Source organism: Desulforhopalus glucosivorans (genome assembly GCF_054397165.1).
The window spans coordinates 1,600,687-1,658,357 of record NZ_AP044854.1; the positions used below are offsets into that span (position 1 = coordinate 1,600,687).

Here is a 57,671-nt window from a genome sequence, read left to right on the forward strand (position 1 = left end):
GGAGGTGGCGGTACGTTCTTCTATGAATATCCTGAAGTCGCCTCAGTACTCGTTGGCCGAAAAGTCGCAAGTGCTGCCAGGAGTGGAGCTGATTTATGGCTCACTGACTGCCCGGTGTGCCGGATAAACCTCGATGCTAATCAGACAACAGAAGAACATCTGGAGCTTATGCATCCCGTCCAGTTTCTTGAGTCTTTACTCGTTTAACGTGTTTGAACCTGATACTCGTAGGCAAACGCGTTAAACAGTTATAAGTATTTTAAGAGAAAACAAATAATGCCCTGTTAAGGGTGAAATCTTAACAGGGCGTCATTGTTAGAGCAGGAAACACATTACTTGGAGTAGGAGCTATTATCGCTCATTCCCTTTCTTGCCTCCATGTTCAAACGACCTTCTTTGACTGCCGTCTCATTCCATTCCTGAAGTAGAGCGCTCTTGAAGGCAACCTTCTCATCCACGAGTTTTTCAAGAGGTACGCCGGCTAACTTCTGAGCTTTTTCTTTGGTAGAAAAATCAGGAGCTTCGTAATCGAACACATCGTGTTTGGCTAGTACTCCTACCAGGGCAACTCTTGCTTCCTGGGCCTTATCGTTGGCAACGCCAAGAAGTCTTAAGGTTTCTTCAGGTGCATGGTAGAAAGAACCATGGCTTGCTATAGAATAATCCCACAACCACTGCCCTGAACGGATAAGCTGAAGAACAGGTTCCATTTCGTCCTCGGTGGCTCCAGATTCCCATGCTTTTCCAGCTGCAAGGTGAGCTTTGCCAAGGCTGTTCATGGCAATTTCCATAAGCTGCTCTTTGCGGTCAAACTTTGTCTTAACAAGTGCCTTGAACTCTTCTTCACTCTCACGGTGACAGGTAAGGCAGGTGTTTGCAATGTTATCAAGTGGATTAGCAATGTGGTGGTCAGAGTACTTCACTGAACCTTCCTGCTTATATGGCATATGACAGTCAGCACAGGCTACACCGCGCTTTGCGTGGATACCGGTTTTGTACATCTCATAACCAGGATGCTGGGCTTTAAGCATTGGGGCTTTACTGATCTTGTGGGTCCAATCCTTAAATCCGTAGCCATCATAATAGGTTTCCATGTTTTCAGCACTGAGGCCTTCAGCCCATGGGAAGGTAACCACTTTAGCAATCTGATCATTTCCTTCAGAATCCTTATACTCAGTTGCCTTGAAATAGTACTCTGAGTGACATTGAGCACAAACCAGTGAACGCATATCCTGATGGGTGATTTCATCGAGGTTAACACCACTGGCCTCAAGACCTCGTTTGAGGTAAGGACGGGAAATTGTAAGGTTAGCGGTTTGGCTGTCGTGACAGTCAGCACAACCTATAGGATTAACTATCTGATCCCCTAGGCGTGCCCACTTGCCGGTGAAGTACTCGTTTTCACCTTCCTCATCCATCACCCGTGGTACATCCGGTGATTTACATGTCCAGCATGCAGTCGGCATTGGACCTGTAACAGGACCAACGGGGGCACCCGTTCTTAGGGAGTTAATGTTACTCTGTACCGCGTAGAAATGACCGCGTGGAGCATTGTAATCTTTAGCAAAACCGTAACCAGCCCAGAGAATGGCAAGCTGGGGCTTCTTCTCGATCATGTCATCGATTTTATCGTTCTTTTTGGTCTGCTTCCAAGAGTCGTATTGACGTGGGAAATACTTTGCCCATTCTTCATTTTTGCTCTCAACACCTTCTGCCTTAACAACAGGAGTGGTATTGAGCTGATCTCTTTCAGCCTGTTTACCTGCGATGGAATTTGCCATAAAGCCCATTGCAACAATGGCCACCACAGAACCACCAAGTAAAAACTTGTATTTATTCACTTTTTCCTCCACGTATTGTTATTCTCTAACACCAAGATTATTTGGAGTTGTCGATAAATTCCTTGCTTTACCATGAGGTACATCCCTATGACATTCCCAGCATCTTCTGTCTGTCTGGGGAGTACCGCTGAAATCATGGTATCTGTCGCTGTTAGAGATAAGGACCTCTGTCAACCTTGCATGACATGTTATACAGTTGGCCTGGACACGGTTAGCACCATCTTCGCTGATCTGCAGAGCAGGTGCAAATGTGTTGAGCGTAAAAGCAACTGTATGGTTCCAACCATCTCGCGCCTTTGCTTTGTATTTGTTTACTGTAGTGTCTGTGGGTAGGTGACACTCAACACAGGTTGCACGCTGGGCATGGGAACTGTGCTGCCAAGTGGCGTATTGTACGTTCATCACATGGCAGTTAATACAAGCTTTAGGATCGGTTGACAGGTAAGACAATGCTTTTGATGCGTTAACCAGATAGGCCAAAAATACTATCGCCACAACAAAAGCAAAAATTGAACTAAATTTCAGTACGTTACCTGCTTTCATGTATACTATCCTGATAGAATGAATGTTCAACCAGCACTGTTAGAAAAGAGTTGGTCGTTTTGTCCAATCCACTCCAATTCAGGTCTGGCCCGAATACCATTGTTTCACCTCCATAGATAAATGTTTAACATCGTTAAATTCGTAAAACAAAACTTGTGTAAAATATACTTGTTCTCAGTTTTGAAAAAATTGATACATGTCAAAAAAAGCATGTGAATACGTTGTAATCTTTTGAATTGGAAAAAAACATTGTCCAACTAAATAAATGTGGCCTTATGAGAGTTTGAAGGAATTTTTTTAGCAAATTTGCATTCGTGGTCTAAATGAAATACCATTTTAAGAGAGTAACAAAATTATAAAGTATTTTCAATTAAACCTAACGTAAATACAGCATGTTTAAGAAAATATTTATCCCGTCCGTTCTACTTCTTACAGCATATGGAATCTTTTCCAATAATGATTTTAAAATCATTGCTTCAGGTATTGCCATTTTTATTGTCGGTATGGTCTTCATGGAAGAAGGTTTTAAGCTGTTTACAGGTGGGACTCTTGAAAAGATACTGAAAAAAACCACTGACACAGTAGTAAAAGCGATAATAAGTGGTTTTGTTTCTACTTCTCTGGTTCAAAGCTCTTCGCTCACAAGTATCATTGCAATTTCTTTCCTTTCAGCAGAACTTATCGCGCTCTCACAAGCCCTGGGCATAATTTTTGGGGCTAATATCGGTACAACAACAACGGCTTGGATAGTTTCTGCATTTGGAATGAAAATCAAGATTTCGGCATACGCTATGCCTATGCTTATCTTTGGAGTAATCCTCACTTTTCTACAGAATAAATCTGCAAAAGGAGTCGGCAACATACTCTTGGGGCTCGGCTTTATTTTTCTTGGTATTGGATACATGAAAGAGGGGTTTGAAACCCTAAAGAGCGGTATTGATCTTGCTCAATTTGCAATGGAGGGGTATGCAGGAATTTTTGTATATATTCTTGTTGGTGCGATTGCAACGGTCATAATTCAGTCTTCCAGTGCCACGATGGCTATTATTATTACAGCTGTTGCAACTGGCCAAATCAGCTATATGAATTCCTTATCTCTTGCAATAGGTGCCAATGTCGGAACAACGGTTACTGCAATCCTGGGCGCATTAACATCTAATGCTGATGGAAAACGATTGGCGGTTGGACATTTGATATTTAACACAATTACAGCGGTTTTCGCTGTGGCATTTATCCATGTTCTCAGCAACCTCGTGAATGTTTTAAGTGGTTATATTGGAATAGGTGATGAGGATATTGCGATGAAATTGTCGCTCTTTCATACAATATTCAATGTTATAGGAGTTCTTCTTGTAGCACCCTTTATAAGCCCCATGGTAACGTTTTTACAAAAGTTATTTGTCAGTAAAGCAAACCGTCGGGGTAACCCTATATATATTGGTATTGAAGTTTCTAAAATGCCGGGGCCGGCCATTGCTGCACTAAGAAAAGAGACTGAACATTTGTATGATAGTGTTTCTCATCTTGTTGTTCAGGCTCTCAGGTTACACCGGCATGAAGTCTGGTCACTTAAGGAGATGCGGGAAGTGATGGAGACGGTCAAAGGGGAATCTGTAGATGTTGATGTGGTCTATAATGAAAGGATTAAGTTCCTTTATAGTGAAATGCTTCATTTTGCTGTTATGGCAGAGAACCATATGGATGGTAAAGAAAAGTTTCGTTTAGAACGCCTTAAACTTGCAAGCAGAGATCTTGTTGAGATAACCAAGGATTTAGAAGAGTTACAAAAAAATATTTCCCGTTATATGAAGGGAAATAATCAAGCCTTACAGAAAGAATATAATGCATTACGCGAACGTATAGCGAGTATCGTTCGAGATATTGACAGAATACGTCAGAACCCTGATGATCTCACCTGTCTTACTCATATTGAGTTAAGTAGAAGTCAGGTCGACACCTTTGATAATGAGATTACACGAAAAATTAGTGATTTACTGAGAGATGATAAAATCGATGTCTTTATGGCCTCATCGCTCATGAATGATAGCTCTTTTACACGATCTATCTCAAGAAGACTGCTCGATGTTGCAGCGGTGCTCTGGATTCAGGATGAAACCATACGTGAACTGCAGGATTACTCAGGAGAGTGATGGATGAATATAGATAAATACATGAAAAAGGCTTATGGGTTCTTTGCTAAAACATCAAAAGAACAACGTATTAAGGCTGGTAAGTTAGATGAGATTCTAGCAAAGCTGATAGTGGCCCAAAAAAAACTAACAAAAGAAATTGCTAAATCAAATAATCCTGAAAAAAAAGAGACAAAACAGCAGGAGCTGGCTATTGTGACTTCCCTTGTTAAAAAGGTAGAAAAGCGGCTTAAGAAATTGAAAAAAAAGTAAGTTCTCATCCAAAATTATTGTTTCGAGGTTTTTGCAAGCAGCTCAGTTGTTATTGTCGAACGGCTGCCTGGTAATTAGTAGGATTAACCTTCAGCTATCCTGTTGTTGGGTAGTTTGTGCAGCTTTCCCTAAAAACTCTGATCGTGTTGGGTGAGCTTGGAGGATAAGGGAGAGGTCCTCAACAAGAGCCCCCATTTCTATTGCTAGCACGCCCGTGCCTATGAGTTCTGCTGATCCCCGTCCAACTACGGCGACACCAAGGATTCTACCGTCTTCAGGGGTTGAGATTATTTTTGTGAGACCACATAAATCCCCCTCGATATGTAAATATTGCTCTTCATTCCAGCTTTTGCTCTGCACTTTTACAGGTATGTTCTGTAATTTTGCCTCTTTTTCTGTCAGGCCGCACCAGGAAAGCGTTGGGCTTGTGTTGATTGTATAAGGAATAGCTCGCAGGTCAAAAGCAGAAGAGATTCCTGCGATCACCTCCGCTGCGATCTTCCCTTGTCTTGTGGCTATGTTACTTTGCATCGTACTGTTGGTTATGTCTCCCACTGCAAATATATTTTTATCATCTGTTCTTTGCTGGGAGTCGGTTGAGATAAAGCCACGGACATTGCGGTTAACCTTGGTGTTTTCTAACCCAAGGTTATCTGAAGAAGGAATGCGACCTGTTGCCAGTATGACGAGGTTATAGGCTTCCGACATATTTCCACTACTGGTTGTGCTCTTAACCAAAACCTCATTCTCTGTTTCTATGATACCGGTAACCAGAGTGTTTAGTGAAATAGAGTTATACCGGTCTTGTAAACTTTTTAGAATAAGTGAAATCAGATCGTCATCGACATACGGTAATAGCGTATCGTTTTGCTCGACGATATCGACCTTAGATCCAAGTGCTGAAAATATGTTCGCCATCTCAAGGCCTGTAGGCCCAGCGCCAACAACAAGAAGATTGTCCGGTATAGTAGAAATGTTTAAGGATTCAGAAGGGGAGACAACTCTATTTTGATCCGTTAACGTAACTTCAAACTTTATTTCATGAAACGGGGAGGGTGATGAGCCCGTTGCAATAACTGCATATTTAAAAGAGAGTCCGGTTATTTCTGAATCTTTTAAGCGTATGGTTGTGGAGCTTTCAAAATATGCCTTTCCCTTGATATACAAGACACCTTTCTGTTTACACTTCTCAGACAGGTGGTTTGTAAGATTATCAATTTGAGAAGCACTGCTCTGTCTTATTTTCTGCAGGTTTGGACAGGGGGTAGGGCTCAATGTTTCGTCCAGAAGGCTTGCGCTAATATGCTCAAGCTGTTGTGCAATATCAAGGAAAAATTGTTGGGGAGTACATGTCTCGTGTAGATGGTTTCCACCTGGAGATTGCAGGCAATCAACGAGGGCGACATCAAAACCTAACTCAGATGCTCGGAAGGCTGCGGCTAAACCTCCGGGGCCAGCACCTATAACAACTACATCCAAATCCATCCTCATATCGCCCATTACCATGAACACATTACCTCTTCGTTGGGATGAGAACCACTCACCCTAAATCATATTTATAAAAAGCTCATCAGGGTCCTGGAGGCTCTTAATGATAACTTGAAGGAAACGGATAGCATCTGCACCATCGACCACTCTGTGATCAAAACAGAGGACAATGGGCATCATCAGGCGGGGTACAATTTCATGGTTTCCAAGTTCGTCTGTCATAACTGCAGGTTGCATTCGGGCCTGACCGAGTCCTAAAATTGCGATCTCAGGATGATTAATGATGGCAGAAAAATGGCTGCCACCGATAGCTCCTGCATTGGTAATAGTAAATGATCCTCCTACCAATTCTTCACGGTTGAGTTTTCGTTTTCGGGCTTTAGTTATGGCGTCGTGAATCTCCACTGACAATTCTTTAATTGATTTTCTATCTACATCCCGAATGACCGGAACCATAAGCCCATGTTCTGTGTCGACTGCAATACCAATATTAAAATACTGTTTGATAAGGATCTCCTGATTTGCAAGATCAAGGGTGGCATTAAAGTGTGGGAAGGCTTTAAGTGCAGTCGCAACAGCTTTTAAAGTAAATACGGTCATGGTGAGGCGGCCACCACACTTCGTAATTTCGTCCTTATGGCGCTGTCGAAACTCTTCAAGCGCGGTTATGTCGACGAGGTCCTGGCAGTTGACGTGGGGAATCTCAGCCCATGACTGTGCCATACGCTGAGCTGTTGCTCTACGTATAGATCTAAACGTATGTCTTTCGACTTCGCCATATTGATTGAAGTCGGGGAGCTCTGAACCCACAAACTGAGGACGCACTACAGAAGATTCATCGTGTTGTGCAGCTTTGATTTGTTTGGCCGGGCGCTGAGCTTTCTCAGTATAATTACGTACATCATCAGCAGAGACCACACCACGACTAGAAGACGCTGTTACCATATGTAAATCAACGCCGAGTTCTCGAGCTAGTCTTCGGGTAGATGGTGATGCAGGGACAGGAAGGCCTCTGTTATTGCGTAAGTTTTCAGATTGTACTGTTGTTTCTGAGGATTGTCGCTTTTCCTCATCACCGGACGGTTCTGCAGGAGAGCTGTTTTCAATTGAAAAGGAGATGAGAACCTCTCCCACTTCAATCATGTCTCCCGGTTCAACATGAATAGTTGATATTACACCAGTAATTGGAGAAGGGATTTCGACTGCAGCTTTATCTGTTTCGACTTCAATTAACAGATCACCCTCTCGAATTGACTGCCCTATGGATACAGGAATGGCAAGAATCTCAGCTTCATGTACACCTTCTCCAAGATCGGGTAAGCTAAAGGTTTTGTTCATAAAAACTCCGAATTTGCAGTGTATTGTTAAGGTTGTTGCTGGGTCTGTCTTGCAGCCTGAACTATTCGTCTGATATTTGGTAAATAATCTTTTTCCCGACTGAAATAAGGAATAATGATGTCATATCCCGTCACTCGTTGAATTGGAGTCTCGAGGTAGTAAAATGCTCCTTCCATCAGGCGTGTAATAATTTCTGCCCCAGGGCCAAAACTTCTTGGGGCCTCATGGACAATAACAGCTCTACCTGTTTTACGAATAGACTCCACCATAAGAGTATCATCTAGAGGAGATATGGTAAGAAGGTCGATTATTTCACAAGATATTCCTTCTTTATCGAGTTCATCTGCAGCCTTTAACGTGGGCTGAAGCATTGCTCCGTAGGCAATAATTGTAACGTTATGACCCTTACGTACAATTTTAGATTTACCAATTTCAGCTACCTCCTCATCTTCAGGAACTTCTTCACGAAAGGCGCGGTACAGTGCCTTTGATTCATAAAATATTACAGGATCGGGATCTCTTATGGCAGCAATGAGAAGCGATCTGGCATTTCGAGGGCCGGATGGAATCACGGTTTTGAGCCCAGGTGTGTGTGCCCAATAAGCTTCACGGCTCTCAGAGTGGTGCTCCAATGCCCTCACGCCACCTCCGTATGGTGCGCGCATCACCATGGGCACGGTCAGGCGACCCTGGGTCCTCCAGCGAAAACGCGCTGCATGATTTTCAATTTGGTGAAAGCTTTGGTAGGCAAAGCCGGAAAACTGTATCTCACAAACAGGCTTGAGACCGTAGATTCCCATACCCACTGCCATACCTATAATTGCGGCTTCGGCAACTGGTGTGTCAATGACACGTTGGTTACCAAATTTTTTGATAAGGGAATCTGTCACCCTGAAGACACCACCATCCGGCCCTATATCTTCACCGAGTAGAACGACGTTTTCATCCAAGGTCATTTCCTGATCCAGTGCCAGGTTTAAGGCTTCAACCATGGTCATTTTAGCCATTGTCTACCTCCTTGGATTGTGCGTCAAGACTCGTAATAAGTTCGTCTTTTTGTTTGTGCAGATACGGTGGTAACTGGTCGTAGAGATGGTCAAACATCTCTTTTGGGTCTCCAAGTTCCGCCATTCGTTTTTCGGCATGATCTATAGCTTTTTGGATACGCTCCTGTATCTTGTTTTCAACGTGATCTTTTGTCGTGTCAGCTAATAGATTTTTTTCAAAAAGATAGTTTTCAAAACGTTTTAATGGGTCTTTTTGACGCCATTTTGTGACCTCCTCATCGGTTCGATATCTGGTAGGGTCGTCGGCAGTAGTGTGCATCATTACACGGTAGGTCAGACATTCGATGAGGGTAGGGCCGTTACCATTTCTCGCACGTTCAGCAGCTTCTTTAGTAGCCGCATATACTGCTAAAACATCATTGCCATCGACCTGTATCCCAGGTATTCCATATGCTAAGGCTTTTTGTGCAATAGTGCTGGAGCGGGTTTGCTGCTTGATGGGCACGGATATGGCCCATTGGTTATTTTGGCATATAAACAAAACAGGTGTGTTGTATACCGCAGCACAGTTAAGTCCTTCGTGAAAATCGCCCTCTGAGGTTGCACCATCCCCAAAAAAGACCATTACTATTTCTCCGGTATTTTTGTAATTTGCAGCATAACCAAGTCCTGTTGCATGGAGAATTTGCGAACTCACAGGTATCGCTATTGGCAGGTCTTTCTGTCCTTTTGGCAGGATGGCGCCCTCATTGTAACCGTTATAGTAGAGTAAAATACTTTCAAGACTGCGGCCGCGCCATATCTCTGCTGCAGTTTCACGAAAAGCGGGGACAAACCAGTCTTCTGGTGTAAGTTGGAAGATAGCTCCGAGTTGAGAAGCTTCCTGACCTTTAATTGGTGGAAAGGTGCCAATGCGCCCCTGGCGTTGGAGGTCAACCATTCGCTCGTCAAATCGTCTTCCCAGAACCATTGATTGGTATAAGTCGAGAAGTACTTCATCTTCAATATGAGGTTCATGGTCTCGATCAACATTCCCGTGTTCATCAAGAATTGAAAGGTATTCTATGCTGCTCTGCAAATCGACCGTCGTTCGTGGCATATTAGGCTCCTTTTTTAGGAACTGCTCACAGAAATCTATAGGTGCGGCTGGCTCGTTTAACGTTTGTATTGAGTGTGTGCGTCACCAATAAAACTATGGACGAATAATGGTTATTAACGGACTATCTAAGTGTTCGTTGTCTTAAAAAATCCTACTTAAACTATACCTATGAATAGCAGAATAGCAAATAGGAAGGGTGTAAAATGACACTGGAATGTTTGTAATTTATACGAATTCTTATAAGTATACCAGGCTATGAATAATTCTCATCAGTCTGCTCTCTGAGTCTCAAAACCAATTGACAAAAAACTTCTATTCAATAACTATCACTGCATAATGACTGAGCGTTTGGTCAGCGTTACTGTCGCCGCTTGTGTGGAGCGAGTGATCATTTATGAAAAGTAATGTTGTCTACATTTTGTGCGCATCCCTTTTAATAGGAGATTATGTGATGATTGTTCAAGGTTCGCTTTTGGGTGTAAAAGTGATCGATTTATCGAGAATGCTACCTGGACCATATTGTTCAATGGTGCTTGCCGATCATGGTGCTGAAGTTATTTCGATTGAGAAAAAAGAATTCCAACATTCAGGTCTTTTTTTTGAATCTTTGTACAGAAACAAGAAGCATATGACCCTTGACCTTAAAACAGAAAAAGGGCTTGAAATACTTCTGCAACTGCTCACTGAGGCAGATGTTTTGATAGAAGGATTTCGTCCTGGTGTTATGGAAAGGTTGGGGCTCAGTTACCTCAAGGTAAAGCAAATCAACAGTAAAATCATTTACTGTTCAATAAGTGGCTATGGTCAGACCGGAGATAGAAAATACGCGCCGGGGCATGATGTTAATTACCTCAGTCACTCAGGAGTGTTGAGTCTCTTTGGCGAGAAAGGGAAAAATCCAAGTATTCCGGCTGTACAGATAGCAGATATTGCAGGGGGGGCACAAAATGCTGTTACAGGAATTCTTCTGGCCCTTTTTGCAAGACACACGACAGGGGAGGGACAGCATATCGATATTTCAATTACCGATGGCCTTCTTGGTTTGTTACACTTGCCTCTTCACTACTCAGCGCTTGAGGGTGGCAATCTTGAGGCAGGAGATAGCGTTCTGTCCCATCGCTATGCATGCTATAACACCTACGAAACTAAGGACGGGCGTTATATTGCTCTTGGAGCACTAGAGAAAACATTCTGGCAAAAAATATGTTTGTATTTCAATCGTCCTGATCTAATTACATTGCAATATGATGAAGATAAAAGACAAGAAATAATAGGTTTTTTTACAGAGCAGTTTTTAACCAAACCCTATGCTGAATGGGTTGGCGAGCTTGAACCACTGGACGCCTGCTGTAGCGGTATAAAAAACATATTTGAAATCCTGGATGATCCAATGTTTAAAAGTCGGGAAATGATTGTTCATGGTGAAGGTGAAAACTCTGACTCCAAAAAAATACTCGGTGTGCCTGTAAAACTGAGCGAAACACCCGGGTCTGTAAAGAGTACGAATGCTTCGTTCGGAGGTGATACTGTTGAGATCCTATCAGCTCTTGGCTACTCAAAAATTGATATTGATAGGTTGTATGAGGAAGGTGTTCTTTAAGTTACTCATCTTCTTTACGCAGCATTTGAAAGTGTAAATGTATATGTGTATAGGGCAGATGTCTGAGAGGTGTGGCTTTTGGTCACAAAATATTTGGCAATTTCATAAGGTTTAGCCCGCATATTTCACGAGTTGAGATGGTTAGCTCGTCAAGGCGTGTGGGAAATTATACTACTTGATTAGGTAGCTTTCTACGATAACGAAGGATAGCTGACTATATCAGCGCGCCCGTAGGGTGAGAAACATATATTTGGTTAAATATGCGGGTTGACGGAAATAAACGAGAGGTAATACTATGAACGAAGAATCTACCCTAAAAGAGAGTTTTGAGGAATTTAGAAAATCGTTTTTCTATGGAAGTCGTTCTGATATGACGTTTAAGTTTCTCGATCACCTCACCGATGATGAAGGATCCGACCTTCTCTGCCGGTTGTTTAGAACCATTACCTCAGCCATCGATTCAGGTGACGTGGATCAACTTAAAAAAGTCATGATAGAAGGTCAGTCAGCTGCACATGCACACCCTCAAAACTTCATTTATGATGATGGACCATTTACCCCTTTTTCAAGAAAGCCTGAAGACGCAAAATTTACCATGCTCACCTCTTCAGGACACTTTTCAGCGGACAATGATCCACAGCCTTTTGGTGTTTCTGGAATGAGTCAGGAGGAGGCTGAATCAAGAATTATGGATTTTTTGAAAATTGAACCAACCCTTTCAGAAATTCCTTTTAATCTTTCTCAAGAAAAACTGAAAGTTCGACATGGTGGCTATGATGTTACAGCGACACAGCAAGATGCAAACGTCACGTTTCCCTGGCAGAGATTAGTGGAGCTAGAGGAGGAGGGTGAACTTGGCTCATTAACTGAATTTGCTTACTCATTTGTTGGTGCATGTTCGCAAACAAGGTTGATCAAAAAGGTACTACCTGGTTGGATACATCTGATGCAGGAAAACAGAATAGACGGAGCCATACTTATTCCGGTCTGACCTATTTGCCATATGTCAGTTGGACATATTGCAAGAGGGTTTGAAGAAGCAGGGATTCCAACGGTGGTAATCGCAGCGATTCCTTTTGCAAAAAGACTGGAGGTGATGTCTCTACCCAGGGTGCTGCTCACTCCTAATCTCGTCGGAAGGGTGCTGGGCAATCCCAACGACAGCAAATATCAGAGAGGTGTTTTGCAAAAGGCGGTTGCACTTCTTGTGGCAGCTGAGAAAAATGGGACGGTTGAATCGCTAAAAAGGTAAAGGCTATTCTCTCTGACATCAGAAAAAGATATTTGATTCTCCTTTCCCTGTGAGCTTTTTCCTGAGAGTTGCAACTTTGGCAAATATCTTTTTCAGCATATCGTTTTCCATATGGGTAAGCTCAGATACGTTTATCCAGTTGTCCGGTTTTTCACCTCTATCAATTTTCTGAACCTGATGCCTTAACCTCATCTGCATGAGATAGTCATAGGAGTCAACCAGCTCGTCGTGTGTTTCTTTATTTAGTGCCCCGCGGTCGTAGAGGTTCTCAAGCCTTTCTAGCGTGTTACTGGTTTCCAGGGAATGTTTAATGCCATGGATCCGTGCAAAACCGACGATCATTGCAATGACATGCTTTATGTTGAAACAGTTGGTGTATTCACCTTCTGTATCGACAGAAATATTGCCGAAAAAATCGAGAGGAATTTTAAATAACAGATTGTTTTCAGCCATTAGATGATAGAAAATCGGTCTGTTTCTGAGTAAGTTTTGCAAATGACCCCGTAGCTCATCTAGAAAATCACTGTCACCGTATATGCACCTGTAGTCGAAAAATATATTCAGTTCCATGAGGTCCTGTGGAGTTGAACTGGTAATCCAATTGGTGAAATATTCTTTCCAGATAGTTATCGGTTTACACCATCGTGGATTCATTGCCATGATCTCGCCCTTACATAGTACATAACCAACTTTATCGAGTGAGTTGCAAATGAGACTCGCTAACGCAAGAAAATATTTTTGTGCAGATTCAAGTTGTTCTGGGGGGACATCCTTAAATATAAGTGCGTTGTCCTGGTCTGTGGCAAGGGTCTGCTCTTCACGGCCATCACTGCCCAAGCCTATAATCACGAATGGTACAGGCGGTTCACCTAAATCATTAAGAGAAAACTCCAATATCCTGTTAAAGACCGCGTCTGAGATAGATGTCATTATTCGAGTGATGTTTCTCGTATTAACACCACTGTCGGTGAGGGCTTTTACAATGCCAGGTAATCTGGTGTGACAGCTCACTATCTCTTCTATGGTCTTTGACTCTTTGACCTCTTTTAATAGAAATGTAGCAGAGTGGCGATGGACCTGTAATAATTCCTTGTCGCTGATGATTCCAATAATTGTTCCTTGATTGTCACTGACGTAAAGATGGTCACTTTGCTGCTCTCCCATCATAAGAACGGCTTCAAATACTGGAGTAGTATCTGGGATAGTGTCTATCTGTCTATTCATGAATTTCCCAACCGGTGAATTGGATGAATAGAGACGATCGATTACCATTTTACGAATTTCACTATCTCCAAAGATACCAACTATCTTTTCTGTTTTGTCAGTAAGAAAAAGGGTACTGCTTCTTCTGTTATACATGGCTTTAACAGCGTCTTCTACAGTCATATTGGTTTTATACGTCGTCTTCTCCTGAATGACATTTTTAACAGGGTCATTTAAAAACATCATAGAACTTTGCATTTCAATGAGCAGGTCTTCTCTCTTTTCCTCCCTGGCTTGTTGCAGGGTGATGTCTTCGATTATTCCATCACAATACATTGGAGTATCCATTGTATCCCTGGTAATCACCATGGATATCGAAACCATTCGAGGTATACCGTTTGTCGTTCTAATAGGTATCATCTGATCTTTGATGACGCCTTTTTTGTATAAATTAACCTGTAGAGCATTGGCGTCAAAACTGTTCTCAAAAACGTCTATGAGCTGTTTTTTTCCAATGTGTTCTTTAGATAAACCCAGCAACTTATGGACAATAGGATTTGCCTCTAATATTGTAAGACCTTCAGCTGAACTGGTTCTAAAAATGCCAATTTGTAATTGATTAGAAAGCCACTGGTAGCGTTGTCGGCTTACACCGAGCTCGTCCTCAATTCTTCTACGGCTACTCATGTCTCGAGCGGTGATTATCTGCACTTTTTCGTCGCTCAGAATTTTTTCCGTCAGGATGAGGCGCACTTGAATCTGGGACCCATCCATTTTTAACATCGTAGTATCAATGCCATCTGGGTTTGCACTTTCATTAAGTGGTTTACTGGTCAGAGACTTTGATATGTTTGCAGGGAAAAAACTTAGCATTGTGGCTGAGTCAAGCTCTTCTCTGGAGCCACCTAATAATTGCTGCATGCTGGAATTGGAATAGATGCAGTGATTATCAAAAAACATCATCATTGGTTCGGTGGCAGACTCAACAAGGCTTTTATATTTTTCCCTTGATCGCATGAGCGCTGCTTCAGCCTGAAAACGTTTGCGTTCGTTAATGAGACTTTGTCTGGTCAGGTAAAAAAATAAAAACGATACAATGACAACAACCCCAAGTGCCAGCTTGGATAGATAGGCATAAATTTCGTCAGTTTTCCTCTGGACATCGTCTAAATAGACACCGGTTCCAATAATCCAGCCCCATGGTTCAAACGTTGTAACGTAGGTGAGTTTGGGTGCAATTGACTCTTCATGGTACTTTGTGTGCCAGGTATGATAGAGGAAACCGCTTTGCTGGCTGGTTACAATTTCAATAAACTTTAGAAATATCCTTGTCCCACTTGAGTCTTCGTACTCTGACAGGTCTGCACCTATCATCTCTTTGGAATATGGGTGCATCACCATTTTGGGCTGCAGATCGCAAATCCAGAAATAGTCCTGTTTGGTATCCCCGTAACGCAAAGACTCGATTTCTTTTTGCGCCTTTTCCTTGGCTACGACTGTTTTGATTTGGTCGTTTTTGATCATGTCATCGTAGTGCCTCATTATATCCACGGCTACACTGGTGAGTTGGTGAATTGTTGACTTTTTCCCTTCAAGAAAGTTTTTTTCAAATGCGGGGATGACTACGCCGTAAATGATGGAGATGAGGAAGGCGAGGGTAAGAATTGTTGGCAGTATTATGGTAAAGTGAGTGCGTTTTGAATGTCTGTTACCTGAGTGGTTTGACATGGGCTTAAGTTGGTCAGCGTTTATGGTTTCTCACTACATAAACATATCAGATTGAAAACAGGATCGATGTCTGAGTTTGTCCCGATAAGTGGCCACGCATCGGAGCTGGGACTGGCTCAAATTTAATATTTCAGGATGCTTGAGTAATACGCTCCAGAGGGCTTTGACTATCTCGGGATCAAACTGATGACCAGCTTCATGGAACAATGTACAAACTGTATCTTCAAAAGTCATTTTTTCAAAATGTTTGCGGCCTCCGAGCATGGTTTCAAAGGCATCACAGACAGTCACTATCCTGGCGCCTAGCGGAATTTTATCATTTTTCAAACCGTCAGGGTAGCCAGTGCCATCGAATCGTTCGTGATGGTGTTTTATGAGTGGAGCAACATCATTTAAAAAAAATAAGGGTTGAGTGATACGGGCTCCAATTTCCGGGTGTTTTTTGACAATATCCATCTCATTTCTCGTGAGAATTCCCAGCCGCTCCAGGATATCATCATTCATTCCTATTTTACCAATATCATGTAATAGTCCTCCATGATACACAGTTTGAATTTGCTGTTCCGGTAGTTCAATTTCTTTGGCAATCATCTGAGCATATTCAGCAACTTTTAATGAATGGCCATGGGTCTTCTTATCTTTGGCCTCCAAGGCGAGGGTAAACGCTTCTACAATTTGACGAAGGTTTTCCAGCATCTTTTCATCGTAGCTAAATGATTTTTGCAGTGCAATTGCACCTTGTTCCCCAAGGGCTGTTACAAGTTCAAGCTCGTCAGCTGTTAACTCGCGACGATTGTGGAAATAGACAGCAAGGATTCCACTGCATGAACCAACAATGTCAAATAGAAGACCGCTAATGGAACCAACCTTGCGTTTTCCAAACCGTTCAAGGTCCGGTATTCTAGGGTCGTGTCGAGCATCCTCTATGAAGACGAGTGGGGCACCATTTGTAACAAATAGAGTGGAGAGAATATTGTAATCAACTTCCTCAAGGCTGCGATAGGAAAAACCATATGAAAACTTTGAGATAATTTGTTGTTTTGGATGATCAACTACCCAGAAAATACAACCCTTTGCCTCAAGGTGTATTTTGATGTGAGTAACTATGGACTCAATAATATCGGCACTTCCTTCACCAGAATGAATTGCTTTACTCACTTCAGCAAACACTTTGAAAAAGCGGGAATAGTCACCGGTCATTACGCACACTCCGAATAGGTATCGTAAACTTGATCAAATTAACAATACTATTGATTATTATGATCCTACATTTTTGACATAAAATCTATTGACAAGAACCATATAATTTATTTAATAATACACACACAAGACTGAGCGCTCGCTCAGTAATGATTTTGTTTTACTCGCTATATTAGAAATTTGCTTCATTTTTTTGTTCTGGATTAAAGTTTGGATGAACACCTGTTTCCATCTGTTTTGAACGTTTATCGTTATTATCGTCCATTGTTCACTTTGTAGCGTAATATTTGGATGATCATTGTTTTTTTAAATAAGAACGAGCGCTCAATCTTTAAGTGTCAGATTAATATTATGCAGATATTCTAGTTCATTATAGTTTTCTGCTGCGAGGCGGATATATATGTTAGCGTACTTTAGACCCTACATGTCATACCCAGCTCCACTTCTATCCCCAACAACAGTTTACATTGCCAGGAACCAAATCCAAAGACGTTGTCAACTATCCCTGACTACAAGTGATGTTGTAGAGGTAGTTGAGCCGATCTTTTGAGTTTACAGCAGTTAAATCTTATTAGGAGGAGATGATGAATAGCGCGTACAAAAAAGAAATCTGGTACACCCTGATTTTTAGTCTGTTGCTGCTGCTGCTTGGGCATACAGGGCTGTTTTTCGCAGCCTTTCCAGGACTGAGGGACCACATGATATTCGGGTTCCCCTCACAGTACATTATCCCTGTTCTCATGGGCTGGTTAGGATTGATGGTTGTTGTTTTTATTCAGGCGCAACTGACCAACCAGTTGGATGATGAAATTGAAGGTCTTGCGTCAGCAAGCAATCCTTCAACCAGCAAAGGAGATGACTAAATCATGGAAGAACAGAAATGGGCACTGGAAAACCCCACTCTGGGGATTATTTTTGTCGCTATATCTTTTGTGTTTTTTTACATAATTGGCTGGTATTCAGCAAAAGCCGCAAAATCCTCCACGGATTACTGGACAGCAGGTCGTAGTATTGGCTCTCTAGCTAATGGCCTCGGTATGGCGTCAAGCTATATGAGCCTTGCAACTTTCATGGGTGTTACCGCTCTTATTCTTAAACTTAAAGTACCATTTGTTTACATGTGGATACAGTTTTCTCTTTCTATTCCGCTGATTACACTTTGGTATGGAACACCTCTCCGGCGTATGGGAGCTTTCACTCCCGCTCAATTTGTCAGGGAACGCTATGGCTTGAATACCTCCTATGTTGTTGCAGCATTTATGATTCTGATCATGCTCATGTATGCGCTTGGACAAATGATTGGTGTAGCAAAGGTTTTTGAAATGCTTTTTGGTATTAATTATACCGTGGCTTTGATCTGTGGTGGTGCTCTAATTGTTGGCTACGTAGCAATTGGCGGAATGTATGGTACTAGCTATAATGCAGCTTTCCAGATGGTTTTGATGGGAATTGCTTTTATCATACCCCTTGGTGCGATCATGAAAGCAATGGGTGGAACGGGGTGGTATTTTCCTCCTCTTCTTTATGCTGATATGGTTCCAGCCATGCTTGCAGCGGTACCCGATTTTTTTGATATGAAATTTGGTTTCAAGTGGTACTTTGCTCTTATTCCTGCTTTTACTATCGGCGCAATGGGTCTTCCCCACCTGGGTATGAGGGTCTATACCGCAAAAAGTGTAAAAAGTGCCAGGTGGGCAATGGTCTGGTTCACATTTTTCTGTGGTATTGTATTTAGTGCCACCTACACCATGGGTTTTTCCGGTGTTTTCTTTCAGGCTACTTCAGGGACGGTAATAGCTCCTTCGGACTATGATAAAATTACTTTGATTCTCAACTCTGTATACAACCCCGCATGGGTTCTTGCCTTTGTAATAGCTGGTGCAATTGCAGCTGGTTTGTCAACCATTAGTGCAAACCTCATGGCTATTGGAGCGCTCATTGCACAGGATATTATCGCGACGATAAAGCCCGATCTGCCAGAAAAAACCATGAAGACTATAGGCTACTGTGCAATTGCTGGTGGTGGTATTATTGCTATTTTAGTCGCTTTGAATCCACCAACATTTCTTGTCGTTAGTATCCTCTGGGCCTTTGGCCTTGCTGGAGTTACAGTGGCACCTCTTGTGATTTTAGGTGTGTGGTGGAAACAAGCTAATCGTTACGGTGCCATGGCAGCAACGCTCGTTGGAGGATTAACCTATATCATCGTCTCTCCTTATGTCTTCCCGGACATTACGATTGCTGGTGGACTTCAGGCAAAGCTTGGAATGTCTGGCGCCTTGCTTTGCGTACCTCTATCATTTCTTGTATTAGCTGTAGTATCCATGGTTACCAATAAGATTCCAGGACTTGTTGCACGAATCCCCCATGAATCTGACAAACGTTTGGTTGATAGCATTCATGGTTGGGCAGAATACAACGAAGAGAGATACAATAGTGTCGGTGCAGGTATGATTATCGCCGTTGTAAGTCTCGCATTTGTTGTTTGGGCAATAATGCCAGGAGGCTGGACTGCTTAATCTGCATGGGCTTAATATAACAGTTTCTACCATTTCATAAGCATCCGAAAGGTAGAGACTGTTTTAACTCATGAACACGTGTGAAAAAGATCAGATAACTGTTCGAGTTTTAACGGTTGGCATGATTGTACGACATAAAGCTAATAATTCATTTGTTTTGAAACGTATTGGCAAAAGTTTTTTCTGATAAAACGCGTTATACCAGCAACCTCAATCTCTACCCACAGGAGTTGTCTTGTGTCCTATTTTACTGCATTTGGAAATCTTGTAGCAGGTCAGGAAGATATTATGCAACCAACCTCCCAAAATAACACAAAAACATATGTAGTTATTAACCTTATCATTCTGGGTATTTTTTTCGGTCTTTCAAATTACTTCGGTGCTCTCTACACAACCCCTGATTTGCCTGTTGAAGGCAAATTTGCCGTAATAACTCCACTCATTATCTGTGTGGCAGGTTTTTTCACAATAAGTGCAGCGCTGATTGGTTACAGCCTCGTCTACTGGGCGGCGGCAAAAGCCTTTGGTGGCCAGGGGACAATCATGCAGAGCGGGGTATTGATAGGTTTGACCTGTATTCCGTTCTGGATAATTGCCCCTTTGACTAATTTTCTTATCAACTATAATCTGACCGGTGCTCTGCGATTAGTAATACTGTTTTTAGTCGCAATGGCTGCAGGCTGGTTGTTTGGTCTGACGAAAAAAAGCCTGGTATGGGGGATGGGATTGACCCCATCTAAAGCTACTTTGGCGGTAGGGGCTATGTGGGTTTTCAGTATGAGTTCTGTGTACGTCTTCTTACCCTAGTGTGAGATTAAATATTTCAACAGTTACATTTGAAGAGTACATTGTTGGGCATGATGCTTAAAGCATTTCCCTCCCTTCATCCGTTTATTGGCTTGTTGGATTGCATTGCATCCAACATAAGTTCATCAAACGGTGCGATGGGAGAAGATTTTTTTAATTCATTTGGGAGCCCTTTCATGTAATGGAAACTACCAACTTTTGCAGCTAGTATCTCTGTGACTGATTGCTCTTGGCGAAAGCGTTGAAAACGAGAAAAAATCACTTCCCCGTCTCTAAAAAACGCTACGGCTTTTCCTTCTTTGAGAGAAAAATGTAGCGCCCCTGTTTTTCTCTTAGAGTTCATTATATTAAACAGATCGACAACGCTAATGTCTGAAAGTTTTCCGGACATACCTGAGGAAATTTCACCTAATTGTAAGGAAACAGTTTGTGCACGATCTGTAAGGATTTTTAGTAGATAAAACTGTAGTTTATGGTAGCTCCTCAGCACGTCTCTAAAATTTTTTAAACTGAGCATGGCTACCTGAGTATCCTCAGTAGTATGGATTGATTTAGAAACCGGTTCTCCAGAAAGAAGACTCATCTCCCCAAATATTTCTCCAGCCTCTAGTTCTACTGCTCGTGAGCCATCATCTTTAATAACAGCCACCTTGCCTTTGAGGATGATATAGAGATGATGGCCTGAGGCCCCTTTTTTCACAACTCTCTTATTTTGCAGGATAGTTTTGAATTCGAGCAAAAGAATAAGGTCTACTAAGGAATGGTCATCAAACAGTTTGAATATTTCAAGTTTTTTGAGTTCTTTAAAATACTTTTCGGTGAGATGTCTGTTGCGCCGCTCTTCAGCATCCTGCATCATCTTCATCTGCACAGTGGCAAAATCTTTTTCCCGTTGATACTCAAAGTGAATAAGCCCTTCACAGCCACCGCAGTCAAATTTTGATTGCGGCCCGGGAACAGAACTCGATTTACTCTTTTTGTCACTTACAGTGAGAATCGATGCAATGTTTTTGGCGAGATGTAAACAGCCGGGTTTATAGGATGAGATAGATAAGCAAAAGTTTTGGATCTTTAGCTCTTCTCCTATATTATAGACTGGACAAGATTTCTCTTCGGTAATGACAAATACAGCATCACAATATTTCTCTTCAGATGTGTTCAAAAAATGTCCTCCAGTAGATCCTGTGAGATCAATTTCATAAGCATGGCTATTTAAAGCAGTCTACCGCGTAATTATCTTCTATTGCCAAATTTTATACAATGCTCAGCATATTATACCATATGAAGCTCGTTTGATACATGTCATGAACGTGAACAATTTATGAATTTCCTTTAGTTAATATAAGTAGGTAAATGTTGACTTAGCGCTAATAAAATACGGTTGTAGTTATTTATGAGGGAATTATAGACGAAATACTTGCCATTGTGCTTTTTGTTTGTTAATTATTTTTTCCGTTACGGCGTGGCGGGTAGAATACTCAAAATAATATGAGATCAGATACCTGTTGAGTAAGAGCGGATATAAGTAATCCAACTGAATAAGGACAAGGGTAGACCAATGTACAGGGAAGAAATTAAAGTAATAGACTGCACCGTCAGGGATGGCGGCCTCATGAACAAATGGCAATTCAGCGATACATTTGTGCGCAATGTATATAACGCGCTCGCAGATGCTGCTGTTGATTATATGGAAATTGGTTATTTAAGTTCGGCGAGTGCCTTTGACCCCAAAGAATTTGGAGCGTGGAAGTTTTGTCACGAAAAAGACCTGCGTAAAATAATCGGCTCTGAAGAAAAAAGAATAAAACTTTCAGCCATGGCTGATATCGGTCGTATAGATATGGCAGATATTCCAATGGCCGAAGATAGTTCACTTGATATGATAAGAATTGCTTGCTACGTGCACCAGATTGATTCGGCACTGGCACTTGCCCATCATTGTCAGGATAAAGGTTACGAAACAACAATTAACTTAATGGCAGTGTCAACGGTCGGATTAAGGGAACTCAACGAATGTTTGGAAGATTTAAACAAAAGTAGTGTGCCCATCGTTTATCTTGTTGATTCCTTTGGAGCCTTTTATTCAGAAGATATCGATACCCTTGCCCAAAAATATGTAGAGAGATTACCCGGGAAAGTGATTGGTGCCCACTTTCATAATAACCAGCAACTCGCCTTTGCGAACACGATCTCCGGGATTATTAATGGAATAAACTTTTTGGATGCTACCCTATACGGCATCGGAAGGGGTGCAGGAAATTGTCCCCTTGAGTTACTGTTATCATTTCTCAAAAATCCTAAATTCAATGTTCGCCCAATCATTAAGTGCATTGAAGAAGATATTTTTCCATGGGCGAAAAAAATCGATTGGGGTTACTCCATTCCATATATGGTTACTGGAACGATGAATCAGCACCCAAGGACAGCTATGGCTTTGATGGAGTCAGAGAAGAAGGAAGAAATATTAGACTATTATGATTCAATCTGTAATGGTGTTTCTACTGTATAGAGTAATGATGATGTAGGTTGTTTGAATACTTTTCTGGTGTCCAAGATGAGAGGTCCCATCCATTATTTAACACAAGGAAATCAATGCTATTGATTTCCTTGTGTGATGGCCATCCATATAAATATTACATATTTCTTCGGTATTGACCACCTACGTCATAGAGTGCATTTGTGATCTGACCAAGGCTGCAATGTTTTACAGTCTCCAGCAGTTCTTCAAAGATATTACCGTTACTAAGGGCTACTTCTTTTAAACGTGTAAGTGCATCAGGTGCACCTTTCTGGTGCTTGTTATGAAAGTTGGCAAGGCGCTCTATCTGCTCATCTTTTTCCTCGTCAGTTGCACGGGCAAGCTCTAGTGTAGCAGTCTGTGCATCATAATCTATATCAGGATTTCTAAAGGTGTTAACCCCAATTATTGGATACTCACCTGAATGTTTGAGATGTTCGTAGTACATCGATTCTTCCTGGATTTTACTTCTTTGGTACCCAGTTTCCATAGCACCAAGTACTCCGCCTCTGTCGGTGATCCTGTCAAACTCTACCATAACAGCTTCTTCAACAAGATCAGTTAATTCTTCGACAATAAAAGAACCCTGGTTAGGATTTTCATTTTTAGCGAGTCCCCATTCCCGGTTGATAATTAATTGGATGGCGAGAGCCCGCCTGACTGATTCTGCACTCGGAGTGGTTATTGCTTCATCAAAGGCATTTGTATGGAGACTATTACAGTTATCATAAATCGCGCACAGAGCCTGTAGAGAAGTCCTGATATCATTGAATTGTATTTCCTGGGAGTGCAGCGATCGTCCTGAGGTCTGGATATGGTACTTGAGGCGTTGTGATGTAGTTGATGCACCGTATTTTTCCTTCATGGCAATTGCCCAGATGCGCCTGGCAACTCTCCCTATCACTGTGTACTCAGGGTCCATACCGTTTGAGAAGAAGAAGGAGAGATTGGCCGCAATTGCGTCGATGTCCATTCCTCTTGACAGGTAATACTCAACATAGGTGAAACCGTTAGAGAGGGTAAGGGCCAATTGGGTAATTGGATTAGCTCCAGCTTCTGCAATGTGGTAACCGGAGACTGAAACGGAATAGAAATTTTTAACGTTTTGAGCGATAAAGAATTCCTGAATATCCCCCATCATTTTTAACGCAAATTCTATGGAAAAAATGCAGGTGTTTTGTCCCTGGTCTTCTTTTAATATATCTGCCTGTACGGTCCCACGTACATTCTCGAGCACTTTTGTTTTAATTCCGGTGTACTCATCTTCACTTGGTTGCCTGTTCATCTCCCGTGCAAAATGTTCCACCTGCTGATCAATGGCGGTATTCATAAACATAGCAAGTATAATTGGAGCCGGACCATTAATGGTCATGGAAACTGAGGTAGTGGGGGAACAGAGATCGAAGCCATCATAGAGTAACTTCACATCGTCCAGGGTACAGATGCTTACCCCTGATGTACCAATCTTTCCATAAATATCAGGGCGAATCGCAGGGTCCCAACCGTAGAGAGTTACGGAGTCAAAGGCGGTGGAGAGGCGTTTTGCTGCGTAGTTTTCAGATAAAAGCTTAAAACGTTTATTGGTTTGGCCCGGACCACCTTCCCCTGCAAACATTCTCGTTGGGTCTTCTCCTGCACGTTTCATCGGAAAAACTCCACCGGTAAACGGGAAGTAACCTGGCAGATTTTCTTTTCTCACCCAATGGTATAAATCTGCAGGGTCTTTAAACTTAGGCAGAGAAATCTTTGGTATTTTTGAATGGGATAGGGAGGTTGTATACAGTGGCACTTTAATTTCTTTGCCACGAACTGAATACACCAGTTCATCTCCAGAATAGCCTTGCTGAAGCTCCTGCCACTGTTCGACGGTGTCTTCTGTTTCTTTTTCTACATTTTGACTAAGATTTGCAGACTCCATCTGCAGCTTTTCGATAGTATCAGAGAATGAATTATCACCTTTATCTTTAAGAAGTGTAACGGTTTCTTTGAGGTGATTATATCGTCGTAGAGCCTCAGACTGATGAGAGGTTTTTAAATGATAGTCCCGAATTGTCGAGGATATCTCCGCCAGGTACCTGACTCGTTCTGACGGTATAACGATGGTTTTTGAGGTTGAGTATTTTTGTAACGGCTTTTCCAGCTGTGGTTTCAGATTAAGATCAGATTTAGAATTAATCTGTTCGACTATACCGTGATAGAGTGCTGTGATTCCATCATCGTTAAATTTTGAAGCAATAGTCCCGTAGACAGGAAAGTCGTCAGGAGCCGTTCCCCATGCCTTGTGGTTTCTCTGCACCTGCTTGCGGATGTCGCGAAGAGCATCATCACTGCCTTTTTTTTCAAATTTGTTGATGACAATAAGATCCGCATAATCGAGCATATCTATTTTTTCAAGCTGGGATGGTGCGCCATATTCGCTGGTCATCACGTATATTGAAATATCAGTCAGTTCAGTGATTTTTGAATCGCCCTGGCCAATTCCTGCGGTTTCTGCAATGATAAGATCAAACCCAGCGGCTTTAGCCACTTCAATTGCATCGGGTAAGGCTTCGGAGACTTCATTTGCAGAAGCCTGGGTTGCAAGCGAGCGCATATAAACGTTTTCCGAACTGCTTATGGAATTCATACGTATTCGATCGCCAAGCAAGGCTCCACCTGTTTTTTTACGAGAAGGATCGCAGCTGATTATGGCAATACGTATATCTTTAATATCAAGGAGAAAACGAACGATAATCTCATCTGTAAGTGACGATTTTCCTGCACCTCCAGTGCCGGTTATACCTATGACTGGTGGCTTGTTCTTGTTTGCGATCACACTAATTGGGGCTAGCAGTTCCTCCAGTTTGCCAGAGTCTTCTGCTTTGGCCTGTTGAACGGCAGTGATAAAACCGGCAATGGATTTTAAATTCGAATAGTGGAGCTGCTTAGAGTCGAGATTGTGGTAGGGGAGGGTAGAAAAATCAAGGATTTTAATCATATGATTAATCATTCCCTGAAGGCCCATAGTATTACCGTCTTCAGGTGAATAGATTTTTGCAACTCCATACGCCTCCAGTTCTTTGATTTCTTCCGCAACAATAACTCCTCCACCTCCACCAAACACTTTAATATGGGAAGATTCTCTTTCTTTCAGGAGGTCTATCATATATTTGAAGGCTTCCATATGTCCACCCTGGTAGCTGGACATAGCTATACCCTGGGCATCTTCTTCTATGGCTGTTTCAACGAGTTCCTGAACTGATCTGTTGTGGGCAAGGTGGATGACCTCTACGCCTGAATCCTGAAGGATTCTCCGCATAATATTGGTCGAGGCATCGTGACCATCAAAGAGGGAGGTTGCGGTGATTACTCTTACAACATTTTTTGGTCTATAGATTTCGACATCCACTTGCATGATAGCTCCTTTACTCGTAATTGATAGGGAGGCTGGATTACAACCTGAGACCAATAACAGAGGTTTTTTATACCTGTGTTTTGGTCGAGGGCTTAAACCAAGTTCCCGGGAGTAGGTTACAGATTGCTACAAGCGCTGCAGAGAGATGTCGATAATAAGATTGTACAGTTGTTTGGGGAGTTATTCCTTTTTATCCTGTAAAAATCTCATGATGAAATCTGTCTGCTGCTCAATATACTGTTCTATGGTGAAGTTCTTTGCAAAATACCAACGCCTAAAGGCCCAGGTATGACCTATGACCGATATGTTGTGACCAGTAAGATTTATTTTGTCGTCATCAAGGGCTGGCAGTTTACCCATATCACGTAATTCGTTCATAGCACTTACAAACAGCTGTGTTAAACGCAGTTCAGCCTCTAGCACTTTCCTCTGCCATTTAGGTGGCAGAAAATGAGTTACCTGGTACATCAGGAGGACATGATCGCTCATACGATCACATACCAGGAAAAACTCGCGAATCACCTCAGCAAGCGCATCTTTGCCCACCGTAGGTCTTGCAAGAGCCTCTTGAACGCCTGACTCAACTTCAGAGTGGATGGCGTTGCATACCAGAAAAAGGACATCCTCTTTGCTTGAGACATATTCATAGAGGGAACCGATGGACATCCCGGTTTCTTTGGCCAGTTCTCTTGTTGTGGTTTTGTGATACCCTTTTTTGATAAAAAGGGGCACAGCTCCATCAACTATCTGTCGTCGCCGTTCTATGACCAGATCCTGGTTTTTTATGTGGGTTGCTACTTCGCTAGAAGCATCTTTTGTAGCCATAAAATTTGTTTCTCCTCATGGTGCTTGTTTTGCTTTTTCAAACTTTTATGCGAATGTGTCTGAAAAAATATACAATATAGTAAGAGAACAAAAGAGAAATCTGGTCGTTTTCTAATATCCTTGTCGTATCTGAGTTTGTGTGATTGGATCGTATAACAAACCCTAACTAACAAATAGTTACATAGTTACCGAGTGAGGCTTGCCCCGATAACGAGGCGTTGAATTTCACTGGTCCCCTCATAAATTTCCGTTATTTTTGCATCACGCATCATGCGCTCTACAGGAAAGTCACGGGTATATCCATATCCACCTAAAACCTGTACAGCCTGGCTTGTTACCTTCATAGCAGTTTCAGATGCCATGAGTTTTGCCATGGCTGAAGCCTGGGAGTAAGAGGAGCCGCTACTCGCTTTATATGCAGCACGATACACAAGCAGACGAGATGCCTCTATCTGAGTTGCCATATCGGCGAGTTGGAATTGTACTCCCTGAAACCTGGAAATAGGTGTGTCAAATTGTTTCCGTTCCTTAGCATAACTAACAGCTGCTTCCAGAGCTCCCTGGGCAATACCTAAAGCCTGTGATGCGATGCCAATACGACCACCATCCAGGGTCTTCATTGCCACCTTAAACCCTTCTCCCTCCTTGCCCAGCAAGTTCGCTGCAGGAATCTGGCAATTTTCAAAAATCAGTTCCATTGTAGGTGAGCTACGAATACCCAGCTTTTCTTCTTTTTTACCAAAAGAAAACCCCGGAGTATCTTTTTCAATGATAAATGCGCTGATTCCATGATGTTTTTGAGCATTTTTATCAGTTCTTGCCAGTACTACATATGTTTCTGCGTCTCCAGCATTGGTTATAAAAATCTTGGTGCCGTTAACGATCCAACTATCACCCTCTTTAATGGCAGTTGTTTTGGTGCCACCTGCATCTGAACCTGCTGAGGGTTCGGTTAGACCAAATGCCCCAAGCTTTTCGCCCTTTGCAAGAGGCGTTAAAAAATTATGTTTTTGCTCTTCGGTGCCAAATAAATATATAGGATTCGCACAAAGAGAAAGGTGGGCGGAAAGTGTTACTCCGGTAGAGGCGCAAACTCTTGAAAGCTCTTCAACAGCGATGGAATAACTTATGTAATCTGCAGCGGCTCCTCCGTATTCTTCAGGAAAAACTATTCCGGTAAGGCCAAGTTCAGCAAGCTTATCAAACATTAAGGGTCTGTCAAATCGTTCTTCTTCATCGCGGGCTTTTGCGCTGGGAGCAATTTCTGCTTCAGCAAATTCACGAACCATATCGCGAATCAGGTTTTGCTCTTCTGTTAATTCAAAATTCATATCTCACCCCAAAATCTTGTTGAGTAGACCTGGCCTATTTTGTTTACCCAGAACTTGTGGGTAAAACATCTATATGCTGAAACCTGGAGGGAGTCCTCCCTCCAGGTTGTTCGCTACTTTTTCTTTGAAGAAAGCTCAGGAAAATCCCAGTAAAAATATTCGCTAACTTCAGGTGCCGCCCCACTACTTTTACGGTCCACTTCCTGCTGGCGTAGTTCGACTCTTCTAATTTTACCACTCAAGGTTTTTGGTACCGCAGGCACAAATTCTATGATTCGAGGGATCTTAAATTTTGCCAAAATGTTAATGGTGTGTTGGAACAGTTCTAGAGCGAGTTCTCTTGAAGGCTCTTGGCCGGCTTTTAAGATACAAAAGGCTTTTACGAGCTGGTGACGTTTTTCATCTGGTACACCGACTATTGCAGATTCTGCAACTGCGGGGTGCTCAAGAAGTGCACTTTCAACCTCAAATGGGCCTATCCTGAAATCTGCAGATTTAATAACATCATCGCTTCTGCCGACAAACCACCAGTAACCGTCTTCATCAAAGGTTGCCCTGTCACCGGTGTAGTAGTTGTTGTCAATGAATACACCAGCCATTTTTTCAGGGTTACCAATATATTCAGTAAAAAGTCCAATGGAGCGCCATTTATCAAGTTTTACGACAATGTGCCCAGGTTCGTCCGCTTTTGTGATCTCTTTTCCATCATCATCGAAAAGTGCTACATCATACATAAAAGACGGCTGGCCAAAAGAACCATTTCTCATCTTGCCATTCATCCAAGGGTGGTTGCCTATCATGGCTGTTGATTCTGTTTGTCCATAGAAATCGCGAATATCTGTACCTGTGAGTTCGCTCCAGCGATTGATGACTTCTGGGTTGAGTGGTTCTCCTGCGCCGATTGATTGACGTAAGTTGGAAAAATCATATTTTGAGGTGTCAAGATTTATAAACATTCTCCAGGCAGTAGGGGGCGCACAAAATGTGCTTATCTTATGCTTGGTAATCTGGGTGAGATACTTATCACCATCAAGAACTGAAAAATTAAATCCGGAAGCGGTGGCACCAACATTTAGAGGAGTAAAAAAGCTAGACCAGGCCCATTTAGCCCACCCTGGGGCGCCGAGGTTATGATGAATATCTCCGGTTTGAACGCCTGTCATAACAGAGGTTGAAAGGTGGCCAAGGGGATATGAAATAGCTGTATGACCAACCCTTTTAGGTAGTCCTGTTGTTCCAGAAGTGAAAAAACAGAAGAGGAGGTCAGTCGATTTTGTTTTTGCAGGTTGTGCTTCAGGTGACTGCTTTGCAAGATCCGAATAGCTGGTCCAGCCTTCTTTTTCACCAAGAACTATTTTAATCTTTGGCGAGATATTTTTGGTCTTCAGGGCTTCATCGATAATGTCGGTATATATTTCGTCGGCAATGATACATTTCGCTGGATAGGTTTCAAACCTGAATTCGAGTTCCCGAGTGGTCATGGTCGTGGCCGTAGGAACCGAAACTAAACCACCTTTGATACATGCAAAGCTTGCAAACCATGTCTCTGGTACAATGGGTACCATCATATACATGTTGTCGCCCTGTTCAACACCTGCAGCTCTCACGGCATTTAAGCATTTGTTTCCTTCTGCTGAAAACTCACTATATGTATATGTTTTACTCTCATCTGTAAGGATATCTGCCCATATTAATGCGTTTTTATCTCCACGCTCTTTGACATGGACTTCTTCGAAAATTTCATGGGCCCAATTGAAATACTCAGGTTTCTCCATGAAGTTAAGTTTATCAAAGAAAGTCTTAGCTGCATCTCTTTTACTGTCATTATCATCCATCATGTTAAGGTCCATTACTTCTCGGTACAGATTTTCCATACTCATGAGTGACTCCTTACAGTTTAGATTTGAAAATGAAGGCCAGAAAGTTACGTTTCTTGCCGAATGCAGCAGTTCAATAAATAATACTGAGCGCTCGGTCGGGTGTCTAGTGGAAATAGATTATAATAATACTAGATTGTCAAAGGTTTTTTTTATAAGCCTCTGATTTTACGATATCTGATGCCATCAATAGCAGTACAATATATGACTGAAACTTCATTGCTGATTGAGGGTAGATGGATATACCTGAACAGATAATGGTTCATGTGGTATGAGTAAAATATTGAAAATCGTTGACAAAAGTTTTTCTCTCGGGCAACATGTTATGTGATTGAGCGCTTGGTCGGATTGTTGTGCTCTGCAAATATTCGTGTTAAAATAGTAGGTTACTCAAGCGAAAACGATACTGGAAGAGGGCATAAAATGAATACAGCCGTGATTGTAAGTGCAGTAAGAACTCCATTTGGTAGTTTTGGTGGTACAATCAGCAAAATTGGTGCAACTGATCTTGGGGGGCAGATTATAAAAGAAGCTGTTCGCCGTTCGGGTATTGATAAAAAAGAGGTGGACGAATGTATTATGGGTATGGTGTTGCCCTGCGGATATGGTCAAAACCCTGCGAAACAGGCCGCAATCAAGGCTGAATTACCTCAAGCCGTCGAGGCGATCACGATAAATAAGGTATGTGGTTCTGCTCTTAAGGCGGTTATGCTCGCAGCACAAGCCATACAATGTGGTGATGCTGATGTAATTGTAGCCGGTGGCATGGAGAGTATGAGTTCCGCCCCTTACTATGTCGAAAAGGCAAGGTGGGGGCACCGCATGGGGCCGGGCAAGCTTGAAGATCATATGGTACATGATGGCCTGTGGGATGTCGTGAATGATTTTCATATGGGCATGTCCAATGAACATATCTGTGATAAGTGGCAGGTAAATAGAGAAGAGCAGGACCGGTTCGCTGAAGAGTCGTATAGACGAGCAAGAAAGGCCATTGCAAATGGATCGTTTGAAGACGAAATCATGCCAGTGCCTGTGCCTCAGCGGGGTGGTGCCGTTAAGATGTTTGACGTTGATGAATGCCCGGTTGAAACAAGTTTTGAAAGTCTCCAAAAAATGAAGCCCGCCTTTAAAAAAGACGGAGTAGGCACGGCTGGTAATGCATCTATCATAAGTGATGGTGCAGCAGCTGTTGTTGTTATGAATAAAGAAAAGGCCAAAGAGCTTGGCTGCAAAATAATTGCTGAAATTGGTGCCCAGGCCTCAGCTGGAATAGAACTCAAATATGTCCTTATGGCGCCTATTCTCGCTATCCCCAAAGTTCTTGCAAAAGAGGGCGTAACTATTCATGACGTCGATCTGTTTGAGATCAATGAAGCATTTAGTGGCACTTCTGTTGCTATCAATAAGGTTCTTGAACTTGATACCTCTAGAGTGAACGTGAACGGTGGCGCAGTTGCCATGGGACATCCAATTGGTGCGAGTGGAGGTCGTTTACTGGTTTCACTACTCCATGAAATGGAAAAAAGAGATGTGAAACGAGGTTTGGTATCACTATGTCTTGGAGGTGGTGAGGCTGTGGCTATGGTAGTTAATCGATAATTTTCATACAGGATTTGACAATGGACGTGAAGAAATTTGGTGTCATAGGTGCAGGACAAATGGGCAATGGTATTGTTCAGGTTGCAGCAGCCAGCGGTCTTGAAGTATTGATGAGTGATATCAAGGAAGAATTTACTGCCAAAGGTATTGCAACTATTGAAAAAAATCTCAACAGGTCAGTTGAAAAAGATAAGATCACAAGTTCTGATCGAGATGCAGTGCTCTCAAGAATTAAAACAACCACAGATTTAGCTGATATGGCAGAAGTTGATTATGTGGTTGAGGCAGCAGTAGAGCGTGAGGATCTTAAATTTCAGATTTTTAAGGATCTTGACGCCATCTGCCCAGCCCATGTAATTCTTGGAACAAACACCTCTTCCATACCCATTGGCAGAATTGCGGCTCAGACAGGCAGGCCTGAAAAAGTAATTGGATTTCATTTTATGAATCCGGTCCCTGTTATGAAACTCGTTGAAGTCATTCGCGGGCTTGCCACCGATGATGAAACCTTCAAGGTTACCTGGGATCTTTGTGAAGCATTTGGTAAGACACCCGCTGAGGCAAATGATTTTCCAGGGTTTATCGCAAATAGAATCTTGATGCCGATGATTAACGAGGCAATATTTTGTCTCTATCAGAGCGTTGGCAAGGCTGAAGATATTGATACAGTAATGCGCCTGGGGATGAATCACCCTATGGGCCCACTTGCACTAGCGGACCTCATAGGTCTTGATACCTGTCTTGCAATTATGGAAACATTATATGATGGTTTTAAAGATTCCAAATACCGGCCTTGCCCACTTTTACGTAAGTATGTAGAGGCTGGCTGGTTAGGTAGAAAAACTGGAAAAGGGTTCTATCAGTATTAACGAAAAGTAACAGGAGACGACAATGGCTGAAACCACCTACACCACACCAGCTGCAGAGATTGAACAGCGCATTGCAAAGTTACAAAATCAAATTCAGAAGCGGGAGCTTAACGGAGCGCTTATAATCCAGAAAACTGACCTGTTCTATTTCAGTGGTACAGCTCAGCAGGGTTGGTTGTATGTTCCTGCTTCAGGTAAGCCTGTCCTTATGATAACTAAGGAATATGAACGGGCCTTAAAAGATTCAGCTCTTCCTGAAATTGTCTCTCTTCTCAGTCCAAAAAAAATTCCAGAATGTTTGAGCGACTACGGCTATCTGAAATTAGAAAAAGTCGGAATGGAGTTCGATGTTCTCCCTGTTAACCTGTTTCACCAGTATCAGAAAATATTTAGCTCGTCATCGATTGTAGATATATCAACAGAAATACGTCTTATTCGAGCAGTTAAGTCGGAATACGAAATTGGCAAAATTAGACAAGCTGCAAAATGCTCCGATATGGTTGCTGCCAAGGTCGAAGAGTTTCTTGTACCAGGGAAAACCGAAGTGACTTTAGCCGGAGAACTAGAAGGTTATGCACGGTCCCTTGGTCACCAGGGAATCGTTCGTATGCGCATGTGGGGGAGTGAACTGTTTTATGGTCACGTTATGTCCGGGCCATCAGCTGCAGTTCCGAGTTATCTTGCCTCTCCAACAGGTGGTGAGGGCGTAAGTTCAATTATTGGCCAGGGAGCTGGTTATAAAACTATCCAAAAAAATGATCCTGTCCTTGTGGATTTTGTTTTTGCACTTGATGGATACCTCTCTGATCATGCACGAATATTTGTTTCAGGGAGTTTGCCTGACAAGTTGATGGCGGCCCATGACGCAATGCTTGATATCCAGGAAAGGATTTCACGTATTGCTAAAACCGGTGCGGTAACAGGTGAACTCTATGAAACCATGGTGAATCTCGCTGAAGAAAAAGGCTATGGAGAACATTTTATGGGGGAAGGGGAGCGACGGATACGTTTTTCTGGCCACGGAGTAGGGCTGGAACTAGATGAGTTTCCATTTATTGCAAAAGGGCAAAAACTTCCCCTTGAAAAGGGAATGATAATCGCTTTAGAGCCTAAAACAATTTTCAAGGGTTATGGTGTTGTGGGGATTGAAAACACCCATCTCGTGACTGATGACGGTTTAGAGTCACTGGGGCAATATCCCGATAAAATTAACACAATCTCTACTTAATTGGTGCAATTGATAGTCCCAATAAACGTGTACAAACGTAATGATAAAGGTTGATTAAAATGAACAATATAATCGTTGAAAAAGACAATCAGATAGCAACAGTTACGATTAATAGACCAAAGTCTCTCAATGCATTAAATAAAGAGACCCTCGAAGAGCTCGTTCAATGCTTTAAAGATATCTCAGAAGACGCTGAAACAAGGGTTGTTATTGTAACAGGTTCAGGTGAAAAATCCTTTATTGCTGGAGCAGATATATCATATATGCAAAGCCTTAATGCCCATGAAGCTAAAGTTTTTGGTGGGCTTGGGCATCTTGCCATGAAAACCATTGAGGAGACTCCTCAGCCTGTTATTGCTGCCGTCAATGGTTTTGCCCTCGGTGGTGGGTGTGAACTAGCCCTTGCTTGTGATATGCGGCTAGGTAGCGATAATGCAAAATTTGGACAACCGGAGGTGAATCTAGGGGTGGTTCCAGGCTTTGGAGGAACCCAACGTTTACCAAGACTCATAGGCAAGGGACTCGCAACTGAGCTTTTGTTCACTGGCAATATAATTGACGCAACAGAAGCAGAACGAATCGGCCTCATAAATAGGGTTGTTGCTGCAGATAACCTGATGGCTGAATGCAGAAAAATAGCTGAGTCTATTTGTCTTAAAGGGCCAATTTCTGTTCGGTTGTGTAAAGAGGCTGTAAATAACGGCATTGAGATGGATCTAAGACGTGCATGTTCCTATGAGGCAGACCTTTTTGCTCTTTGCTTTTCTGGACCTGAGCAGAAAGAGGGGATGAGTGCTTTTCTAGAAAAACGTCCTCCCCAATTTAATAGCTGATGTCTGGTTAAACTGATGAGCTATTCTACACATTTTGCTTGATACACTTGGAACCGCATTGAGAGGTATGTAATGAATCTTGACCTTACTGAAGAACAGAAACTTATACAGGATACGGCGAGAGAATTTGCCGCAGCTGAACTTGAACCTGCTGCCGCAGACCTTGATCAAGGAGGGGATGATACCATCTTCTATGAAAATCTCAAAAAACTCGCAGAACTTGGGTTTATGGGCCTCAATATAAAAGATGAGTACGGTGGTTCTGAAGCAGGTGTTATTGCCTTTAGTGTTGCAATGACCGAAATTGCACGGGCCTGTGCTTCGACTGCAGTAACAGTGTCTGTGAACAATATGGTGTGTGAGGTAATACAGTCACTTGGTAGCACAGAACAGAAGAAAAAGTATATAGACAAAATCTGTACGGGAGAATATGTGGCTGGAGCCTTTGCCTTAACTGAGCAGGGTGCGGGCTCTGATCCTGCCGGTATGACAACGAGTGCGGTGGCTGATGGCGACGAGTGGGTGCTCAATGGTTCCAAAATTTTTATAACTAGTGGTTCTTGCGCCGGAGTATTTGTAGTCTGGGCTGTTACTGATCCGAGTGCTCCAAAAGGTAAGGGGATTAGCCTTTTTCTTGTAGAATCAGGAACTGACGGTCTGATTATCGGGAAAAAAGAAAAGAAGATGGGGCAGCAGGTCTCAGCCACCAATGAGATACTGTTTCAAAATTGTAGAATACCTTCCAGCGCACTTATGGGTAAACTCAATGATGGTTTCAGAGCTGCGGTAACTGAACTTGCAGGTGGACGTATTGGTATTGGCTCCCTTGCACTTGGTATTGGACTTGCCGCCATGGATGCTGCGACCAAATACTCCCTTGATCGTCAACAATTCGGAAAGAAAATATCTGAATTTCAAGCGATACAATGGAAAATAGCAGATAGCTACACTGCTCTTGAGGCCGGGAGACTCTTGCTCATGAATGCAGCCCATAAAAAAGAACAGGGGAAATCCTTTTCCAAAGAAGCCTCAATGGCCAAGGTATTTACAAGTGAAGCTGCAAATACTGCATGTTACGAGGCTATGCAGATCTTTGGTGGATACGGATACACTCGCGATTTTCCAATCGAAAGATATGCTCGTGATGTAAGGATTACCAGTATCTATGAAGGAACGAGCGAAGTGCAACGTCTTATTATATCAAGAGAAATTTTGAACCAATTTTCGTAGACAATTCGAGGTGAATAGACATGGATGACATTTTTACCACGAGAAGAAGTGTCAGAAGATTTAAAGATAGTGCTGTTGAGCAGAATAAGATGGAATCCCTTTATGAAGTGGCCCAGTGGGCTCCGTCATGGGGGAATAAACAGTGCGTGGAGCTTATTGTTGTAAGGGATGCCGGAGTTAAAAAAGATCTTTCCGCACTGTTATCAATCAAAAACCCAGCAACAAAAAGTGTGGAGCGTGCACCAGTTATAATTGCTGTTTGTGGAGTACCTGAAAAATCGGGTTTCTATAAAAATGAACAGGTGACAAGGTATGCACACTGGTTTTTATACGATTTGGGTATTGTAACCCAAAATCTCTGTTTAAAAGCTCATGAACTTGGCCTAGGCACAGTTATAGTTGGGTCATTTGAACACGATCAGGCTGAAAAGATTCTTGGAGTCCCTGCACATTGTGAGTTGGTGTCTCTGATTGCTCTTGGTTATCCTGACCACGATCCGCCAGCTCCAAAAAGAAAGCCTACCAGCGAATTTGTTCATATAGAACGATTTGGAAACACTATTCCCTGAGGTGAAGAGTTAAATTGTTTCGTTCCCGTACTATTTTAAAACCTGACAAAAGACCTTTCTGGCAGAATGTCTTGTTGAAATGCATTTAAATTGATAGAGGTTTATGCAGTGATTTTCCTTGAATCAAACAATTCGCATTTTTCTGCGTAGAAAGCCTCATACCAATTCAACAAGAATATGCCTTCTCAATTATTCCAAGTTTGTAAAATTTCAATTATCTGTATAGCAGTGCTGCTTTTTACTCAGCAATTTGCCATGGCCGTACCTGTACAAGAACCTGTCTTGCTCAAACAGATTGAGTGGACCAACACAGCATGGTTTGGCTCGCCAATTGTACATAATTTAGGTAGTGGAGCGAGAAAGATTATTGGTACTCTTTATGATATTACTGTCTGGGATGGTCAGGGCAACGAGCTTGATGAGGTCAAACATGCATCCAGAATCTATGCGCCGGCCGTGGTGGCTGACCTTGAAAAAGATGGGATCTATGAAATCATTGCTGCAAATGGTGATAGGGTTGTGGCCTATGAGTGGCGAAATGAGAGTTTGCAACTAAAGGATGGCTGGCCTGCATCTACCTGCTATTTAGGACATTGCCCAGGCGAAACGAGAGGGCTTGCTGCTGCGGACCTTGACAATGATGGTTCAATTGAAATTGTTGCTACGACGACAGAGGGGGATCCTGAAGGAGCACAGGTTTTTGTTTTCTCAGCTGACGGCACAAGTTACCAACCCCCCGGTCTCTCGTTCACAGCATGGCCTCGATACAATAATGCCAACGGCTACGGCAATGATGGTGATGTAAACGGGCCTGGTAATAATGGTTATGGTTGCTATGGGCTCAATGTTGGTATAGGCAATGTAGACGATGATGCTGAATTAGAAATTGTTGTCACCTATGATAACCATCATATAAACGTATTCGAACATACTGGAATCAGCAAAGTCACCGCCCCTTATTTTACCAACAGGGATTCTGATTATAGCGGCAACCGTCTAAACTGGGGCCAGTTTATTCGCTACTTTGATGCGGATGTTGAGCATCTTCATTATCACCTCCATGAGGGGCCGTGGCCTGGCCCATTGACTAATAAGTGGCTCCAGTGGACGTCGAGTCCACCAGGTGTTGCAGATATCAATGGAGATGGGAAGAACGAAGTGGTGGGTGTTACCAATGTAGAAATGGACATACCCTATGATACCAAACATCATTCAGTAATGGTCCTACAGGGAGACAACGGAACAGGTGACGCTTCTGGGATGCGGTTGCCCGGCTGGGAGTCTCTTCCATCTTCAGGCTATCCTCTTGGTCGTGGGACTCGCACTTGGTATCCGCCACGAAATCCACCTGCGCCAACTATAGTGAATATCTCAGGGGATAAGAATCCTGAGATCATCTATGCTGCCCATGATGGTTATATTTATTGCACTTCGCCTGTTGCGGAGCAGTTATGGAAATATGATTTTCGCCATGGTAGAGATTTGATGTATGCCTCCGAGGTCAGTGTTGCTGATCTGAATCAAGACAATATTCCTGAACTTATTTTTACAACCTATGGTGATCCTGAAACGATAAAGCCCGGTCTAGCCCATGGTTATTTGGTCATTCTGGATATCAATGGGAATAAGATCCATGATATCCAGCTTTATGAGCAGGGTACTAACGGTAACGGTAAGGGTGCACCGGCCGCTCCAACGATTATGGATGTAGATGAAAATGGTTCGCTGGAAATATTGGTGCAGACCTTTGGCGCAGGATTTTTTATCTACACTGTCCCTGGATCAGCAGAAAATTTATTACCATGGCCGACAGCCCGGGGGAATTTTCTTCGTGACGGTAAGGCAATGATCAGCAATACTGTAAGTAATGAGTCAGGTAAGGTGATTTCTCCCGCGATATATCTTCTTTTAAATAATTAGCAAGGCAGATATTTGTTTAGAATTGCCCTTGTATTCACATTTACTCAAATTCTCTTAAAGCACATAAGGCTGCATGAGCTTTTTCAGACTGAACAAAAATATGATCATGATAATAAGCAGCAATAACATTTGCGCTTATGTCATGTGAGGCAAGTTTGTTTGCAACGGCTGCTGTTAGACCTACTGCGTTGAGGCTTGAATGCACCGTTAATGTAATGTGCTTAAATGTAGTGTCATAGGATAGCTTTTCTGTCTCCGCGTCCTCAACGGCAAGAATGAGGGTTAATCCTTCATCTTCCATGAAAGAAGCTAAGGGATTCGTATGTGCATAATCTACTAGCTTGCCCCTGACTGTACAAAATACATATTCATTGTCACTCAGCTTTGGTGACATGGATTGTAATAACTCTTCAAGATCTGTAATTCCGGTCATTTAACACTATCCTATCCATAAAATTTGTAATTACATCGTTATTTAGATCGGTTGATGGCTGGGGTGCTCTCCTTGCCAGCAACGAAATTTCCTTCAATTTACATAGCGCAATTCTTCATCATATTCCCAGGAGACTATAACCTGAAGATTGTGTACCTGATTGCGTAAATTCTCAAACAATTCTCTAATCGAAGGTTTGTCGGCTTTATTGCCATCAACAACAGGGTCTGCAGTTATGACTTTAGCTCCTTCCGTGAATAGTTACGAAATTTTAATTTAATAAGATTAGGAGGCAATCTATTTATGAGCCTTTTGAGATGTTTAAATGGTGAGCGCGAACCTGGCTATCTTTATTCCATAGAACCAACAGTAATGAAGAAAAAATGGCGCAGGAGATAAGAGACCTTGCCTATAAGGAACTGATCTCAGATGTGCAATCAATAAAAAAAGAAATGAGTATCGTCAGTAAGGATATCAATAAAATTAGAAGAGGATTCTATTCATTCTCGAATACAACTGGGTCGATCATTCAGTTATTGAATTTATTGACAAACAGTATGGGTAAGAAAAAGTAGTATTGCTATTCCAAAATAGGGGTTGTCAAAAGCTATCACATTCTTTTGCAGGTGAATCTCATAAAACAAAAAAACGGCAACTATCGTGAGATAGTTGCCGTTTTTGGTCACTAGTGAGATGTTATAACCTAACTCACATTCTCAACCTTGGTCTCTTCAAAGTACTCTTCGAGCTTTTCCTGTGCCTGATCACCAAAAAGAATCTGACAGGCTTCGAGAAGTCCTGCAGAAGAATAAATGGTATCCCTGTGTTCAATGAGGGCAATCTTGGACCTTCTTCGAAGAAAATCTGACAGTTTTGTTATCATTTCACGTCTTGCAGCCTGGCGCAATTCACAACGCAGATACTCAGTACCTTTAATAAGTACTTCGGCCTGAGTCGGGTCTGCCTGAATCATTTCAAGTTGTTTGAAGGCTGAATCACCATACCTTCGCCAGAGCCGTGTTGACAAATTCTCTGAGGATTCTTTAGCCTTTAGATCATCAAGTCCTATGAGTTTTGCCTGATGCATAAATCTGGCTTTGGCTTTAGCATCGGGTTCTCCGTACCATTTATGCTGGGAGTATGGAACTTCGATCCCCATATTTTGGATGATTTCACAGACCTCATCACCAACATTAAGGCAGTCGGTTAGTTTTCCCCCAAAAATAGTAAGGAAACGATCCTTGTTGTTGACTTCAACAGCGTGTTTTCTGGAGAGTTGCATCCAGTCAGACTCTCCGCCGCCATCACCGGAAACAACCAGGGGCCTTACTCCGCATCGTTCTGCAATAATATCTGATTTCTGTAGCGGTTTCTCAAGTTTTAAGAGAGAGTTGATGTTGTTGAGGACAAATTCTCTATCTTCTTCAGTAACTTCTTTTGTAGGAGCATCTACTGGGGTGTCCGTTGTACCAATACAGGTTCGAACGCCCATTGGAATAACAAAGAACAATCTGCCGTCACTTGCGAAAAAAGCGAGCACTTTCTTACTTGGTGTAACCTTTTCAACGAGTAAATGGATCCCTTTAGATAGGATGATTCGGTGTTCAGTTTCTTGGTTAAGAGTGCTGTTTAAGTCATCGACCAGCGGTCCGGTGGAGTTAATCAAAGCCTTTGAACGAATGGTAAATTTCTCATCTGTGAGAACATTTTTGACTTCGCAAATCCAAAGCCCGTCGGCATCCTTTGTAGCGCTTTCCAGTTTAACATAGTTAGCACCAATACAGCCGGCTGTGAGGGCAGAACGGATAAAATTAAAAACAAATCTCGCATCATTGTCATGGAGGTAAGCGTCAGAGTATTCAAATCCACCCTGGGCGTTGTCAGTATCAATGACGGGTTCTTCTTTTCTTATGCGTTCTTTTGTAAGATACCTGGGCGTTTTTGTAAAACAACTCCCAATAAGCCAATAAAGCCATGTACCCATCCATATAAACACTGGAGGGAAGCGGAACCCCTTACTGATTGTTGTAAAAAAACGTATTTCACGTACGGTTGAAGGGTAATGCCTGATAAGATGGTTTCGTGACTTACAGAGTTTACGCACCAGCATAAACTCCAGGTTTTCCATATACTTTATACCACCCCATGCAAGATTAGATGATTCCTGGCTGGTCATTCCTGCAAAATCGCCCTGGTCAATGAGTGCGGTTTTAACGCCTTTTTGAGCTAGTGCCGCGGCTGAAACCGCTCCGTTAATACCACCTCCCACAACAAGTACATCAAAAGTTTCCCTTGATAATTTCTCAAGGTTTGTGGTTCTAAGCTGCATGGGTCTCGGGCCAGATGAACTGCTTGTTTTAAGTGTCATAAGTTGTGCCGGTTATTGTTTGTCGGTTAGAATTGTCAGTGCTAAACACGAGACTACAAAGTAGATTAATAACAACTCATTCATTTTTAGTTTTAATGAATGAATGAGGTGAAGGTACGTATCGCGGCTTTTTTTCCTTCAACTGCGCTTAAAACGTAAGCACAACTATACAAATTGACAAATCATATAATTACATAACTATCAGTTTATGTTGACTATAGGAAAAGATAATGATCTCAACTGATGGCAAAATGGTCACTTCGGCACAATTATCAATAAATTACGATTCCATAACCCGTCTTTTTCAAAACGCTGAAACGGAGGGGAGAGACACTCTTTTTGAGCATGAAACATATGAACTGCTCAAAAATAGCGGAGCAGAAACGCCTCCAGGAACCAGAATGCTTTCTAAGGGTACCAAGCCTACAGAGGCAGAACTCTTATCGCTATCAGGGGAAAAAGTAGTATTGAAGGTAGTCTCACCGACAATTATTCATAAGACCGAGGTGGGGGGTGTTAAAGTTGTTGAAAACAAAGCTGACAAGATACGTTCTGCGTGGCGGAGAATGATGTATGAGGTCCCTGAAACCTACGCTTCAATTATAGAAAAAAACCCCGAGCATGGCCCAGATAATTACCTTGGCCTTGTAGGTGAACAACTCCAGCAACAAATTGCACTGGATATACGGGGGGCTTTGATGGTTCAGTTTATGCCTCCTGATTCTGAAGCCTTTGGCAACGAACTGATTGTAGGCATCCGAAATACAAGAGAATTCGGTATGGTAATTAGCGCGGGCCTTGGGGGGACAGATACTGAACTGTATGCAGAACGATTTAGAAAGGGGCAGGCTGTAGTTGCAGCAGGCACAACAAACATTGATGGTGAAGAGTTCTTCTCGTTATTTCGTAATACGATTGGTTATAAAAAACTTGCAGGTCTCACACGGGGACAGCGACGGATTGTAACCGATGAGCAGATTGTTGAGTGTTTCTCCTCAATGATTGAAATAGCAAATTATTATTCTCCCAATAACCCGGAAGCTCCGTATGTGATAGAGGAGCTTGAAATTAATCCCTTCGCATTTACAGACTTTTTGATGATTCCACTGGATGGAATGTGCCGTTTTAAAGCACCTGAAACACTTCCGACGCCAAGACCATTTCAAAAAATCAAAAACCTGTTACAACCTCAGTCAATTGGAATTCTAGGTGTTTCTACCACAAGAGTAAATTTTGGCAGGGTTATTCTTGATAATATAATTGCTAATGGTTTTCTCAAAAAAAATATCCGTATAGTACGACCGGGTATGGACGAGTGTAATGGTATAAGGTGTGTTGCTGATCTAAAGGTTCTCGACATTAAACTCGATTTATTGGTTGTAGCACTTGCCTCGGAGCAACTGCCAGAAATTGTTTCAGCAGTTATTGAAAACAATTGCGCTGAAACCGTTATGCTCATCGCCGGAGGCATGGGGGAGACTGAGGAATCCATGGACCGCGCCAGTGAGGTTATGGAAAGTATTAATGTGGCTCGCATGAATAGGGATGGTGGGCCTGTTTTCTTAGGTGCCAACTGTTTAGGCGTGATTTCTCATCCAGGCAGGTTTGACACCTTGTTTATACCGGAGGTTAAGTTACCAAGAAAACGGGATGACAGACTACGTAACGCCGCTTTTGTCAGCCAGAGTGGTGCTTTTATGATAACGCGCCTAAGTAGACGGCCAGAGCTTGACCCCGCATATATGATTTCAATTGGTAATCAAAATGATCTCAGCTTGGGCGACATGCTAAATTACCTGAAAGACGACCCCGCAATTGATGTCATAGGCGTTTATGCTGAAGGCTTTAAAGACCTTGATGGCCTAAGCTTTACAACTGCAGTGAGAGCTGCAGTACTTGCGGGTAAGGATGTGATTTTTTACAAGGCTGGTCGGACACCAGAAGGGAAAATTGCCACCTCAGGTCATACGGCTTCACTTGCAGGTGATTATATGGTGTGCGAGTCCTGCGTAAGGCAAGCAGGTGGTATTGTGGCCCAGACATTTTCTCAATTTGAAGACTTGCTGGTTCTCTCCCAACGTCTCCATGATAAAAAAATTAATGGCAACCGATTGGCGGCGATAAGTGGTGCAGGTTTTGAAGCTGTAGGTATGGCTGATAACATCCTCTCAGATGACTTTGAGATGGGGCTGGCAGGTTTTAGCGAGTCTTCAGCATCAAAGCTTAAGGAACTCTTTAAAGAGAAGGGGTTAGATCGTTTAATAACTGTGCAAAACCCGCTTGATATTAATCCCGGCTCAGATGATGAGACCCATGTTCGCACCGCCGAAGTTTTAATCAGTGACCCAAATGTTGATGCAGTAGTTCTTGGTTTAGACCCTCTCTCTCCCGCCATGCTGACACTTGGTGATGATCACTCAGACAAATACAGTCTCTCTCTTCCAGAGAGTATTGCAGAAACCCTACCTGAATTGTGCAAGAGTGCAGACAAACCAATTGTTGGTATTGTTGATGGGGGACGCCTGTACGACGATCTTGTCGACGTTCTCACAGAAAAAGGTGTGGTTGTTTTCAGGTCATCAGATAGGGCGGTTCAAGTTCTTGCAATCTATATTGCAGGGCGTCTCTATGCCGAAAAAATGCAACAGCGCTTGCGTCTGATTGGGGAAGACGGGTGATCTGGTGATTAAGGACAACAGGATCTAGTAAAACACAATGCGACAGCACTTTCCTCCCCTCTATGGGGGCGATGAAAGTGCTGTATATCGTTGTGGATATGAACATGGAGTAAAACTGCTCGAAAGCTGAATGAGAGAACTACAAGGCAATCACCCCCAGATCAGTGCTGTTTAAAAGTGAAACCCTGGTTGATACGGCATTTAAAGCTATAAGGTGTATCATTTCATCAACAGTTGTGCAGCAGTCCTGAAGGATGGATACCTTGTATTTTCCCGCACTTTTTGAAATTGCAGTATGCGTTACACAGTTCTGAGTCATCATTCCGCATACAAGTAATTCCTGAACTCCAATGTTCTTAAGGGTCTCTTCTAGAGTAGTTTCGTGGAACGAGTCTGCATACGTTTTTATTATTACAGGAGCATCAGGAACAGCTTCAAGAATTGTGTTGTGAATATTAACACCATCGGTACCACTATTGAAAAATGGTGCAATCCCCTTGGCTTTGTCAGCGATGTGTTGGATAAGGATTACTGCAATTTGGTTATCCTGTGCAGATTTAATTGCAGATTCAATTCGATTGAGCGTCTCTTCACTATTCCATAGTGGGTAACTACCATTTTCAAAATAATCATTTTGTATATCAATTATGAGCAATGCTTTTTCCATGGTGCGATTCTCCTTATACTAGAGTTGTTTTCAATTTGTTATTCACAGTTTCTGTAATATATGATACGAGAGCACAAGGGTGAAGTGTCCAGCTGGACATTGTTGATGCCATTTACGCCAAACCGGATGGAACTATAAGTTTTCGAATAAGTTTTTTTGCAGGAAATTATTATGTTGAACATTGCAATATTGGCACTGGATAACTGCATCCAATCAACAGTCAGCGGACCTTTTGATATCTTCACCATTGCCGATATGCAGGTAAGAGAACTATTCAATCAAAACAATGGTTTTTGCAAGGTTGAAATAGTCGCACCATCAAAGGAGACAGTGATAGCTTTTAATGGCCTTAGCATTACTACCACTGCAACGATTTGTGATAACATACATTACGACATAGTTTTAACACCCGCTCTTTTAGGTGATTACCAGAAGACAATTGAAAATGAAGATATAATTGAGTGGCTTATAGCGCAGCATCAGTCAGGCACCTGTATTTGCAGCATATGCGCTAGTTCTTTTCTTGTTGCTCGTGCTGGGTTGTTGTCTGGTAAAAATGCTACCACCCACTGGGGGTTGACGGATAAGTTTAGAAAAGAATATCCAGACGTTATACTCAAGCCTGAAAAAATGCTCGTGGATGAGGGAGATGTCATCAGTGCAGGCGGAGTCACTGCGTATCTTGATTTATGTCTTTATATTATTCGAAAGTTTGGCTCACGCGAACTCGCTGTGTCTATTTCCAAGACCTTACTTATCGACAGTAACCGAGAAAGTCAGGCACCATATAGTAGGTACCAGCTCAATAAAAATCATGGCGACAAGAACATCCTATGCGCACAGAAATATATTGAGTCGGAGTACAAAAATGCCATATCTCTAGAAAATGTTGCAGAGAAGGCCATGTTGTCTATCAGGACCTTAAACAGAAGATTTAAGGCAAGTACCGGGGATACACCATCGGAGTATCTACAGGCTGTCCGTATTGAGGCCGCAAGATATTTGCTTGAATCTACAGCAGAATCAGTGGACGAAATTACCGTTAGCGTAGGCTATGAGGATACCAGCTCTTTTCGAAGACTCTTTAAAGCCCATACAAGACTTACTCCAACCGAATATAGAAAACGATTTTCAGCGTACAATTATGAATTGTAGCTATGGGTCAGTTGTTTTTTTTCTTAAAAAAGATGCCTCGTCTGATAGCCTCGATCAAAGGCCATTGATCCATATCTTTTATGTGGGAACGACCGATTACTCTCGGCATTAACCTGACAATGATTTCCATCCTGAGTTTACCCATGCTGAGAACTGTATTATCAAAATTCAGAAATACTAACAGAACAGACACGAAGGTTATATGAAGGATCATTTGCCCAAATATGGATGGCAAAAACGAGTAGTAGAAAAGAGATAATTGAGAAGAATTTACTCGTCATCCCATTGATACAAACGAAATAATAGAGACTCTATTATAAGTATTATGAACATTATCTTGACGATGGGCACTATATAATGGTTTCTTATTAGGTTTCTATTCGTAAGATTAGCGTACATTATTAACCCCGGTAAACGGGACGCAAAGCCTAGATAAGTGCCTTTGGGGCAACAATCAACACCACGATTGTAAATATTTTCCCTGAGTTTCTTTTTTTTACAGAAATTCAGGAGTAAGGCACTAATGTACGAAAAGGTAACGTATAAAACTGGCAAGTCCATACTGTATAATGTTTGTAGCCTAGGAATACTTTGTCAGCGTTACACAATTATTTGAACCTGAAGCTGTTTTGGATGTACTAGATGAGGGAATCCCTAAGGATTTTCTAGAAATGAATCACAGGGCGTTTGTTTATGATTTGTCCTTGGTTCGCAGTATCAGTACAAAAGATTTACCTGAATTTGAACCGGAGACACTATGAGTAAAATTAAAGTAAAAAATCCTATTGTTGAACTAGATGGCGATGAAATGACTCGCATCATCTGGGAGTTTATTAAAAATAAGCTGATTCTCCCATATCTTGATGTCGATCTTAAATACTATGATCTTGGCGTTGAAAAGCGTGATGAAACTGATGATCAGATTACAGTTGATGCTGCCAATGCAATTAAAAAATATGGGGTAGGGGTTAAGTGTGCCACAATTACTCCAGATGAAGCAAGGGTTGAAGAATTTAAGCTAAAAGAGATGTGGAGATCTCCAAACGGAACCATTCGAAATATCATAGGTGGAACTGTCTTCAGACAGCCTATCATATGTGAAAATATCCCACGCCTTGTTCCTGGTTGGAAAAAACCCATCGTCATTGGACGTCATGCTTTTGGTGATCAATACCGTGCAACGGATTTTCTTGTACCTGAGGCTGGAAAACTCACAATGACTTTTACTCCTGCATCAGGTGGCGACCCGGTTGAGTATGAGGTGTTCGATTTCCCGAGTAGTGGTTGCGCAATGGGTATGTATAATCTTGATGATTCCATTCGCGGGTTTGCCAGATCCTGTATGAACTATGGGTTGAATCTTGGCTGGCCAGTGTATCTTTCAACCAAGAACACCATTTTAAAGAAGTATGATGGCAGGTTTAAAGATCTCTTCGAAGAAGTGTATGAAAATGAGTTCAAAGACCAGTTTGAAACCGCTGGCATTACCTATGAGCATCGGTTGATTGATGATATGGTTGCGGCGGCAATGAAGTGGGAGGGCGGTTTTGTCTGGGCCTGTAAAAACTATGATGGTGATGTCCAGTCTGATACCGTCGCCCAGGGCTTTGGCTCTCTTGGTCTTATGACTTCGGTACTTATGACAGAAGATGGTAAGACTGTCGAGGCAGAAGCGGCCCATGGAACGGTTACCCGTCACTACCGTGAACATCAAAAAGGGAACGCAACGTCCACAAACCCAATTGCATCGATTTTTGCCTGGACGAGAGGGATCGCCTACCGTGGCAAATTTGATGACACTCCTGAAGTTGTTAAATTCGCAGAGACCTTAGAGCAGGTGTGTGTCGAGACCGTTGAGTCTGGTTTTATGACCAAGGATTTAGCCCTTCTTGTCGAAGGGGAACAGCCTTATCTGAGCACTGAAGAGTTTTTGGCAAAACTAGATGAAAACCTACAGGCCAAAATGGCCTAAGTAGTACCATTTAACACCCACTCAATCATCCAGATCATCTTGTAAGCCTGATATCTCGGGTGATTGAGGTTTTCACTTCCTTCTTGTTTTCCTTAAACGTTCTCCTCCACGTATCATTAACAGTTCAACAGGCAACTATTTACTGTAATTTAGAAGAGTTTTTGTGATACTGTTTTATTTAGCAGTATATTTCAGAGGCCTGATCAGCTGATTATTCTGTTAAATAACAAACATCGAAATTATACCAACATTTGTCAAATTGCAGTACAGGATGACGTTTTATGTTCCGACCATCACGATTGTTCTATTATATAGGTCTTATACTTTCCTTGTGCTGTATCATTCTTTCCCCTACAAACCCCGCATTTTCAGCTAACTACAATTTTGAACGGATCGATGGGAATGCAGGGCTTTATAAGCGTACCATAACTTGCGGACTTCAGGATAGGTTGGGCTATGTTTGGTTTGGTTCTGAAGATGGTTTATTACGCTATGATGGTTATGAATTTAAAGAATTTATCTACAACCCAGATGACATCAATTCTCTTTCAAGTAATCTTATCTACGCTCTATTAGAAGATCATAATGGAATGTTGTGGATCGGCACAGTGGGGGGAGGACTTAATAAGTACAATCCGAAAACTGGAACATTTACTCGCTATACCCATGATCCGGATGATCCCAAATCGCTATCTCATAATGGAGTTATCTCCCTTCTAGAAGACAGTAAAAACCGGATATGGGTTGGGACTGAAGGAGGAGGCCTTAATCTCTTTGACTCAAAAAGTGAAACCTTTGTTCGTTATAGACACGATCCGAATGATGAACAGTCCATTAGCTTTGATTCAATGTGGCATCTCTACGAGGATAAGAAGGGACTTATCTGGATCGGAACCTACGGAGGGGGGCTTAATATACTCGATCCAGATACCGGGAAATTCACATCCTACAGATATGACGCCAGCGATGAAACTTCAATTTCAAGTGATGTCGTCGGTTCGATCCTGGAGGATTCGAGAGGAAATATCTGGGTTGGTGGAATTAACGGGCTTAATCTGTTCTCATCTAAAACAAAATCCTTCACACGCTTTATTCATGACCCTGATAATCCTTTATCCATAGGTCATAATCATATTTGGGATATTTTAGAAGATGATAATGGTGATTTATGGTTCGGCAGCTTTGGAGGGGGCTTGAATCATCTGGATGTTGAAACAATGAAATTTACGTCCATAACCCATGTCGATCATGATCTGAGAAGTCTGAGTAGTAATCTAGTCTGGTTTGTTTTTAAATCAAAAGATGGCGTGATGTGGGTTGGAACCGATGGTGGAGGTCTTAATAAATTCATAGCCAGGACACGGTCGTTTAATCACTACACAGCGAGTAATGCAGAAACTGGAGACCTTGCCTATAGTGGCGTAAACGGTGTTGCAGAAGATAGAGCCGGTACGCTTTGGATGGCAAATGACGGGGGAGGGATTCAAAGTTTTAACCCAGAGAGTGGTGAATCTCAATTATTCACTAATAATCCCAAAAATCCTAACAGTCTCAGTAGTAACCTTACAGAAACGATATTGGTCGATCATAATGGTATAGTTTGGATTGGCACCTATAACGGTGGTTTAAACGCATACAATCCAAAGACAAAAACTTTTACTTGTTATGTACACAGTTCTGAAGATTCCACGTCTATTAGTGATAACAGGATATGGACCCTCTTTGAAGACTCTAACTATAATTTGTGGGTTGGAACCAGAAATGGCTTGAATCTTCTCGGTCCTGAAAGAAAGCAATTTAAACACTATCTTAATGAGCGTAACCACTCTGCGAGTCTTAGTGATAATGGAATCTGGTCCGTCTTTGAAGATAGTGAAGGGTCCATTTGGGTTGGTACAGATAATGGACTGAATAAAATGGTGGGTGAGAACAGATTTGAAAAATATTTTAACGATCCAAATGATGCCAACGGTCTAAGTCATAACACCACAACGGTGATATTTCAATCCGACACCAAATCTCTTTGGATAGGGACAAATGGGGGCCTCAACCGGCTCGAATTACCCACTGGTGCAATTACCAGATACACGGTTAATGACGGCCTTGCAAGTAACTCTATTCGAGGAATTTTGCAGGATAATGAAAAAAACCTGTGGATCACAACAGTTAAGGGGCTTACAAAATTTTCTCCTGAAAATTTGAGTTTTCAAACCTATCAGGCTAGGGATGGCCTGCAGGGCAGTGAATTCAGTCGTGCCCATCTACAACGTTCAGACGGAAGTATGGTAATCGGGGGAAGAAATGGAATTAACATTTTCTATCCTGAAAAAATAATAACAAATGACCATCAAGCGCCTCTTGTCCTCACGCGGTTTTATAAGTTCAACAGGGAAATCAATCCAGAAAGACATGTAAACCCCAACGAATCTATCGCTTTAGATTACACAGATACGGCAATCACCTTTGAGTTTGCAATTCTTGATTTCAACAACCCGAGTGCAAACAACTATTACTATAAACTTGAAGGTTTTGAAGAAGACTGGGTGACTGCGGGAAACAGGCATCACGCGTCTTATACCAACTTAAATGGCGGCCAATATGTGTTCAGGGTTAGAGCCTCAAATAACCATGGATTATTGAGCTCTTCGGAAATTTCCCTACCTATTACAGTAGAATTTCCTCCCTGGAAAAGGTGGTGGGCCTATGGAATATATCTTTGTATGCTCATGGCAATCTTACTTGGCTTTATTGAACTGAGGGCCAAACGAGATAAAGAACGTATAGCCAATGTTGAAAAAAATAATCGTAAACTTGCTTTAGAAGTCGAAGAAAGAAAAAAAGTAGAAAATGCACTGGTCCTAAGTGAACAACGTCTGCTCCTGGCCCTTGAGGCTGCTCAGGAGGGCATGTGGGAGTTTAATCCAACCACTGGATACGTTTATTATAGCGACACCTGGTTCACAATGCTTGGTTATGGTGTCAAAGATTTTGACCACACCTATGAAACCTGGACTAACCTCATCCACCCTGATGATATAGCAAAGGTACAAAGCAATCTGACTGGATACTTGGAAGGGTCAGATTCTCAGTATCATGTCGAATTCAGAATGCTCGCCAAAAACGGCGACTGGAAGTGGATTTTATCCACCGGCAAAGTCCAGGAGTTTGATGACTTAGGCAAACCCGAGCGGATGAGTGGTATCCATATGGATATAACATCCAGAAAAAATAGTGAAGATGAAAAACTACAGTTAGAGTCGGCACTACAGCATGCCTCAAAGATGGAAGCCATCGGCACCCTTGCCGGTGGTGTAGCCCATGATTTCAATAACATTTTATCGGCAATCGTTGGTTACTCGCAACTCGGTCTCCTTGAAGTAGAGAAAGAAACCTCGGTCCATAAGAAATTTGAAAGGATATTGCAAGCAGGTTATCGAGCAAGGGATCTTGTACAGCAGATTTTAACCTTTAGTAGAAAAGATAAACGCGTTTTGCAGCCAATCTTTTTAGGATCACTTATTGATGAAGCATTGCAGCTCATCCGCTCTACGCTGCCGGTGACTATCTCTATACAATCGGATATTGCACCGGATGTGAAACATATACTGGCTGACACAACACAAATGCATCAGGTGATAGTAAATCTCTGTACCAATGCAGCCCATGCAATGGAGAAAGAAGGCGGAGTCCTCACAGTAAAACTTCGAGAAAGATATCAGACAAAAAATGAAATTATGGGGCAGGTTTCGCTTCCCCAGGGCTTATATGCCGAACTAATAATTAAGGATACCGGTATGGGTATCCCTGATGAACATGTAGCCAATATATTTAACCCTTATTTTACAACAAAAGCCCAAGGGAAGGGGACTGGCTTAGGCCTGTCTGTTGTTCTAGGTATTGTTCAGAGTTGTGGCGGAACAATCAGGGTTGAGAGTAAACGTGGTAATGGTTCGACGTTTATTGTTCTTTTACCCGTTGTAGAAGATATTGAGACTACAGATATTGTAGAGACAAGGGGACAGGTAGAAGCAAAAGAATGTCGGGTTTTAGTGATAGATGATGAGGAGCCACTCGTTGATGTGCTTTCTCAACTCCTAAATGATATGGGAAATACGGTGGTTGCATTCCAGGATGCTGAAGCAGCTATAGCACTATTTAAAAAAGACCCACATAATTTTGATGTTGTTATAACAGATATGACGATGCCGCTGATGACCGGTGATAAGGTTGCTAAAGAATTAAAAGCGATACGTGCCGATATCCCAGTAATAATTTGCACTGGATATAGCAGCAGAACAATTGGTCATAGTATTAGTGAGCTAGGTGGTGACGCGCTGCTTATGAAGCCTGTGGAGCAGGAAAAATTATTAGAAACTATACACTCTGTACTCCGGTGATTCTTTCCTTAAGCTCGAATCAACTTGAAGTTTTTGCATCTGTTGCGAGTTGGCCACAGGCAGCAGAGATGTCGTCCCCCCGGCTGCTTCTGATAAAAACAGTGTAATGGGCATCCAGTAAAATTTTCTGAAAGGCAAGAATTCGTTTCTTATCTGCTCTTTTGTAGGGAAGGTCCGGACACTCATTATAGGAAAGTAAATTTATTTTACATGGTATGTCTTTAAGTTTTCTCACCAGCATTCGGGCGTCCATATCCGAATCGTTAATCCCTTTTAAAAGCGTATATTCAAACATAATACGCTTTCTTTTGCGCATTGGATAATCTTTACATGCCTGGAGAAGCTCATCTATATTATATCTATTGTTTACAGGCATTATGCTACTGCGCACCTTATCTGAAATTGCGTGGAGAGAAATAGCTAGATTTACATTAGTGTTCTCTCCTAACTCGCGAAGTTTTGGTACAATACCGCAGGTAGATACAGTGATTTTTCTGGCAGCAATATCAAGGCCCTTGTTGTGGGTTAAGACTGAGAGGGAGTCGAGAACATTTTTTAGATTGTTGAGTGGTTCCCCCATACCCATATAGACGACGTTGGTGACAAGCTTTGGCCCGAGGAGTTCGTCTTCTGGTTGGTCCAGCAGGTAGTCGCGAACAGCGCAGACCTGATTGACAATTTCAGCAACAGAAAGATTACGAACAAAACCCATGGTACCAGTGAGACAAAACGTGCAGCCCATGGCACACCCCACCTGAGAAGAAATGCATAGGGTATTTCTCTCCGGCTCTGGAATTAAAACAGACTCTAGAATATGTCCATCAAAAAGGCGAAAACCAAATTTGACACAGCCGTCGCTGGCCTTTTCAATGATCGGATCAGAGAACGATGAGATGTAAGCGTGTTCGTGGAGGTGTGACCTGAATACCTTCGCAAGATCGGTCATTTGATCAAAACTATTAATGCCATACCTGTAAAGCCAGCCCATTATCTGTTTCGCCCTGAAGCGTGACTGGCCAATACCCTCGATATATTCCACGAGTGCTTCTTCGGTATAGTTCTTTAAATCAATTTTTTTACTCATAGCCATAACTCTATAGTGCGCGTCGGTGTTCAGGTGTGGTTGTGATGGAACCCTCAATGGCCTTTGAAATCTGATCTAAGAGGAGTTGCTTGTCTTTTGGGAGCCGTCCTGCTAGAGGCAGGTAACTTGAAGCATGGTTGGCGTGAAACTGACAACGAATGCCTTCTAAATTATCAACAAGATGGTACAGCTCTTTTAATATATCTTTAGGAGAAAGCAGTTTGAAAGTACCCTTGTTGACCTCTTGAAAAAGTGGAGTATTCTCGAGGATCATCAATGTAAGCACCGCAACCTGATTGGGTTGCATACTGTTGAGTGTGCGAGCCGTTTCAAGGGCGTGCCCTTGAGAAAGGGCTTTTCCTCCAAGCCCAAGAAGAGCTGTTACTGAAAGAAACAGCCCTGCGGCTCTAACAGCGAGCCCTGCGGCTATCATCCCCTTGGCAGTTTCATTTTTATGGATATTTTGCAAGACTGTGTCACAGCCACTCTCAAGCCCCATGTATACACGATCAAGACCTAAGGACTTCAGCTCTTGAAGCTGAAATAGAGTTTTACTGCGTACCGCCTTTGCACTGCCATAAAGACTTACCTTATTTACCCAGGGAAGTGTCTTTTTAATCTCAGATAAGAGGGTGGTGAGTTTTTTTTGCGATAATATCAGCACATCCCCATCAGCAAGAAACAATCGTTTTTGTCTCTTGCAGTGGGCCTGAGCGAATTCCAGATCTTCTTTGACTATGGAAAGATCTTTAATAGCGAAAGGTTGATCCTTGTATGCGCCACAAAAGGTACATTTATTATGGGAACATCCGGTCGTCACCTGAAGGATGATTGAGTTGGCCTCGCTGGGCGGCCGGATGATATTTCCTTCGTAGTGCATTCTCTGTTTTATGCAGGGTTTGCAGCTGCAAATTCCTTCATGAAGGCTACGAGTTTTTCAACACCTTCTGTTGGAAACGCATTATAAATTGAGGCACGACAGCCTCCAATTGAGCGATGACCCTTAAGGCCATTAAGCCCAATTTGTGCGGCTTCAGCAATGAATTTTGCCTCCAGATCTGCAGTAGGAAGATTAAAAGCGATATTCATCAGAGAGCGGGATTCTTTTTCAGCATGACCTCTATAGTATTCGGTGCTGTCAATCATATCATAGAGGAGGGCGGCCTTTTCCTGATTTATCTTTTCAATTCCTTCAACACCACCCTGTTTTTTCAACCATTTCAGCACTTCGCCGACAACGTAGATAGGAAAACAGGGAGGCGTGTTAAACATTGAGCCTTTTTCAGCGTGGGTGGCATAGCTGAGCATGGTTGGTGTTCCTTCAGGGGTAGCATCCAAAAGGTTGTCTCGGACGATTACGATTGTAACACCAGCCGGGCCGAGATTTTTCTGCGCTCCTGCGAAAATGAGACCATATTTTGCTACATCAATTGGCCTTGAGAGAATATCGGAGCTCATATCGCAAACAAGCATTTTTTCACTCTGTGGAGCAGTCGCGAACTGAGTACCATAAATAGTATTATTGGATACGTAATAGAGATATTCAGAATCAATGGCTACCTGATACTCGTCATCTTTTGGCACTCTATTAAAACTTGCATCCTCACTGGAGTAGGGGACATCAATATCACCAAAGAGCTTTGCCTCTTTAATAGCTTTTTTGGCCCAGGTTCCTGTGTTAAGGTAGGTTGCTTTCTTGCCGTTACCCAAAAAATTCATAGGGACCATAAAGAACTGAGAAGAAGCTCCACCCTGGAGAAAAAGAACCTTGTAGTTTTCAGGAACGTTAAGCAATTCTCTTAGAAGCGCCTCAGCATCATCTGTCACCTTCATAAATTCTTTGGAGCGATGACTGGTTTCTATGAGGCCAATTCCAGTTTCCTGAAAATTAACCACATCTTTTCCAGCTTGTAGAAGTACTTCATATGGAAGGGTTGCAGGGCCGGGGCTAAAATTATAGACTCGATCAGTCATTATTTCGTCTCCTGTTATAGTGTGGTGAAAATTGAATAATATTTTATTTACGGGTAACTCGTTATTTTACAGAAACCTGACGTAGTGCCTCATATAAGACTATTCCAGCCGTCATGGCAAGATTTAGGCTTCGTATATTATTGTTTGGCATGGGAAGCGTGTAACACCTGTCATGGTACATATCGAGAGTTTCTTTTGGTAAGCCCTTTGTTTCTTTGCCAAAGATAAGGTATGAGCCTTCATGGTAGTCGGGTTCTGTATAGCTTGTCGTTGTCTTAGTGGTGAAAAAATAGAGATCAGTTTCTTTTTGGGCTGCTAAAAATTGCTCAAAACTATCCCAGTGTTTAATTTGTACATGTTTCCAATAATCCAGCCCAGCTCTTTTCAGGTGTTTGTCGTCTGTGCTAAACCCTAGAGGGTGGACAAGGTGCAGTACTGTGTTAGTTGCGCCGCAGAGTCTTGCAATTGACCCCGTGTTTGGTGGAATTTCGGGTTCAACAAGTACTATATTGAGTGGTGTATTACTTTCCATTGAATGTTTTATGTTATGTTAAGGAAAAGAGAAGTATCGTTTATAACCATTGCAATGGTATAAAACAATGCTAAATGAAGAGTTGAATAGAGATGAGTTACAGATTTTATTTGCAAAAGAGAATCAGATTTTTTCAATATGAGTAGTTCAGGGTGGTGCACTTATTGACTGGGATGGCTGATACTACAAAAAACGACATGAGATTGGCTATTGCTTTTTTCGGGCTAGTGCTTTTCTCTTTATCTATTTTTTTTGTCTCTAATGAGCTTGAAACTGCTGAGCCAGAGTCTTGCTTGATGCTGGATAGCAACTTGGGGCGGCTTGTAGAGGTAGAATGCACAACAAGTAGTCATGTATTGCAGGAAAATTTTACTACTCCTTCACTATCTGTTTTTTACTTTCAAAAAGTACCGGTAAATCAGGCGAGCTCAGAACTTTTGCAAACGGTTCCAGGTATAGGTCCTAGACTGGCTGAAGACATTATAGAGTATAGAACGGTTAATGGCCGATTTACAGGCATGGAATCAATTAAAACGTTACCAGGGGTAGGGGACAAACGTGCCAAATACCTGATGACACAACTTATAATTAATTAGTGGAAAATCAAGTTACTAAACCCCAAATACTGGTATTGATAGGACCGACTGCCATAGGTAAAACCGCATTGTCTTTGGAGTTAGCAGCCAAATTTGACTGTGAAATAATAAGTGTGGATTCCATGCAGGTGTACAGAAAAATGGATATCGGCACAGCAAAGGCGTCTATTGAAGAACGAACCTTAATCCCTCACCATCTTATAGACGTTGTTGACCCTCATGAAGATTATGACGCTGCAAGATTTGTAAAGGATGCTTCAGAATGTATAAAAGAAATTTTATCCAGGGAAAAACTTCCTCTACTCACAGGAGGAACAGGGTTATATATCAAATCATTACTTGAAGGAATCTTTCCTGAAGCACCTTCTAACCAGGATATCCGGGATATACTCAAAAACAGATTGAATACTGAAGGGTGTGATGTACTACATGAAGAGTTAAAGGTATGTGACAGTATATCAGCAGAAAAAGTGCATAAGAACGACACACAGCGATTATTAAGGGCCCTGGAAATATATCAGATAAGTGGCGTCCCCTGGTCTCAACACCTAGCCAACCAAAAGATGCAGGAATGCTCAGGAGGTCTTGATGTTGATGCTCTTCAGATTGGCCTGACGTGTGATCGGGAAAAATTATATCAAAGAATCAACTACAGATCTGAGTTGATGCTGGGTTCTGGTCTTGAAGAAGAAGTAAAGGGACTGCTGGGGCAAGGCTACGGACCAGAGTTGAAATCAATGGGTTCAATAGGCTATCGACATATGGTTGCGTATCTCAGGGGTGATTATGACAAAGCAGAAATGCTTCGGCTCCTGGCTCGAGATACAAGACGATATGCCAAACGTCAGTACACCTGGTTCAATAAAAACGAAAATATTCAATGGGTGGATGTTGATGATAAAGATGAGGTGTTCGAGATGGTCGGCAACTGGCGTCAGGGCGTATAAGATATTCAATGAACGATAATAATAGCATAAATATACCTGCCTTATGCAAGAGGCTTCTGAGTGCGAAGGGACTTGTGGAAGAGGCTGATATAGCCGATTTTTTATATCCAAAATTGCAAAACCTGCCACAGCCGGATCAAATGAAAGGTCTAATGGAGGCTGCCTCCCGTATTAAATACTACATTGAAAATGATCTTCAGATTGTGGTTTGGGGAGATTACGATGTCGATGGTACAACTTCCACAGGCTTGCTCGTTAATTTTTTTAGAGAACTAGGGGTAGCTGCAAAATATCACATACCTAATAGATTAACTGAAGGATATGGTTTAAATGTGGAGTGGTTGCAGGAGAATATCTCTGATTTTTTCTCACGTAAATTTTTACTTATAACCGTTGACTGTGGAATATCAAATGTCGATGAGATTGAGAGCATTAAAACCCTTGGAGGGGAAGTCGTCGTTACAGATCATCACTCTATCCCGCCTGGTGGTATCCCTCGTTGTATTGTCGTAAACCCTTCCCAGAAAGAATGCGGTTTTAATAGTGAAAAACTTGCAGGCGTCGGGGTGGCATTTTATCTGGCAGCTGCAGTGAGAAAGAGCCTGACAGATTCTAGTAAATGGTCGAAAAGGGCGTCTGGTTTACGTC

General features: G+C 42.2%; 44 protein-coding genes (2 of these 44 only partly in view). 24 read left to right on the forward strand and 20 right to left on the reverse strand.

The genetic code is table 11. The features are described 5' to 3' along the window. On the forward strand, window positions 1-207 hold the end of the coding sequence (locus ACX6CI_RS06850; protein WP_458777419.1) for a (Fe-S)-binding protein. The gene continues 1,017 nt to the left of window position 1, outside the view; only the last 207 of its 1,224 coding nucleotides appear in the window; its start codon lies off the left edge, out of view; its stop codon occupies window positions 205-207. 125 nt (window positions 208-332) lie between these two features. Here ACX6CI_RS06850 and nrfA read toward each other — a convergent pair whose 3' ends face one another. Both nrfA and nrfH read right to left on the reverse strand, forming a co-directional pair. Continuing rightward, window positions 333-1,841: an ammonia-forming cytochrome c nitrite reductase gene (nrfA, locus tag ACX6CI_RS06855; protein ID WP_458777420.1), complete on the reverse strand. Its 1,509-nt coding sequence runs from the start codon at window positions 1,839-1,841 to the stop codon at window positions 333-335. Window positions 1,842-1,859: 18 nt separating this feature from the next. Next, window positions 1,860-2,384, reverse strand: coding sequence for a cytochrome c nitrite reductase small subunit (gene nrfH, locus ACX6CI_RS06860; protein WP_458777421.1), 525 nt, complete (start codon window positions 2,382-2,384; stop codon window positions 1,860-1,862). 392 nt (window positions 2,385-2,776) lie between these two features. Here nrfH and ACX6CI_RS06865 point away from each other — a divergent pair, with 392 nt between their 5' ends. Both ACX6CI_RS06865 and ACX6CI_RS06870 read left to right on the forward strand, forming a co-directional pair. Beyond that, window positions 2,777-4,534 carry a Na/Pi cotransporter family protein gene (locus ACX6CI_RS06865; RefSeq protein WP_458777422.1) on the forward strand — a complete coding sequence of 586 codons (1,758 nt, stop codon included), beginning with the start codon at window positions 2,777-2,779 and terminating at the stop codon, window positions 4,532-4,534. Window positions 4,535-4,537: 3 nt separating this feature from the next. Then, window positions 4,538-4,786 (forward strand): hypothetical protein, encoded by a 249-nt coding sequence (locus tag ACX6CI_RS06870; RefSeq protein WP_458777423.1) that lies wholly within the window; start codon window positions 4,538-4,540, stop codon window positions 4,784-4,786. Between the two features lie 90 nt (window positions 4,787-4,876). On the opposite strand, the gene ACX6CI_RS06875 is transcribed toward ACX6CI_RS06870, so the two are convergent. From ACX6CI_RS06875 to pdhA, 4 genes are read right to left on the reverse strand one after another with little or no spacing between them, the layout of a single operon-like run. After that, on the reverse strand, window positions 4,877-6,292 hold the full coding sequence (locus tag ACX6CI_RS06875) for a dihydrolipoyl dehydrogenase family protein (RefSeq protein WP_458778444.1): 1,416 nt from the start codon (window positions 6,290-6,292) through the stop codon (window positions 4,877-4,879). A gap of 39 nt (window positions 6,293-6,331) precedes the next feature. Continuing rightward, window positions 6,332-7,612, reverse strand: a complete 1,281-nt coding sequence (locus ACX6CI_RS06880) for a dihydrolipoamide acetyltransferase family protein (protein WP_458777424.1) — start codon at window positions 7,610-7,612, stop codon at window positions 6,332-6,334. A 26-nt stretch (window positions 7,613-7,638) separates the two neighbouring features. Further along, window positions 7,639-8,619, reverse strand: coding sequence for an alpha-ketoacid dehydrogenase subunit beta (locus ACX6CI_RS06885; protein ID WP_458777425.1), 981 nt, complete (start codon window positions 8,617-8,619; stop codon window positions 7,639-7,641). Continuing rightward, window positions 8,612-9,718 (reverse strand): pyruvate dehydrogenase (acetyl-transferring) E1 component subunit alpha, encoded by a 1,107-nt coding sequence (gene pdhA, locus ACX6CI_RS06890; RefSeq protein WP_458777426.1) that lies wholly within the window; start codon window positions 9,716-9,718, stop codon window positions 8,612-8,614. The genes ACX6CI_RS06885 and pdhA overlap by 8 nt, the downstream gene beginning before the upstream one ends. A 451-nt stretch (window positions 9,719-10,169) precedes the next feature. On the opposite strand from pdhA, the gene ACX6CI_RS06895 reads away from it, so the two are divergent. The 3 genes from ACX6CI_RS06895 (at window position 10,170) to ACX6CI_RS06905 (ending at window position 12,570) form a co-directional block, all read left to right on the forward strand. Then, a complete protein-coding gene (locus ACX6CI_RS06895) occupies window positions 10,170-11,318 on the forward strand; it encodes a CaiB/BaiF CoA transferase family protein (protein WP_458777427.1) in 1,149 nt (382 codons plus the stop codon). Window positions 11,319-11,613: 295 nt separating this feature from the next. After that, window positions 11,614-12,309 (forward strand): glycine/sarcosine/betaine reductase selenoprotein B family protein, encoded by a 696-nt coding sequence (locus ACX6CI_RS06900; RefSeq protein WP_458777428.1) that lies wholly within the window; start codon window positions 11,614-11,616, stop codon window positions 12,307-12,309. Between the two features lie 12 nt (window positions 12,310-12,321). Beyond that, window positions 12,322-12,570, forward strand: a complete 249-nt coding sequence (locus ACX6CI_RS06905; RefSeq protein WP_458777429.1) for a hypothetical protein — start codon at window positions 12,322-12,324, stop codon at window positions 12,568-12,570. 18 nt (window positions 12,571-12,588) lie between these two features. Here ACX6CI_RS06905 and ACX6CI_RS06910 read toward each other — a convergent pair whose 3' ends face one another. Both ACX6CI_RS06910 and ACX6CI_RS06915 read right to left on the reverse strand, forming a co-directional pair. Then, the gene (locus ACX6CI_RS06910; protein ID WP_458777430.1) at window positions 12,589-15,501 is read right to left on the reverse strand and encodes a DUF294 nucleotidyltransferase-like domain-containing protein; all 2,913 of its coding nucleotides are present in this window, start codon (window positions 15,499-15,501) and stop codon (window positions 12,589-12,591) included. A 33-nt stretch (window positions 15,502-15,534) separates the two neighbouring features. Continuing rightward, complete coding sequence (locus ACX6CI_RS06915) at window positions 15,535-16,701, reverse strand: HD domain-containing phosphohydrolase (RefSeq protein WP_458777431.1); 1,167 nt, start codon at window positions 16,699-16,701, stop codon at window positions 15,535-15,537. Window positions 16,702-17,282: 581 nt separating this feature from the next. Between ACX6CI_RS06915 and ACX6CI_RS06920 the strand changes: the two genes are divergently transcribed. From ACX6CI_RS06920 to ACX6CI_RS06930, 3 genes are all read left to right on the forward strand, one after another. Beyond that, on the forward strand, window positions 17,283-17,564 hold the full coding sequence (locus tag ACX6CI_RS06920; RefSeq protein WP_458777432.1) for a hypothetical protein: 282 nt from the start codon (window positions 17,283-17,285) through the stop codon (window positions 17,562-17,564). Window positions 17,565-17,567: 3 nt separating this feature from the next. Further along, window positions 17,568-19,220: a sodium:solute symporter family transporter gene (locus ACX6CI_RS06925; RefSeq protein WP_458777433.1), complete on the forward strand. Its 1,653-nt coding sequence runs from the start codon at window positions 17,568-17,570 to the stop codon at window positions 19,218-19,220. A gap of 237 nt (window positions 19,221-19,457) precedes the next feature. Next, complete coding sequence (locus ACX6CI_RS06930; protein ID WP_458777434.1) at window positions 19,458-20,027, forward strand: YIP1 family protein; 570 nt, start codon at window positions 19,458-19,460, stop codon at window positions 20,025-20,027. 76 nt (window positions 20,028-20,103) lie between these two features. Here the strand turns inward: ACX6CI_RS06930 and ACX6CI_RS06935 are convergent, their stop codons facing one another. Then, window positions 20,104-21,189: a cyclic nucleotide-binding domain-containing protein gene (locus ACX6CI_RS06935; RefSeq protein ID WP_458777435.1), complete on the reverse strand. Its 1,086-nt coding sequence runs from the start codon at window positions 21,187-21,189 to the stop codon at window positions 20,104-20,106. A gap of 396 nt (window positions 21,190-21,585) precedes the next feature. On the opposite strand from ACX6CI_RS06935, the gene ACX6CI_RS06940 reads away from it, so the two are divergent. Beyond that, on the forward strand, window positions 21,586-22,536 hold the full coding sequence (locus tag ACX6CI_RS06940; protein WP_458777436.1) for an aldolase catalytic domain-containing protein: 951 nt from the start codon (window positions 21,586-21,588) through the stop codon (window positions 22,534-22,536). A gap of 124 nt (window positions 22,537-22,660) precedes the next feature. Here the strand turns inward: ACX6CI_RS06940 and icmF are convergent, their stop codons facing one another. The 4 genes from icmF to ACX6CI_RS06960 form a co-directional block, all read right to left on the reverse strand. Then, window positions 22,661-25,939: a fused isobutyryl-CoA mutase/GTPase IcmF gene (gene icmF, locus ACX6CI_RS06945; protein ID WP_458777437.1), complete on the reverse strand. Its 3,279-nt coding sequence runs from the start codon at window positions 25,937-25,939 to the stop codon at window positions 22,661-22,663. Window positions 25,940-26,119: 180 nt separating this feature from the next. Beyond that, window positions 26,120-26,764 (reverse strand): TetR/AcrR family transcriptional regulator, encoded by a 645-nt coding sequence (locus tag ACX6CI_RS06950; protein WP_458777438.1) that lies wholly within the window; start codon window positions 26,762-26,764, stop codon window positions 26,120-26,122. Window positions 26,765-26,949: 185 nt separating this feature from the next. Beyond that, a complete protein-coding gene (locus ACX6CI_RS06955) occupies window positions 26,950-28,095 on the reverse strand; it encodes an acyl-CoA dehydrogenase (protein WP_458777439.1) in 1,146 nt (381 codons plus the stop codon). Between the two features lie 113 nt (window positions 28,096-28,208). Beyond that, on the reverse strand, window positions 28,209-29,975 hold the full coding sequence (locus tag ACX6CI_RS06960; protein ID WP_458777440.1) for an acyl-CoA synthetase: 1,767 nt from the start codon (window positions 29,973-29,975) through the stop codon (window positions 28,209-28,211). 420 nt (window positions 29,976-30,395) lie between these two features. On the opposite strand from ACX6CI_RS06960, the gene ACX6CI_RS06965 reads away from it, so the two are divergent. From ACX6CI_RS06965 to ACX6CI_RS06995, 7 genes are all read left to right on the forward strand, one after another. Continuing rightward, entirely contained in the window at window positions 30,396-31,571 is a 1,176-nt protein-coding gene (locus ACX6CI_RS06965) for an acetyl-CoA C-acetyltransferase (RefSeq protein WP_458777441.1), read from the forward strand. A 20-nt stretch (window positions 31,572-31,591) separates the two neighbouring features. Further along, window positions 31,592-32,440, forward strand: coding sequence for a 3-hydroxybutyryl-CoA dehydrogenase (locus ACX6CI_RS06970; protein ID WP_458777442.1), 849 nt, complete (start codon window positions 31,592-31,594; stop codon window positions 32,438-32,440). A 22-nt stretch (window positions 32,441-32,462) separates the two neighbouring features. Then, window positions 32,463-33,668 carry a M24 family metallopeptidase gene (locus tag ACX6CI_RS06975; RefSeq protein ID WP_458777443.1) on the forward strand — a complete coding sequence of 402 codons (1,206 nt, stop codon included), beginning with the start codon at window positions 32,463-32,465 and terminating at the stop codon, window positions 33,666-33,668. A gap of 53 nt (window positions 33,669-33,721) precedes the next feature. Continuing rightward, window positions 33,722-34,501: an enoyl-CoA hydratase-related protein gene (locus tag ACX6CI_RS06980; RefSeq protein ID WP_458778445.1), complete on the forward strand. Its 780-nt coding sequence runs from the start codon at window positions 33,722-33,724 to the stop codon at window positions 34,499-34,501. Window positions 34,502-34,573: 72 nt separating this feature from the next. Beyond that, the gene (locus ACX6CI_RS06985; RefSeq protein ID WP_458777444.1) at window positions 34,574-35,731 is read left to right on the forward strand and encodes an acyl-CoA dehydrogenase family protein; all 1,158 of its coding nucleotides are present in this window, start codon (window positions 34,574-34,576) and stop codon (window positions 35,729-35,731) included. 20 nt (window positions 35,732-35,751) lie between these two features. Beyond that, window positions 35,752-36,300, forward strand: a complete 549-nt coding sequence (locus ACX6CI_RS06990; protein WP_458777445.1) for a nitroreductase family protein — start codon at window positions 35,752-35,754, stop codon at window positions 36,298-36,300. A gap of 255 nt (window positions 36,301-36,555) precedes the next feature. Beyond that, window positions 36,556-38,220 carry an FG-GAP repeat domain-containing protein gene (locus tag ACX6CI_RS06995; protein ID WP_458777446.1) on the forward strand — a complete coding sequence of 555 codons (1,665 nt, stop codon included), beginning with the start codon at window positions 36,556-36,558 and terminating at the stop codon, window positions 38,218-38,220. 40 nt (window positions 38,221-38,260) lie between these two features. On the opposite strand, the gene ACX6CI_RS07000 is transcribed toward ACX6CI_RS06995, so the two are convergent. Continuing rightward, entirely contained in the window at window positions 38,261-38,653 is a 393-nt protein-coding gene (locus tag ACX6CI_RS07000; RefSeq protein WP_458777447.1) for an ACT domain-containing protein, read from the reverse strand. Between the two features lie 703 nt (window positions 38,654-39,356). Next, window positions 39,357-40,982, reverse strand: a complete 1,626-nt coding sequence (locus ACX6CI_RS07005) for an FAD-dependent oxidoreductase (RefSeq protein ID WP_458778446.1) — start codon at window positions 40,980-40,982, stop codon at window positions 39,357-39,359. 269 nt (window positions 40,983-41,251) lie between these two features. Here ACX6CI_RS07005 and ACX6CI_RS07010 point away from each other — a divergent pair, with 269 nt between their 5' ends. Continuing rightward, window positions 41,252-43,699: an acetate--CoA ligase family protein gene (locus tag ACX6CI_RS07010; RefSeq protein WP_458777448.1), complete on the forward strand. Its 2,448-nt coding sequence runs from the start codon at window positions 41,252-41,254 to the stop codon at window positions 43,697-43,699. Between the two features lie 139 nt (window positions 43,700-43,838). Here ACX6CI_RS07010 and ACX6CI_RS07015 read toward each other — a convergent pair whose 3' ends face one another. Further along, window positions 43,839-44,366, reverse strand: coding sequence for a cysteine hydrolase family protein (locus ACX6CI_RS07015; protein WP_458777449.1), 528 nt, complete (start codon window positions 44,364-44,366; stop codon window positions 43,839-43,841). 171 nt (window positions 44,367-44,537) lie between these two features. Here ACX6CI_RS07015 and ACX6CI_RS07020 point away from each other — a divergent pair, with 171 nt between their 5' ends. The 3 genes from ACX6CI_RS07020 to ACX6CI_RS07030 all read left to right on the forward strand — a co-directional run bounded on the left by ACX6CI_RS07020 (window position 44,538) and on the right by ACX6CI_RS07030 (window position 51,890). Next, window positions 44,538-45,521: a GlxA family transcriptional regulator gene (locus ACX6CI_RS07020; protein ID WP_458777450.1), complete on the forward strand. Its 984-nt coding sequence runs from the start codon at window positions 44,538-44,540 to the stop codon at window positions 45,519-45,521. Window positions 45,522-46,278: 757 nt separating this feature from the next. Further along, the gene (locus tag ACX6CI_RS07025) at window positions 46,279-47,493 is read left to right on the forward strand and encodes an NADP-dependent isocitrate dehydrogenase (protein ID WP_458777451.1); all 1,215 of its coding nucleotides are present in this window, start codon (window positions 46,279-46,281) and stop codon (window positions 47,491-47,493) included. Between the two features lie 281 nt (window positions 47,494-47,774). After that, window positions 47,775-51,890, forward strand: coding sequence for a two-component regulator propeller domain-containing protein (locus tag ACX6CI_RS07030; protein WP_458777452.1), 4,116 nt, complete (start codon window positions 47,775-47,777; stop codon window positions 51,888-51,890). A 19-nt stretch (window positions 51,891-51,909) separates the two neighbouring features. Here ACX6CI_RS07030 and rlmN read toward each other — a convergent pair whose 3' ends face one another. The 4 genes from rlmN to ACX6CI_RS07050 all read right to left on the reverse strand — a co-directional run bounded on the left by rlmN (window position 51,910) and on the right by ACX6CI_RS07050 (window position 55,480). Then, a complete protein-coding gene (gene rlmN, locus ACX6CI_RS07035; RefSeq protein ID WP_458777453.1) occupies window positions 51,910-52,974 on the reverse strand; it encodes a 23S rRNA (adenine(2503)-C(2))-methyltransferase RlmN in 1,065 nt (354 codons plus the stop codon). Window positions 52,975-52,984: 10 nt separating this feature from the next. Continuing rightward, window positions 52,985-53,854, reverse strand: coding sequence for a radical SAM protein (locus ACX6CI_RS07040; protein ID WP_458777454.1), 870 nt, complete (start codon window positions 53,852-53,854; stop codon window positions 52,985-52,987). An 8-nt stretch (window positions 53,855-53,862) separates the two neighbouring features. Then, window positions 53,863-54,948, reverse strand: a complete 1,086-nt coding sequence (gene serC / locus ACX6CI_RS07045) for a 3-phosphoserine/phosphohydroxythreonine transaminase (RefSeq protein WP_458777455.1) — start codon at window positions 54,946-54,948, stop codon at window positions 53,863-53,865. A gap of 61 nt (window positions 54,949-55,009) precedes the next feature. Further along, window positions 55,010-55,480, reverse strand: coding sequence for a tRNA (cytidine(34)-2'-O)-methyltransferase (locus ACX6CI_RS07050; RefSeq protein ID WP_458777456.1), 471 nt, complete (start codon window positions 55,478-55,480; stop codon window positions 55,010-55,012). 173 nt (window positions 55,481-55,653) lie between these two features. Here ACX6CI_RS07050 and ACX6CI_RS07055 point away from each other — a divergent pair, with 173 nt between their 5' ends. The 3 genes in view from ACX6CI_RS07055 to recJ are tightly spaced (at most 8 nt apart) and all read left to right on the forward strand, a layout consistent with a single transcriptional unit that may run on beyond the window. Continuing rightward, window positions 55,654-56,076 carry a ComEA family DNA-binding protein gene (locus tag ACX6CI_RS07055; RefSeq protein ID WP_458777457.1) on the forward strand — a complete coding sequence of 141 codons (423 nt, stop codon included), beginning with the start codon at window positions 55,654-55,656 and terminating at the stop codon, window positions 56,074-56,076. Next, the gene (gene miaA, locus ACX6CI_RS07060) at window positions 56,076-57,023 is read left to right on the forward strand and encodes a tRNA (adenosine(37)-N6)-dimethylallyltransferase MiaA (RefSeq protein ID WP_458777458.1); all 948 of its coding nucleotides are present in this window, start codon (window positions 56,076-56,078) and stop codon (window positions 57,021-57,023) included. The genes ACX6CI_RS07055 and miaA overlap by 1 nt, the downstream gene beginning before the upstream one ends. A gap of 8 nt (window positions 57,024-57,031) precedes the next feature. Beyond that, on the forward strand, window positions 57,032-57,671 hold the 5' end (the start) of the coding sequence (recJ, locus tag ACX6CI_RS07065; protein ID WP_458777459.1) for a single-stranded-DNA-specific exonuclease RecJ. The gene runs 1,055 nt beyond the window's last position; 640 of the gene's 1,695 nt are visible here — the first part of the coding sequence; it begins with the start codon at window positions 57,032-57,034; its stop codon lies off the right edge, out of view.

Excerpts from the sequence above, each read along its gene's own strand:
- serC (WP_458777455.1), bottom strand. The coding sequence starts at position 54,948 with ATGACTGATCGAGTCTATAATTTTAGCCCCGGCCCTGCAACCCTTCCA.
- ACX6CI_RS07055 (WP_458777457.1), top strand. The coding sequence starts at position 55,654 with ATGGCTGATACTACAAAAAACGACATGAGATTGGCTATTGCTTTTTTC.
- ACX6CI_RS06965 (WP_458777441.1), top strand. The coding sequence starts at position 30,396 with ATGAATACAGCCGTGATTGTAAGTGCAGTAAGAACTCCATTTGGTAGT.
- ACX6CI_RS06990 (WP_458777445.1), top strand. The coding sequence starts at position 35,752 with ATGGATGACATTTTTACCACGAGAAGAAGTGTCAGAAGATTTAAAGAT.
- nrfH (WP_458777421.1), bottom strand. The coding sequence starts at position 2,384 with ATGAAAGCAGGTAACGTACTGAAATTTAGTTCAATTTTTGCTTTTGTT.
- ACX6CI_RS06985 (WP_458777444.1), top strand. The coding sequence starts at position 34,574 with ATGAATCTTGACCTTACTGAAGAACAGAAACTTATACAGGATACGGCG.
- ACX6CI_RS07050 (WP_458777456.1), bottom strand. The coding sequence starts at position 55,480 with ATGGAAAGTAATACACCACTCAATATAGTACTTGTTGAACCCGAAATT.
- ACX6CI_RS06875 (WP_458778444.1), bottom strand. The coding sequence starts at position 6,292 with ATGGTAATGGGCGATATGAGGATGGATTTGGATGTAGTTGTTATAGGT.
- ACX6CI_RS07020 (WP_458777450.1), top strand. The coding sequence starts at position 44,538 with ATGTTGAACATTGCAATATTGGCACTGGATAACTGCATCCAATCAACA.
- ACX6CI_RS06865 (WP_458777422.1), top strand. The coding sequence starts at position 2,777 with ATGTTTAAGAAAATATTTATCCCGTCCGTTCTACTTCTTACAGCATAT.
- ACX6CI_RS07015 (WP_458777449.1), bottom strand. The coding sequence starts at position 44,366 with ATGGAAAAAGCATTGCTCATAATTGATATACAAAATGATTATTTTGAA.
- ACX6CI_RS07025 (WP_458777451.1), top strand. The coding sequence starts at position 46,279 with ATGAGTAAAATTAAAGTAAAAAATCCTATTGTTGAACTAGATGGCGAT.
- icmF (WP_458777437.1), bottom strand. The coding sequence starts at position 25,939 with ATGCAAGTGGATGTCGAAATCTATAGACCAAAAAATGTTGTAAGAGTA.
- ACX6CI_RS06905 (WP_458777429.1), top strand. The coding sequence starts at position 12,322 with ATGTCAGTTGGACATATTGCAAGAGGGTTTGAAGAAGCAGGGATTCCA.
- ACX6CI_RS06975 (WP_458777443.1), top strand. The coding sequence starts at position 32,463 with ATGGCTGAAACCACCTACACCACACCAGCTGCAGAGATTGAACAGCGC.
- ACX6CI_RS07010 (WP_458777448.1), top strand. The coding sequence starts at position 41,252 with ATGATCTCAACTGATGGCAAAATGGTCACTTCGGCACAATTATCAATA.
- ACX6CI_RS06955 (WP_458777439.1), bottom strand. The coding sequence starts at position 28,095 with ATGAATTTTGAATTAACAGAAGAGCAAAACCTGATTCGCGATATGGTT.
- ACX6CI_RS06970 (WP_458777442.1), top strand. The coding sequence starts at position 31,592 with ATGGACGTGAAGAAATTTGGTGTCATAGGTGCAGGACAAATGGGCAAT.
- ACX6CI_RS07000 (WP_458777447.1), bottom strand. The coding sequence starts at position 38,653 with ATGACCGGAATTACAGATCTTGAAGAGTTATTACAATCCATGTCACCA.
- ACX6CI_RS07030 (WP_458777452.1), top strand. The coding sequence starts at position 47,775 with ATGTTCCGACCATCACGATTGTTCTATTATATAGGTCTTATACTTTCC.
- ACX6CI_RS06870 (WP_458777423.1), top strand. The coding sequence starts at position 4,538 with ATGAATATAGATAAATACATGAAAAAGGCTTATGGGTTCTTTGCTAAA.
- ACX6CI_RS06960 (WP_458777440.1), bottom strand. The coding sequence starts at position 29,975 with ATGAGTATGGAAAATCTGTACCGAGAAGTAATGGACCTTAACATGATG.
- ACX6CI_RS06920 (WP_458777432.1), top strand. The coding sequence starts at position 17,283 with ATGATGAATAGCGCGTACAAAAAAGAAATCTGGTACACCCTGATTTTT.
- ACX6CI_RS07005 (WP_458778446.1), bottom strand. The coding sequence starts at position 40,982 with ATGCAGCTTAGAACCACAAACCTTGAGAAATTATCAAGGGAAACTTTT.
- ACX6CI_RS06940 (WP_458777436.1), top strand. The coding sequence starts at position 21,586 with ATGTACAGGGAAGAAATTAAAGTAATAGACTGCACCGTCAGGGATGGC.
- ACX6CI_RS06925 (WP_458777433.1), top strand. The coding sequence starts at position 17,568 with ATGGAAGAACAGAAATGGGCACTGGAAAACCCCACTCTGGGGATTATT.
- ACX6CI_RS06950 (WP_458777438.1), bottom strand. The coding sequence starts at position 26,764 with ATGGCTACAAAAGATGCTTCTAGCGAAGTAGCAACCCACATAAAAAAC.
- ACX6CI_RS06900 (WP_458777428.1), top strand. The coding sequence starts at position 11,614 with ATGAACGAAGAATCTACCCTAAAAGAGAGTTTTGAGGAATTTAGAAAA.
- pdhA (WP_458777426.1), bottom strand. The coding sequence starts at position 9,718 with ATGCCACGAACGACGGTCGATTTGCAGAGCAGCATAGAATACCTTTCA.
- ACX6CI_RS06915 (WP_458777431.1), bottom strand. The coding sequence starts at position 16,701 with ATGACCGGTGACTATTCCCGCTTTTTCAAAGTGTTTGCTGAAGTGAGT.
- ACX6CI_RS06895 (WP_458777427.1), top strand. The coding sequence starts at position 10,170 with ATGATTGTTCAAGGTTCGCTTTTGGGTGTAAAAGTGATCGATTTATCG.
- ACX6CI_RS06910 (WP_458777430.1), bottom strand. The coding sequence starts at position 15,501 with ATGTCAAACCACTCAGGTAACAGACATTCAAAACGCACTCACTTTACC.
- ACX6CI_RS06885 (WP_458777425.1), bottom strand. The coding sequence starts at position 8,619 with ATGGCTAAAATGACCATGGTTGAAGCCTTAAACCTGGCACTGGATCAG.
- ACX6CI_RS06995 (WP_458777446.1), top strand. The coding sequence starts at position 36,556 with ATGGCCGTACCTGTACAAGAACCTGTCTTGCTCAAACAGATTGAGTGG.
- ACX6CI_RS07040 (WP_458777454.1), bottom strand. The coding sequence starts at position 53,854 with ATGCACTACGAAGGAAATATCATCCGGCCGCCCAGCGAGGCCAACTCA.
- ACX6CI_RS06880 (WP_458777424.1), bottom strand. The coding sequence starts at position 7,612 with ATGAACAAAACCTTTAGCTTACCCGATCTTGGAGAAGGTGTACATGAA.
- rlmN (WP_458777453.1), bottom strand. The coding sequence starts at position 52,974 with ATGAGTAAAAAAATTGATTTAAAGAACTATACCGAAGAAGCACTCGTG.